58 protein-coding genes, 1 other RNA gene and 1 riboswitch (2 of these 60 only partly in view) are annotated in these 55,854 nt (G+C 52.3%); of the genes, 34 read left to right on the top strand and 25 right to left on the bottom strand.

From position 1 onward, the window contains the following. On the bottom strand, positions 1-222 hold the 5' portion of the coding sequence (locus PSE_RS02945; RefSeq protein ID WP_008548520.1) for a carboxymuconolactone decarboxylase family protein. 132 nt of this gene lie to the left of the window's left edge; the window shows 222 of its 354 coding nt (coding positions 1-222); it begins with the start codon at positions 220-222; its stop codon lies beyond the left edge, outside the window. Between the two features lie 208 nt (positions 223-430). Between PSE_RS02945 and PSE_RS02940 the strand changes: the two genes are divergently transcribed. Both PSE_RS02940 and PSE_RS02935 read left to right on the top strand, forming a co-directional pair. Then, positions 431-1,030 carry a TetR/AcrR family transcriptional regulator gene (locus PSE_RS02940; RefSeq protein WP_008548272.1) on the top strand — a complete coding sequence of 200 codons (600 nt, stop codon included), beginning with the start codon at positions 431-433 and terminating at the stop codon, positions 1,028-1,030. Positions 1,031-1,279: 249 nt separating this feature from the next. After that, complete coding sequence (locus PSE_RS02935; RefSeq protein WP_008548630.1) at positions 1,280-1,966, top strand: outer membrane protein; 687 nt, start codon at positions 1,280-1,282, stop codon at positions 1,964-1,966. A gap of 81 nt (positions 1,967-2,047) precedes the next feature. Here the strand turns inward: PSE_RS02935 and PSE_RS02930 are convergent, their stop codons facing one another. Genes PSE_RS02930 through sdhC form a run of 4 tightly spaced genes read right to left on the bottom strand, consistent with a single transcriptional unit; the run spans position 2,048 to position 5,520 of the window. Next, positions 2,048-2,830, bottom strand: a complete 783-nt coding sequence (locus tag PSE_RS02930) for a succinate dehydrogenase iron-sulfur subunit (protein WP_014283501.1) — start codon at positions 2,828-2,830, stop codon at positions 2,048-2,050. 25 nt (positions 2,831-2,855) lie between these two features. Further along, a complete protein-coding gene (gene sdhA, locus PSE_RS02925; RefSeq protein WP_008548323.1) occupies positions 2,856-4,721 on the bottom strand; it encodes a succinate dehydrogenase flavoprotein subunit in 1,866 nt (621 codons plus the stop codon). Between the two features lie 5 nt (positions 4,722-4,726). After that, on the bottom strand, positions 4,727-5,110 hold the full coding sequence (gene sdhD, locus PSE_RS02920; protein ID WP_008548683.1) for a succinate dehydrogenase, hydrophobic membrane anchor protein: 384 nt from the start codon (positions 5,108-5,110) through the stop codon (positions 4,727-4,729). Positions 5,111-5,121: 11 nt separating this feature from the next. Then, on the bottom strand, positions 5,122-5,520 hold the full coding sequence (gene sdhC, locus PSE_RS02915) for a succinate dehydrogenase, cytochrome b556 subunit (protein ID WP_008548214.1): 399 nt from the start codon (positions 5,518-5,520) through the stop codon (positions 5,122-5,124). A gap of 517 nt (positions 5,521-6,037) precedes the next feature. Here sdhC and PSE_RS02910 point away from each other — a divergent pair. Further along, positions 6,038-6,517, top strand: a complete 480-nt coding sequence (locus PSE_RS02910; RefSeq protein WP_208998072.1) for a hypothetical protein — start codon at positions 6,038-6,040, stop codon at positions 6,515-6,517. A gap of 56 nt (positions 6,518-6,573) precedes the next feature. Here the strand turns inward: PSE_RS02910 and PSE_RS02905 are convergent, their stop codons facing one another. From PSE_RS02905 to nudC, 5 genes are all read right to left on the bottom strand, one after another. Next, positions 6,574-7,101: a dihydrofolate reductase family protein gene (locus tag PSE_RS02905; protein WP_014283498.1), complete on the bottom strand. Its 528-nt coding sequence runs from the start codon at positions 7,099-7,101 to the stop codon at positions 6,574-6,576. A 261-nt stretch (positions 7,102-7,362) separates the two neighbouring features. Next, the gene (locus tag PSE_RS02900; protein WP_014283497.1) at positions 7,363-7,842 is read right to left on the bottom strand and encodes a GNAT family N-acetyltransferase; all 480 of its coding nucleotides are present in this window, start codon (positions 7,840-7,842) and stop codon (positions 7,363-7,365) included. Positions 7,843-7,885: 43 nt separating this feature from the next. After that, positions 7,886-8,560: a sulfate transporter family protein gene (locus tag PSE_RS02895; protein ID WP_014283496.1), complete on the bottom strand. Its 675-nt coding sequence runs from the start codon at positions 8,558-8,560 to the stop codon at positions 7,886-7,888. A gap of 235 nt (positions 8,561-8,795) precedes the next feature. Beyond that, positions 8,796-9,410, bottom strand: coding sequence for a histidine phosphatase family protein (locus tag PSE_RS02890; protein ID WP_014283495.1), 615 nt, complete (start codon positions 9,408-9,410; stop codon positions 8,796-8,798). A 61-nt stretch (positions 9,411-9,471) separates the two neighbouring features. After that, positions 9,472-10,437, bottom strand: coding sequence for an NAD(+) diphosphatase (nudC, locus tag PSE_RS02885; protein WP_014283494.1), 966 nt, complete (start codon positions 10,435-10,437; stop codon positions 9,472-9,474). A 192-nt stretch (positions 10,438-10,629) separates the two neighbouring features. Here nudC and ffs point away from each other — a divergent pair. From ffs to PSE_RS27830, 6 genes are all read left to right on the top strand, one after another. Beyond that, an RNA gene (gene ffs / locus PSE_RS26875) (signal recognition particle sRNA small type) lies at positions 10,630-10,728 on the top strand. A 102-nt stretch (positions 10,729-10,830) separates the two neighbouring features. Next, complete coding sequence (locus tag PSE_RS02880) at positions 10,831-12,699, top strand: DNA polymerase III subunit gamma/tau (RefSeq protein WP_208998175.1); 1,869 nt, start codon at positions 10,831-10,833, stop codon at positions 12,697-12,699. A gap of 79 nt (positions 12,700-12,778) precedes the next feature. Further along, positions 12,779-13,105, top strand: coding sequence for a YbaB/EbfC family nucleoid-associated protein (locus tag PSE_RS02875; RefSeq protein ID WP_008548682.1), 327 nt, complete (start codon positions 12,779-12,781; stop codon positions 13,103-13,105). 178 nt (positions 13,106-13,283) lie between these two features. Further along, the gene (recR, locus tag PSE_RS02870; RefSeq protein ID WP_014283491.1) at positions 13,284-13,895 is read left to right on the top strand and encodes a recombination mediator RecR; all 612 of its coding nucleotides are present in this window, start codon (positions 13,284-13,286) and stop codon (positions 13,893-13,895) included. A gap of 116 nt (positions 13,896-14,011) precedes the next feature. Beyond that, positions 14,012-14,530, top strand: a complete 519-nt coding sequence (locus tag PSE_RS02865) for a GNAT family N-acetyltransferase (RefSeq protein WP_014283489.1) — start codon at positions 14,012-14,014, stop codon at positions 14,528-14,530. A 104-nt stretch (positions 14,531-14,634) separates the two neighbouring features. Continuing rightward, positions 14,635-15,063, top strand: coding sequence for a zinc ribbon domain-containing protein (locus PSE_RS27830; RefSeq protein WP_041767878.1), 429 nt, complete (start codon positions 14,635-14,637; stop codon positions 15,061-15,063). A 612-nt stretch (positions 15,064-15,675) separates the two neighbouring features. Here PSE_RS27830 and PSE_RS02855 read toward each other — a convergent pair. Further along, positions 15,676-15,948: a hypothetical protein gene (locus tag PSE_RS02855; protein WP_008548684.1), complete on the bottom strand. Its 273-nt coding sequence runs from the start codon at positions 15,946-15,948 to the stop codon at positions 15,676-15,678. 473 nt (positions 15,949-16,421) lie between these two features. Then, a riboswitch (cobalamin riboswitch) is annotated at positions 16,422-16,632 on the top strand. Positions 16,633-16,977: 345 nt separating this feature from the next. Between PSE_RS02855 and PSE_RS02850 the strand changes: the two genes are divergently transcribed. The 4 genes from PSE_RS02850 (at position 16,978) to PSE_RS02835 (ending at position 20,730) form a co-directional block, all read left to right on the top strand. Next, a complete protein-coding gene (locus PSE_RS02850; protein ID WP_014283487.1) occupies positions 16,978-17,760 on the top strand; it encodes an ABC transporter ATP-binding protein in 783 nt (260 codons plus the stop codon). A gap of 11 nt (positions 17,761-17,771) precedes the next feature. Beyond that, entirely contained in the window at positions 17,772-18,710 is a 939-nt protein-coding gene (locus tag PSE_RS02845; RefSeq protein WP_014283486.1) for an ABC transporter substrate-binding protein, read from the top strand. Between the two features lie 55 nt (positions 18,711-18,765). Next, positions 18,766-19,767, top strand: a complete 1,002-nt coding sequence (locus tag PSE_RS02840; protein WP_051125975.1) for an iron ABC transporter permease — start codon at positions 18,766-18,768, stop codon at positions 19,765-19,767. 255 nt (positions 19,768-20,022) lie between these two features. Beyond that, positions 20,023-20,730 (top strand): class I SAM-dependent methyltransferase, encoded by a 708-nt coding sequence (locus PSE_RS02835; RefSeq protein WP_008548669.1) that lies wholly within the window; start codon positions 20,023-20,025, stop codon positions 20,728-20,730. Positions 20,731-20,907: 177 nt separating this feature from the next. Here the strand turns inward: PSE_RS02835 and PSE_RS02830 are convergent, their stop codons facing one another. Continuing rightward, entirely contained in the window at positions 20,908-21,396 is a 489-nt protein-coding gene (locus PSE_RS02830; protein ID WP_148266076.1) for a DUF1499 domain-containing protein, read from the bottom strand. 497 nt (positions 21,397-21,893) lie between these two features. Between PSE_RS02830 and PSE_RS02825 the strand changes: the two genes are divergently transcribed. Next, positions 21,894-22,433: a hypothetical protein gene (locus tag PSE_RS02825; protein WP_041767875.1), complete on the top strand. Its 540-nt coding sequence runs from the start codon at positions 21,894-21,896 to the stop codon at positions 22,431-22,433. 49 nt (positions 22,434-22,482) lie between these two features. On the opposite strand, the gene PSE_RS02820 is transcribed toward PSE_RS02825, so the two are convergent. Then, positions 22,483-23,808, bottom strand: a complete 1,326-nt coding sequence (locus tag PSE_RS02820; RefSeq protein ID WP_014283481.1) for a calcium-binding protein — start codon at positions 23,806-23,808, stop codon at positions 22,483-22,485. 630 nt (positions 23,809-24,438) lie between these two features. Between PSE_RS02820 and PSE_RS02815 the strand changes: the two genes are divergently transcribed. Then, positions 24,439-25,077, top strand: a complete 639-nt coding sequence (locus PSE_RS02815; protein WP_014283480.1) for a septation protein A — start codon at positions 24,439-24,441, stop codon at positions 25,075-25,077. A gap of 82 nt (positions 25,078-25,159) precedes the next feature. Here the strand turns inward: PSE_RS02815 and PSE_RS02810 are convergent, their stop codons facing one another. Together PSE_RS02810 and PSE_RS02805 are read right to left on the bottom strand one after the other, a co-directional pair. Beyond that, positions 25,160-25,705: an ActR/PrrA/RegA family redox response regulator transcription factor gene (locus tag PSE_RS02810; protein ID WP_008548588.1), complete on the bottom strand. Its 546-nt coding sequence runs from the start codon at positions 25,703-25,705 to the stop codon at positions 25,160-25,162. Positions 25,706-25,836: 131 nt separating this feature from the next. Then, a complete protein-coding gene (locus PSE_RS02805; RefSeq protein WP_014283479.1) occupies positions 25,837-27,192 on the bottom strand; it encodes an ActS/PrrB/RegB family redox-sensitive histidine kinase in 1,356 nt (451 codons plus the stop codon). A gap of 232 nt (positions 27,193-27,424) precedes the next feature. Between PSE_RS02805 and secB the strand changes: the two genes are divergently transcribed. From secB to rsgA, 7 genes are all read left to right on the top strand, one after another. Next, the gene (gene secB / locus PSE_RS02800; protein ID WP_008548640.1) at positions 27,425-27,931 is read left to right on the top strand and encodes a protein-export chaperone SecB; all 507 of its coding nucleotides are present in this window, start codon (positions 27,425-27,427) and stop codon (positions 27,929-27,931) included. 165 nt (positions 27,932-28,096) lie between these two features. Beyond that, the gene (locus PSE_RS02795; RefSeq protein ID WP_014283478.1) at positions 28,097-28,549 is read left to right on the top strand and encodes a hypothetical protein; all 453 of its coding nucleotides are present in this window, start codon (positions 28,097-28,099) and stop codon (positions 28,547-28,549) included. Between the two features lie 11 nt (positions 28,550-28,560). After that, positions 28,561-28,995: a hypothetical protein gene (locus PSE_RS02790; RefSeq protein WP_014283477.1), complete on the top strand. Its 435-nt coding sequence runs from the start codon at positions 28,561-28,563 to the stop codon at positions 28,993-28,995. Between the two features lie 74 nt (positions 28,996-29,069). Continuing rightward, the gene (locus PSE_RS02785; RefSeq protein WP_014283476.1) at positions 29,070-29,558 is read left to right on the top strand and encodes a hypothetical protein; all 489 of its coding nucleotides are present in this window, start codon (positions 29,070-29,072) and stop codon (positions 29,556-29,558) included. A gap of 61 nt (positions 29,559-29,619) precedes the next feature. After that, on the top strand, positions 29,620-30,132 hold the full coding sequence (locus tag PSE_RS02780; RefSeq protein ID WP_014283475.1) for a hypothetical protein: 513 nt from the start codon (positions 29,620-29,622) through the stop codon (positions 30,130-30,132). A 182-nt stretch (positions 30,133-30,314) separates the two neighbouring features. After that, positions 30,315-31,115, top strand: a complete 801-nt coding sequence (locus PSE_RS02775) for a protein-L-isoaspartate O-methyltransferase (RefSeq protein ID WP_014283474.1) — start codon at positions 30,315-30,317, stop codon at positions 31,113-31,115. A 343-nt stretch (positions 31,116-31,458) separates the two neighbouring features. Next, positions 31,459-32,499 (top strand): ribosome small subunit-dependent GTPase A, encoded by a 1,041-nt coding sequence (rsgA, locus tag PSE_RS02770; RefSeq protein ID WP_014283473.1) that lies wholly within the window; start codon positions 31,459-31,461, stop codon positions 32,497-32,499. A gap of 421 nt (positions 32,500-32,920) precedes the next feature. Here the strand turns inward: rsgA and PSE_RS02765 are convergent, their stop codons facing one another. The 5 genes from PSE_RS02765 to PSE_RS02745 all read right to left on the bottom strand — a co-directional run bounded on the left by PSE_RS02765 (position 32,921) and on the right by PSE_RS02745 (position 39,956). Continuing rightward, entirely contained in the window at positions 32,921-34,513 is a 1,593-nt protein-coding gene (locus PSE_RS02765) for a HAMP domain-containing sensor histidine kinase (protein ID WP_014283472.1), read from the bottom strand. Continuing rightward, positions 34,510-35,211 carry a response regulator transcription factor gene (locus tag PSE_RS02760; protein ID WP_041767872.1) on the bottom strand — a complete coding sequence of 234 codons (702 nt, stop codon included), beginning with the start codon at positions 35,209-35,211 and terminating at the stop codon, positions 34,510-34,512. The genes PSE_RS02765 and PSE_RS02760 overlap by 4 nt, the downstream gene beginning before the upstream one ends. Before the next feature lie 2 nt (positions 35,212-35,213). After that, positions 35,214-36,851 (bottom strand): DUF4173 domain-containing protein, encoded by a 1,638-nt coding sequence (locus tag PSE_RS02755; protein WP_208998071.1) that lies wholly within the window; start codon positions 36,849-36,851, stop codon positions 35,214-35,216. Between the two features lie 192 nt (positions 36,852-37,043). After that, a complete protein-coding gene (locus PSE_RS02750; protein ID WP_014283469.1) occupies positions 37,044-39,101 on the bottom strand; it encodes a methyl-accepting chemotaxis protein in 2,058 nt (685 codons plus the stop codon). Between the two features lie 345 nt (positions 39,102-39,446). Next, complete coding sequence (locus PSE_RS02745; protein WP_014283468.1) at positions 39,447-39,956, bottom strand: DUF2867 domain-containing protein; 510 nt, start codon at positions 39,954-39,956, stop codon at positions 39,447-39,449. A 308-nt stretch (positions 39,957-40,264) separates the two neighbouring features. Between PSE_RS02745 and PSE_RS02735 the strand changes: the two genes are divergently transcribed. After that, the gene (locus PSE_RS02735; RefSeq protein ID WP_041767869.1) at positions 40,265-41,194 is read left to right on the top strand and encodes a S9 family peptidase; all 930 of its coding nucleotides are present in this window, start codon (positions 40,265-40,267) and stop codon (positions 41,192-41,194) included. Between the two features lie 68 nt (positions 41,195-41,262). Here PSE_RS02735 and PSE_RS02730 read toward each other — a convergent pair whose 3' ends face one another. From PSE_RS02730 to pyrF, 4 genes are all read right to left on the bottom strand, one after another. Next, complete coding sequence (locus tag PSE_RS02730) at positions 41,263-41,700, bottom strand: type III secretion system chaperone (protein ID WP_041767868.1); 438 nt, start codon at positions 41,698-41,700, stop codon at positions 41,263-41,265. A gap of 396 nt (positions 41,701-42,096) precedes the next feature. Continuing rightward, the gene (gene pcp, locus PSE_RS02725) at positions 42,097-42,765 is read right to left on the bottom strand and encodes a pyroglutamyl-peptidase I (RefSeq protein WP_008548244.1); all 669 of its coding nucleotides are present in this window, start codon (positions 42,763-42,765) and stop codon (positions 42,097-42,099) included. 152 nt (positions 42,766-42,917) lie between these two features. Continuing rightward, on the bottom strand, positions 42,918-43,280 hold the full coding sequence (locus PSE_RS02720) for a hypothetical protein (RefSeq protein WP_008548543.1): 363 nt from the start codon (positions 43,278-43,280) through the stop codon (positions 42,918-42,920). 125 nt (positions 43,281-43,405) lie between these two features. After that, entirely contained in the window at positions 43,406-44,122 is a 717-nt protein-coding gene (gene pyrF / locus PSE_RS02715; RefSeq protein WP_008548301.1) for an orotidine-5'-phosphate decarboxylase, read from the bottom strand. 204 nt (positions 44,123-44,326) lie between these two features. On the opposite strand from pyrF, the gene hisB reads away from it, so the two are divergent. From hisB to PSE_RS02660, 11 genes are all read left to right on the top strand, one after another. After that, complete coding sequence (gene hisB, locus PSE_RS02710) at positions 44,327-44,920, top strand: imidazoleglycerol-phosphate dehydratase HisB (protein WP_014283464.1); 594 nt, start codon at positions 44,327-44,329, stop codon at positions 44,918-44,920. Between the two features lie 35 nt (positions 44,921-44,955). Further along, positions 44,956-45,429, top strand: a complete 474-nt coding sequence (locus tag PSE_RS02705; protein ID WP_014283463.1) for a DUF2628 domain-containing protein — start codon at positions 44,956-44,958, stop codon at positions 45,427-45,429. A 13-nt stretch (positions 45,430-45,442) separates the two neighbouring features. Continuing rightward, the gene (gene hisH, locus PSE_RS02700) at positions 45,443-46,096 is read left to right on the top strand and encodes an imidazole glycerol phosphate synthase subunit HisH (protein ID WP_014283462.1); all 654 of its coding nucleotides are present in this window, start codon (positions 45,443-45,445) and stop codon (positions 46,094-46,096) included. 45 nt (positions 46,097-46,141) lie between these two features. Then, on the top strand, positions 46,142-46,885 hold the full coding sequence (hisA, locus tag PSE_RS02695; protein ID WP_008548661.1) for a 1-(5-phosphoribosyl)-5-[(5-phosphoribosylamino)methylideneamino]imidazole-4-carboxamide isomerase: 744 nt from the start codon (positions 46,142-46,144) through the stop codon (positions 46,883-46,885). Continuing rightward, positions 46,882-47,661, top strand: a complete 780-nt coding sequence (gene hisF / locus PSE_RS02690; protein WP_008548610.1) for an imidazole glycerol phosphate synthase subunit HisF — start codon at positions 46,882-46,884, stop codon at positions 47,659-47,661. The genes hisA and hisF overlap by 4 nt, the downstream gene beginning before the upstream one ends. A gap of 54 nt (positions 47,662-47,715) precedes the next feature. Beyond that, positions 47,716-48,039 carry a phosphoribosyl-ATP diphosphatase gene (locus tag PSE_RS02685; RefSeq protein WP_008548771.1) on the top strand — a complete coding sequence of 108 codons (324 nt, stop codon included), beginning with the start codon at positions 47,716-47,718 and terminating at the stop codon, positions 48,037-48,039. 54 nt (positions 48,040-48,093) lie between these two features. Next, positions 48,094-49,059, top strand: a complete 966-nt coding sequence (gene coaA, locus PSE_RS02680; protein ID WP_008548706.1) for a type I pantothenate kinase — start codon at positions 48,094-48,096, stop codon at positions 49,057-49,059. A 325-nt stretch (positions 49,060-49,384) separates the two neighbouring features. Then, positions 49,385-50,347: a hypothetical protein gene (locus tag PSE_RS02675; RefSeq protein ID WP_014283460.1), complete on the top strand. Its 963-nt coding sequence runs from the start codon at positions 49,385-49,387 to the stop codon at positions 50,345-50,347. 94 nt (positions 50,348-50,441) lie between these two features. Further along, entirely contained in the window at positions 50,442-51,221 is a 780-nt protein-coding gene (locus PSE_RS02670) for a GNAT family N-acetyltransferase (protein WP_008548709.1), read from the top strand. Positions 51,222-51,388: 167 nt separating this feature from the next. Then, entirely contained in the window at positions 51,389-51,646 is a 258-nt protein-coding gene (locus PSE_RS02665; RefSeq protein WP_008548548.1) for a SemiSWEET family sugar transporter, read from the top strand. A 152-nt stretch (positions 51,647-51,798) separates the two neighbouring features. Next, entirely contained in the window at positions 51,799-52,101 is a 303-nt protein-coding gene (locus tag PSE_RS02660) for a hypothetical protein (RefSeq protein ID WP_008548432.1), read from the top strand. A gap of 76 nt (positions 52,102-52,177) precedes the next feature. Here the strand turns inward: PSE_RS02660 and PSE_RS02655 are convergent, their stop codons facing one another. Further along, on the bottom strand, positions 52,178-55,854 hold the 3' portion of the coding sequence (locus PSE_RS02655) for an NAD-glutamate dehydrogenase (RefSeq protein ID WP_014283459.1). It continues 1,132 nt past the right edge of the window; the window shows 3,677 of its 4,809 coding nt (coding positions 1,133-4,809); the start codon falls outside the window, past its right edge; its stop codon occupies positions 52,178-52,180.

Genomic DNA, 55,854 nt, shown 5'->3' with positions numbered 1-55,854 from the left:
GATGCAAGCTTTTGCGTGGTAGCCCAGACATGCATCGCAGCGCGCAGCCACACCAATTGAGATTGCGATGAGTTCTTTCTGCTTTGGCTCAAGAGCACCAGTTCCGATCGCGCTTTTCGCGATTTCGCCAAATCCCTTCATTACGCCAGGAATGCCTGGGCGAAGTTCAGCGAGGCGACCGTCGGTTTGTTTCAGAAATTCTTGCCAATTCTCTACAGCCATGCTTCGACTCCTTTTATATTAGATATTACTAATACTAATAATTCACCGAAACCCAACAATGATAAAAATCAAAGAAATCACGCATAGCGTATTAATATCATTCGTGTTTTTACATAATTTGCCTGTTGATGTGACGCTAACGTCATTGCAATCTTTACTCAGCTATGATTACTGAAGGAACTCTCGTTTTTTCATTTCGGAAATTAAGATGTCCATCGCAGAAATCCTGACTGCAAAGGGCCGTGCTGCTGATCTTCTCAGCGCTGCCCGTGATGCATTCCTCTCCCAAGGCTACAAGAAGACCTCGGTGAGCGAAATTGCTGATGCCTCAGGCATTTCGATGGCGCACATCTATAACTTCTATCCCAGCAAGATTGATCTTGCCTGTGCAGTGGTTGCTGCTGAGGTGGTGAAGCTTGTTGCACGCCTTGAAACTGCGACAGATCCCAATGCCAGCGCGTCTGCACGTCTGAGCAAGTTCCTTTTGATGGAATTTGAAGAGACATACCGGTTGCTGGAACTTAATCAGGGATTGGCTGACTGCCTGCAAGTGCTTGAACGCAAACGACCGGAAGACTTTGAAGAGTTGTTCCGGCTTGTGCGTCAGCCGATGCACACGATCCTACATTCCGGCAACCTAGCTGAAGAGTTTGACCTGCGTGAGGTTAGTCAGGTTGCGCGGAACATCCACGCGGCCACAATGAAGTTCCGGTTTCCTCAGTTACACAGCCAGGAACCCTATGACATTCAGCGTAAAGAGTGCATTGGCGTGATCAAGCTTGTGCTGAAGGGCGTTGAACGGCGCTAGAGAGTCGCTGATTTTTCGTAAACCGCATTCAAGGGCGTTGACTGTTTCGTAGGGATTGCAGATTTCTCTCCCTTGTAATTGATAAAACGGCACGCGCGCACTTGTCATTTCAAACAAGCATTAACGCAAATTTTCCTTTTTAAAATCAAGCATTTATAAAGATCACAGTTCTAGACTTATTTGTATCAAGTTACCTATCACGTCTGATTTTTTAGCCGTGTCATCCTCTTGCGTATTTTGGGGGAACCAATGAGTCGCTTAAGAGTATTTGCGTTTGCGGTATTGGGATTGCTCGGCTTCAGCAGCCATTCCTATGCTGTTGAATATCCACCCGGTGTTGAGGTGGAAGAACCCTATGAAGTTTACGAGGAAGAAGTTGTCGACGGGTTGATCACCCCGCCTGAGTATGACTGGGATGGTTTTTATCTCGGTGTTCAGGGCGGCTGGGCTCGCCTGCATGGCACAAACCGCTTCAACAACAGTGGCTCTCAATACAACGGCGGTACAGTCGGCCTGTATGGCGGTTACAACTACACATACCAGAACATTCTGATCGGCGTAGAAGGTGAAGGTGCCTATTGGGCCTTTGGTGAGCGTTCACGTGGCGAGATGTCCTTGCGCTCCGATTACTTCGCAGCAGCCAAGATCCGAGCTGGCCTGACTTATGACTGGTTCATGGCCTATGTGACTGGTGGCGCAGCGGTTTCCACCTTCCGCGCCTCAAATCCGAACTTTGGTCCCGGTACAGATAGCAACACGATGCTGGGCTGGGTTGGTGGTGCCGGTCTTGAGATGTTTGTCACAGAGCGGATTATCGTGCGCCTCGACTATGAACGCATCGTATTCCCGGGCCGCAGTTTCACCGTAGGTGGTACGCGCTTCAAGGAAGACATCGATAGCGATGCAATCCGGCTAGGTGTTTCCTACAAGTTCTAGGCTATCAGAGTCTCAAATGAAAAAAGCCGCCTCATTTCAGTGAGGCGGCTTTTATGTTCTGATAGGTCGCTTGAACGTTGATTAGACGCGGCGCTCAACCATCATCTTCTTAATCTCAGCAATTGCCTTTGCAGGGTTCAAACCCTTAGGGCATGCCTGAGAACAGTTCATGATGGTGTGGCAGCGGTACAGACGGAATGGATCTTCCAGATTGTCCAGACGCTCACCAGTTGCCTCATCACGGCTGTCGATCAGCCAGCGGTATGCCTGCAGCAGGATAGCTGGACCGAGGTAACGGTCGCCATTCCACCAGTAGCTTGGGCAAGATGTGGAGCAGCAAGCACACAGAATGCACTCATAAAGACCATCCAGTTTCTGGCGATCTTCGTAGGACTGCAGCCATTCTTTTTCAGGCTCAGGTGTGGTGGTTTTCAGCCATGGCTCGATGGAGCGGTGCTGCGCGTAGAAGCGTGTCAGATCCGGTACAAGGTCCTTCACAACAGGCATGTGTGGCAGAGGGTAGATCTTGACGATCTCGTGGGAACATTCGTCCGCACCCTTTGTACATGCCAGTGTGTTGGTTCCGTCGATGTTCATCGCACAGGAACCACAGATACCCTCACGACAAGAACGACGGAAGGTCAGTGTAGGATCGACCTTGTCCTTGATGTAGATGAGCGCGTCCAGAACCATTGGGCCACACTCGTCAGCATCAACGTAGTAGGTGTCGATGCGCGGGTTGCGACCATCGTCCGAAGACCAGCGGTAGATGCGGTACTCACGTACGTTGGTGGCGCCTTCTGGTTTCGGCCAGACCTTGCCCTCTCCCATCCGGGAGTTTTTTGGCAGTTGGAATTCAGCCATAACAGTTACTCCTGGTTTCGGCGCCTTAGTAGACGCGGGCTTTCGGTGCGATCTTCTTCATGTCGATACCACCCTGTTCGTAGGTGGTCAGCGGCTCAAGAACAACCGGACGATAGCTGAGCGTCACCTTACCATCTTCGGAGAGATGGGAGATGGTGTGCTTGCGCCACTCGTCATCGTTACGACCACCCAGAGGACCATCTTTGTAGTCTTCACGAGCGTGCGCGCCACGGCTCTCTTTACGGGCTTCAGCGCCGTAAACAGTGGTGATCGCGTTGGCCATAAGGTTTTCGAGTTCGAGAGTCTCGACCAGATCAGAGTTCCAGATCATAGAGCTATCGGAAACGTGCAGATCGCTCAGTTCACCCCAGATTGCGGAGATGCGCTCACAACCCTGTTCCAGGCTTTCCTGAGTACGGAACACCGCAGCATCTTCCTGCATGGTCTTCTGCATCTTCAGGCGCAGGTCAGCGGTTGGAGTACCACCCTTCGCAAAGCGAAGCTTGTCGAAGCGCGCCATGATCTTCTGGCTGCTTGCTTCGTTTGGCTCTGGGATTGGAGCTTCGCGGTCAATCACTTCACCAGCGCGAATTGCTGCCGCACGACCGAACACAACAAGGTCAATCAGGGAGTTGGAACCGAGGCGGTTTGCACCGTGAACGGATGCACAGCCAGCTTCACCAACAGCCATCAGACCCGGCGCAACTGCGTTTGGATCGTCTTTGGTTGGGTTCAGCACTTCACCCCAATAGTTGGTTGGAATACCACCCATGTTGTAGTGAACGGTTGGCAGAACCGGAATTGGAGCCTTGGTTACATCAACGCCTGCGAAGATGCGTGCGCTCTCGGAGATGCCTGGAAGACGCTCTGCCAGCAGGTCAGGATCGAGGTGATCCAGATGCAGGAAGATGTGGTCTTTGTTTTTGCCAACACCACGGCCTTCGCGGATTTCCATTGTCATACAACGGGAAACAACATCGCGGGATGCAAGGTCTTTTGCGGAAGGTGCGTAACGCTCCATGAAGCGCTCACCTTCGGAGTTCACGAGATAACCACCTTCACCGCGAGCACCTTCAGTGATCAGACAGCCTGAGCCGTAGATGCCGGTTGGGTGGAACTGAACGAACTCCATATCCTGCAGAGGCAGGCCCGCACGTGCGATCATGCCGCCGCCGTCACCAGTACAGGTGTGCGCGGATGTTGCAGAGAAGTATGCGCGGCCATAACCGCCGGTCGCCAGAACAACCATCTTCGCAGAGAAGCGGTGAATGGTGCCGTCGTCGAGGTTCCATGCAATCACGCCCTGACACACGCCATCGTCGGACATGATCAGGTCGAGTGCGAAGTACTCGATGAAGAAGTCTGCGTTGTGGCGCAGGGACTGGCCATAAAGCGTATGCAGGATTGCGTGGCCTGTACGGTCAGCAGCTGCACAGGTGCGCTGTACCGGAGGACCTTCACCGTAGTTCTGCATGTGGCCGCCGAATGGGCGCTGGTAGATCTTGCCTTCTTCCGTACGGGAGAATGGCACACCGTAGTGCTCAAGCTCATAAACTGCTTTAGGGGCTTCACGAGCGAGGTATTCCATCGCATCAGTGTCGCCAAGCCAGTCAGAGCCCTTCACAGTGTCATACATATGCCACTGCCAGCAGTCTGGCGTCATGTTCTTCAAGCTTGCTGCGATACCACCCTGTGCTGCTACAGTGTGGGAACGGGTTGGGAACACCTTGGAAATACAAGCTGTCTTCAAGCCCTGCTCAGCCATGCCGAGCGTTGCACGGAGGCCTGCGCCACCAGCACCAACAACCACAACGTCAAACTTGTGGTCTACAAACTCATAGGCCTTGCCGCTCTGGCTCGGCGCTGTTGCTACACCGGTTTGTTCAACCATTGAGATCAGCCTCCGAAGCTGATTTTAAGCACTGCAACTACGGAGCTGAGTGCAATAATAGAAACGAAGAAGATGTTACCCATGAGCAGAAGGAGTTTGAGGCCTTCGGAGTGAATGTAATCTTCGATGATAACCTGCATACCCAGCTTCATGTGCAGGCAACCCACCAGGATTACCAATAGCAGCAAGATGGAAATGACCGGATTTTGAAGCGCTTCAGTGAAACTCGCATAATCAGCACCCTGAAGGGCGATAACGAGGATAACAAAGAAGGAAATCAGAAATACGTTGGCTACAGCGGTTACGCGCTGGCGCCAGAAGTGTGTTGTGCCATCTTTGGCAGAACCAAGGCCGCGTACTTTAGCGAGGGGGGTGCGCATATCGGACATCGGTTTCTCCTTTAAGCAACGATAAAGCCAATGATCCAGAGGATCACTGTGAGGCTTACGGAGCCAATGATTGTTGCGCGAGCCATCCAGTTCGCTGCAGACAAGTCAAAGCCATGACCCATGTCCCATACAAAGTGGCGCAAGCCGCCCAGCATGTGGTGCACAAGAGCCCAGGTGAATCCGAAGAGGACGAGTTGGCCCAGGAAGGAACCGAATACATCCATCGCGAACTGATAGGATTCAGGGCCTGCTGCTGCACAGACAAGCCAGAACGCCATCAGGATCGTTCCGAAGTAAAGCGCCGCACCGGTGATGCGATGCAAAATAGACATCACCATCGTCACGATCGGCTTATAGATCTGAAGATGGGGCGACAATGGCCTGTTGGCCTTGAGGTCAGCGTTCGCCATAAATCTCTCTCCCGTCCCTAGTTTAAGTTACGCTTACGTAAACGTAACAAAACAAGGCGTTGTATGAGGTTCTAATACCTTCAGTTTCTGGGTGCGTCAAAGCATCCTATGCGACTAAATGCTTTTTCTACTAGGTTTGCCCTCAAAATTGGCCGAAATGATTAGATTTTGCGGTGTAAACTTTGTTAGTTTCTATGTGATCAAGTAACAAGAAACTGCCTATTTATTATCTTGAGTTTTGGGCTCATATTTTATTTTACTGAAATTACCGAAAATTTTTCAGAAAATCACTTAAAGTCAAATTACGTTTACGTAAACTTTATTTAACGTGAATGAGCTGACACAACCCACATCAGCAAGAAATAGAGCAACTGGTTTCGATATCCAGCTTAGCCATCAAAATTGCCTTCTGAGCCACTTCTGATCCACTCCCCATCTCACAGGCACGCCCATTCTGCGTCTTCGTTTCAAGCGATGGTTTAAATCGCCACAAACAACATCCGAAAAGGAGACAATGATGAGCTACAGATGGGCCAAAGACACGCATACATTCCGGGTGGATGAGCAGCGTAATTGTCTTGAAGGCATTTTTGATGGTGATGCCTCACTTACGTCCAGCGTCTGTTACTCAGACCACATTGCTTATGAGCCGGGAGAGAACATTTTGATGCCCGATGGCGTATGGGCTCAGGAAGGCTACATGACCACTAACCCGACACGACAAGGTCTTGGCTACATGATCAGCTTTGCTGCTGCCTCAGTCGCGATCCGCGATCGGGTTAACTTCATCTACATTTCATCAGGTAGCATTGATGGTGGTGGATCTGCGTTGATCAAGAAGCTTGGCGGTAAGCTGAACATGGATCTGGAGTTCAGAACCAGCAAAGGCAACAGTGTCAAACTACCTGGCTATCTCATCCGCACCTCCGATATGATCAAGCTCTCTGCTGAAGGCTGGCAGAACAAGGGTTGGAAGCTCGTTGAGGCACGTGACTAAGTTTGCAAGCTAAGGCGGAGCAGGAAAAAAGCCGCTCCGCCGAAGTTATCATCTTACTACAGAGCAAACTCACAGTACTCCACGCCGCTCTCATAGAGCTTTGAGGAGAGGCAGGTTAGGTCAATCCGTTGGGAGACATTGGCGAACAGCGGTGTGCCGCCTCCGCATACGACAGGAGCGACTTTCAAGCGCAGGACGTCGATTAGATTGCTTTCGGCCAGCAGACCAGCAAACATCCCCCCACCGCACAGATAGATATCACCGCCCCGCTCATTCTTCAGCTCATCGACACATGCAGCGAAGTCGGCTCTGACTGTTTCCACCTCCGCATCTTGGGGCAACTGAATTCCCTCGGAGAAAATCAGATGGCGCATATTTGGGTAAGCTTTTGCACCAGCAGGAAGACCAAACTGATAACCGAACTCATAGGTATGACGTCCCATGATCACCGTGTCATAGGTCGATAGACGCTCATTATAGGCATCTACGTGTTCACCTGTGTGCGGGAAGATTGAAACATCGCCGTTTGGGCCAGCAATAAAACCGTCGCGACTTACGGCGACGTCATAAATAACGCGTCTCATAAAGACTCCATCAAAACAAATAGGCAACGAACACCGGCCGCGCTGAACGCAGCAGTGCATCTAATTAGAATTTGGGTTGCCTTAGTTGTTCACTGACAGAGTCCTCCTCATTGCTTGACCTTATGCTGAAACAGATTTCTCGGCAGGTCAACCTGACAAGACTTTAAAGAGACGATGGCGTAGAGATTTCGAGCTGCTGTGGCGCAGCAGTAACAAATCAAGCAGTTCAACACTCCCTGATTTTTCATAAAACAGCGGTTTTCAGAGTGCTTTTTCCATGTACTGCACCGTCTTCCCCTTTCCTTCCAATTCAGCCTTACCGACGACTTTGAAACCCAAAGAGGCATGGAAAGCGTCAGAAGCTGGGTTGGGAGGATCTGAGTTTACCTCGCAGACGACACGCTCATACCCCTTCGCTTTTGCGAACTGAAAGAGGTCATCATAGAGCTTTCTGGCAATGCCCTGTCCACGCGCAGCCTTGGAAATTACGATGCGATCCACATAGAGGAAGTTGTCATAGTGCTCACAGAACCATCTGAAATTGATGGAAGAATAGTCGCCGTCCTGATCATAGGTGATCAGCAGACCAGCATCGTTGTCTGCGACTTTCACATAGGTCGATTTTTCGATCAGCTCCGCGAAACCATCCAGTGTCAAAGAGGAGAGCTCGACAGCATGCTCCTCATTTAGAGCATGCGTCCAGGTTAGATCGTCAGCAATAAAGCTTCTAATAGCAAACACACCTGTTTCCTGTTATTTCTTAAAATTGTAGTATTCTTCGCCGCTAAACGGATAAATTGCGTTTCGTACGGAGCGTCTTGAAGACGTGCACCATAAAGATTGTTGCGAAGAGTGGCGTGATGAGGTTGACGATCGGGATTGCCAGAACGAACGCAACAATGAGGCCTGCTGCAAACACAGTTCCGCCTTGTGATCTGCGGAAAGCTTTTGCCTCCTGCACTGGCATGAACCGCATAGCTACGAACTCAAAGTATTCGCGACCAAGCAAATAGCCGTTTACCAGCAAGAATGCGATCTGGCCGATGCCTGGAACAAAAAACAGCATCAAGGCGAAGATGTTTGCAATGATTACAACACCGACAAAACGCAGAGCGGTAACAATGGACTCGCCAAGAGGTAGGGCCTTACCCGGCTTGTCATGCGGGTAGGAGCGCTCTTCAACGAGATCGGAGATCTGATCCTGATAAAACGCGACCACCATCGCGGAGACTGGGGCGAGGATGTAACCAAGACCAATCAGGGCGCCGATGCCAGTCAGGATACTGACTGTTGTGTCCTGCCAATTCTCCGGAAGGTCAATAAAGTACCCAACCAAACCCTGAATGGCGATCCAAGCTACGAGGAGAAGAAGCAGAGTGAGCCCTAAGGCCTTGAAAAATATGCTTCTGAAATGGGGTTCGAAAACCTGCGAAAATGCTTTGATTGCTGCCGATAACATCTCTTGCGCCGAATTCTTGAAAACAAATGGCACTCAGAGCTCGGTACGCTCACACATCCCGCTCCAAGTCGTTGCTTTAAGTGTATTTGGATCTGAAATGCCCAAACACATTCCAGAGTTACGCACTAGATAAGCATTTCAATTAGCAGCAACAAGAGCCAGAGCTGTTAAAGCAGCCTGCCAATCGTCAAGATCAACAGGCTGCGTCGCTTCGTGATTAAAGGTGGCGCAAAAGTTAAGTGGCGAGTTCCATCTCATCAATCAGCTGCCACTTCAGGCTTTCAATGTCAGCCTTGCAAGCCTCTAGGTCTGCCGGATCAAATCGGAACCAGCAACCGCCTCCGACATTTGCAGGTTGATCAAATGCGCGGTCGATTGCGTTGTTGGCGAGGTGACACTTGAGCAGCGTTCCTACACCGCCATGGCCGGAGAAGAGCACAGGCTCGCCGCTTGGGATGGTGGTCAGCGCTTTTTTTATTGCGTCCACTACACGGCTCTGGGCATCCAGTGCACGCTCCCATCCGCGTACGCTGACTGCGGGGCGGCAGAAGAACTCATCGGCGACCGTTTCAAACTCATCCGGCTCCAGGAAGCCGGTTGAACTGCGATCATTCTCATGAAGGCCCGGAGCTGTTATGAGCTCGATCCCCAGATGGTTCGCGATGATCTGGCCCGTCTCAATGGCCTTCTTTTCGCGACTGGCAATAACGTGGTCGATCTCCAAAAGCCACGGCTGGCGCAGGCCTTGTTCTAAGCGTTCCCGACCTTTATCCGACAAATCCCAGTGCGGGACCGGGGTTGCCGGATCGATATAAACGTTTGGGTGGGTCAGATATATGCAGTAAGTCATGGCACCTCCCCGGTGCCATCAGGCACCTGCTAAACAACCACTGGCTCTAGTCGACCATGGGTCATTGTTCCTCGATAAATTTCTTGATCAAATGATGCGCGATAGAGATGTCAGGGGGACAAATTAATCCTGACTCCGCTTCGCCTTGGAGCATCTTCAGTGTCTCCTCTTTGGAAAACCACTGACAATCCTGCATTTCTTCATAGTCGATATTCAAGTCCGTCGTCAGCGCTTCACCGTGGAATCCGATCATAATATTTGATGGGAAAGGCCATGGTTGGCTGGCGACGTATTTCACGGTGCCGACTTTAACACCTGCTTCTTCAAAAACTTCACGGCGGACAGCACCTTCAAATGTCTCCCCCGGCTCTACAAAGCCTGCGAGTGTTGTGTAGACATTTTCCATCAGATGGTACGGGCGCCCCATCAGGCATTTATCCCCGTGGGTGATCAACATTATCACCGCTGGGTCCGTTCTTGGGAAGTGCTGCGCGGAGCAAGACGGGCAATCACGGCGATATCCAGCTTCAGCAAGTTCTGTTGGCTTACCGCACTGGGAGCACATCTTATGGGTTGAGTGCCATTTGCCCATTGAGGCAGCCTGAGCCATCATGCCCAGCACTTGCTGGCTTGCAGCGTGCTTCATTGCAATACCACGTAGGCCATAGGCAGCGTATGGGCCGATTTTTTCAAGCTCTTCGTCAATCGTTTCCGGATCAGTGGAGTAACGCAGGCCGAAGTGTGGGCGGTTGCCGTCGCTCTCATCAATGCCGAGGAAAATCGTCGTGGCATCAGTGATGCCCAATAGGTTGATCACCTCTGCAGAATGGAGAAGAGGCTGATTGGCGTCGTCTTTATTAAAGATAAAACTGTCGTTTGCCTGGATCAGAAAACGTGTTTCCGGCGCAGCTTTGAGTGAATTAACCCATTCTGTATCCTTACGTTTTTCCCCACAGCGATTAAGTGAATTGGCAGAATAGCAAAGAGCAGCAGAGGCGTCATACACCTCAGTTGTTTCGGCCAGCATTTCGAATTCCTTAAATTATAAAATTATGCAAAGTGAACCCGAGATACCGCTGAATTGCAATGTCGCGACGACATTTTGTGATTTCTGTTTCATCAGATTGATCGGAAGATTCACAGTCTCGTCCACAGTAGCGAGCGGTAAACATCAATGAACGCTTGCAAATTTCAGGCAAAACGCCCATATACACGACCGGGAGGTTGGTGGTGGACGAGCCACTCGCCAACCGGGTCAGGTCCGGAAGGAAGCAGCCCTAACGAGTCCATGGCACGGGTCATCGTGCCAGCCTCCCACCTATTTTCCCCGCGCCCATACTCGACAAGCGGCCGGTCTTCGTCTTGAATGGCCGGGAATAAGTTTTACCTTGCCTTTGAAGTGGCTGAGGATTTGGGCGACATGGACGGAATAGACCTTCAAGAAGAGCACCAGACAACAACAGGCGCGGAAGACAAATCTTCCAGCAGCGATGGTGCTTATCGCGTTCTCGCCCGTAAGTATCGACCAAGCACGTTCGATGATCTTTATGGTCAAGAGCCGATGGTTCAGACTCTGCAGAATGCATTTGAGACTGGACGTATTGCACAAGCATGGATGCTGACTGGTGTTCGCGGTGTCGGTAAAACGACCACAGCACGCATTCTGGCACGTGGCCTGAACTATGAGATTCCGGGCGAAATTGATAAGCCTACCATCCACTTAGACAAACCAGGCGTTCACTGCCAGGCGATCATGGAAGGTCGCCATGTGGACGTGATCGAGATGGATGCGGCGTCGCATACGGGTATTGGTGACATTCGCGAGATTACCGAGGCGGCGCGGTATCGGCCTGCGAATGCGCGGTACAAAGTGTACATCATCGATGAGGTGCACATGCTTTCTAATGCGGCGTTCAACGGCTTGTTGAAGACGCTGGAAGAGCCACCGGAGCATGTGAAGTTCATCTTTGCGACGACAGAAATCCGCAAGGTTCCTGTCACTGTCCTCTCCCGTTGTCAGCGGTTTGACCTGCGCCGGATTGAGAGTTCTACGCTTGTTTCTCTGCTGCGTGAGATCTCTGGCAAAGAGGGGATAGAAATCTCCGATGAAGCGCTGACGCTGATTGCGCGCGCTGGTGAAGGTTCTGCCCGAGACAGTTTATCCCTTCTGGATCAAGCGATTGCGCATGGTGCTGGCCGCATTGAAGCTGACGAAGTGCGGCAGATGCTCGGCCTTGCTGACCGCAGCCGGGTGATAGATTTGTTTGAGCACGTAATGCGCGGCGACATTGCCAGCGCTCTGGACGAACTCAAAGCCCAGTATGATGTGGGCGCAGATCCGGCAGTTGTCCTCTCTGACCTTGCAGACTTTACCCATCTGGTGACTCGCCTGAAAGCGGTGCCAAAGGCGGGTGAAGAGAACTCTGTGACAGAGAGTGAAAGACAGCGTGGGCGGGAGTTTGCTGAGAAGCTCTCCATGCGTGTTCTTTCCAGGACATGGCAGATTCTGCTGAAGGGAATTAATGAAGTGCAGAATGCACCTAAGCCATTGGCCGCGGCTGACATGGTTCTGGTGCGCTTGTGCTACGCCTCCGATCTGCCAGATCCGGAAGAGGCGCTGAAGCTACTCAAGTCCGGCAAGTTCTCCCCGGCGGGTGGCGGCGCACCAGCAGGCAACGCACCGCAAGGCGGTGGTGGGCCGAGCGCAAGCGGCGCACCTTCCGGCGGTGGCTCTGCGCCTCAGCTGCGCGCTGTTGCAGGTGGTCAGCCGATGGCACAAGCCGTTGGCGCTGCTCCACAAACAGCCCCACAGATGCGGCAGGCGGAAGAGGTTCACGAGAGGATCGCCATTCGTTCCTGGGCTGAGGTTGCTCAGCTTGCGGGCCGCATGAAGGATATTCCGGTCAAGGTTTCCGTTGAGCGCGCTCTGCGACTTGTCAACTTCCAGCCGGGCCGCATTGAGGTGCAGCCAACAGAGATTGCAACACCTGATGCAGCCGGTGAACTGGGCCGAAAACTAACAGAGTGGACCGGTCGTCGCTGGATTGTTGCGGTTAGCCGTGAGCAAGGCCGCCCGACTTTGCATGAAGAGAAAGAAGCGAACCAGAGACAGTTGGTTTCTGATGCGCATTCTGATCCGGAAGTGGTGAAACTTATTTCTGCCTTTCCCGGAGCTAAGGTTGTTGACGTGCGCATTTTGAAGCAGGAGGAAGATCTCCCCCTTGAAGCGGCGTCCGAGCCTGTCGACATAGAAGACATGGACTCTATGGATTTCACCCAAGATTTCTAAGGTTTCTGTGGTATGAAACCTAACGAGCAGAACAAGAGAAGCGCGACATGCGCTCAAGAGACGTTTAAGGAGCGAGTCGATGGACTTTCTTAAAATGATGAAGCAAGCCAAGCAGATGCAGGAAAAAATGGGCGAGCTTCAGGAGACTGTGAACGAGCTTTCTGTTGAGGGCACCTCAGGCGCAGGCATGGTAACCGTTACCTTGAATGGTAAAGGTGAAATGACCGGATTGAAGATCGATCCATCTCTCATCAACGCTGATGAAGTTGAAATTCTAGAAGATCTTATCCTCGCTGCGCATAATGATGCTAAGGCGAAGGGTGAGGCGCTGGTTCAGGAGCGCACGCAGGACATGATGTCCGGCATGGGCCTGCCAGCGGGCATGAAACTCCCGTTCGGCTCCTAAGTTCTTCAGGTTTAATCTGTTGCCAAATCACCGCGACCCTGCGCAGATTTGGCGGCATGCCTGAAATGGATTTATTCCCTCTTGCCCGCCTCCTCAGGCGGGCATAGTTTATCTGGCATTGTCTCGCAAATCAGCTTTGCGGGTGCCTTTTCTTTCTCGCAGAGAGCATAGATTTTCGATGAGTACACGCAGGGTTGCTGGTCCCGAAATTGAACGCCTGATTCAGCTGCTTGCCAAGTTGCCCGGCCTTGGTCCACGCTCGGCCAGACGCGCCGCTTTGCATCTGGTTCAGAAGAAAGATCAGTTACTTATCCCTCTGGCGGAAGCCATGGGCGTGGCTGTTGATCAGGTTGGCATCTGCTCAGAATGCGGCACCGTTGATACCAGTGATCCTTGCACCATTTGCTCTGATCCGCGCCGGGATGGCTCCACCATTGTGGTGGTTGAGGACGTCTCTGACCTTTGGGCGCTGGAGCGGGCATCGGCAGTGAGCGCGCATTATCATGTCCTCGGTGGCACCTTGTCTCCGCTGGATGGAATTGGGCCGGATGACCTCAATATTTCCAAGCTGATGGAGCGTGTTGAAAGCGGCGGTGTGAACGAAGTTATCCTCGCGGTGAATGCCACCGTTGAAGGACAGACCACAGCGCATTTCATTACGGATCAGCTTGCGCGATTTGAGAATGTGAAAGTGACCCGCCTTGCCCATGGTGTGCCGGTTGGTGGGGAACTGGACTACCTTGACGAAGGCACTCTGGCGCAGGCTTTGCGAGCAAGAACAAAGTTTTAGCAGGTTTCTTGCTCGGCACTTATGCGAGGATTTCAGTGGCATAAGTCGTTTGCGTTGCTATGTGCGTTGATTTGAAAGCTTTGCGTGTTTTTTGCGCTGATTGGGATTTTTGAAAAATGGACACATCTTCCGCCAAACCTATCGAGTTTTTCATCCGCAAAACCCAGCGCAACGATGTGAACGAGCTGCTTGCCCTGCTCAACCGGATTATTGAGGCCGGGGGGACAACTGCGATTGAGAAGCCGCTGAACAAAGGTGAGTTCATCGACTGGTTTCTTGAAGCGGACATTCTGGAAAGCACTGTTTGCGCGATTGACCGTGAAACCGGTGAGCCGCTTGGCTTTCAGATCGCCAGCCATTACGGAGATATCCCCGCGGACTGGGTTGATATTGGCACCTTTGTGAAGCCGGGCCTGCACAAAAGCGGCATTGGCAGTGCGCTGTTTAAAGCGACCCTCGCTAATCTGGAGGGCAAAGGCCTCGTCGCCATCAACGCCACCATCCGCGCCGACAACACCGGCGGCCGCGCCTACTACACCTCCCGCGGCTTCAAAGACTACAAAGTGCTGGAAGCCATCCCACTCTCTGACGGCACCCCGGTAGACCGGATTTGTAAGCGGTTTGATTTGGGGTGAGTGCGAGTTGGAGATTTAGCATTAGCGTCACCTCGCAAGCTTTAATACAACTCTGAATTACATTACAAGATCATATTCAACCTATAAAATAATTTGGTAATTTTATGTATCTTGATCCTTTCATAACAGAACTATCGCCGCTCCAATACTTGATTTCCGTCCTCATCACCATTGCAATTGGGGCCATAGTTGGAGCAACTGCAGCTCATTATAAGCAAAGGACAAAAGTGGGATGGCTGATCTTATGCGGACTATTTCCATTTATGATGTTTCCACTTTTCTGTTTGCCTAATTTGAAACAACCCTCAGCACACTCCTTCAACGGAAAAACATGCCCAAGATGCGCGGAGACCGTAAAAGCAAGAGCTCAAGTCTGCCGATACTGTGGACACGAGTTTCAACTCCCCAAAAAGAATAAGCAACGTCTAGGCAACTCAGAAAATGCGCAGGAAGTTGACATAGAAACCGGATTAGTGAAGGTCAGTGAAAGCCACTTTGTTGCGCCACAATTCACCCCCAAAGAGAGGCTTTAGCCTTTGGTCTTGAATGCCTTGATGGCATCAGCAGCTCCACTACGTCCAGCTGATCAAACCAAAGACATTCAAGCTGATTACTGAAGTACAGAACACTTCACAATCAATCTCCCTAGATCCCGGAACTGCGCTGTGCTTGTCCGGGATGACGGTGGTGGGTGGTGAGGTTGTTGGGGTTGCCTCAATTCCGTCATCCCGCGCTTGATGCGGGATCCAGTGAATGGGGTGGCAGAGGGAATGCTACCCCTTATTTTCAGGGAGTGGACGTGGTGTGGGTGGCACTGGTAATTTTTAGGGAGGTGCTGACCTGCGGCGGGTGGTATCGCCGCAGACCAGCAGGGCACCGATTGGCGAGGATGCGGGGTGTATTTGCGTTTCGCCATTGGCACCGGAGCAAGAGGCACTAGTTTGTGCCATTTACCATTCACAGTGATGTTGCACGCGCTTTGCGTGGTCAGGGTTGCCGATCACGTTTAGCGCATTGCACGATCAAGCCATTTCCTGAGCCAGTCCCTAAAATGAGGCTGGCTCTTTTCTTTGCTGCCGGGCTGTTTCCTCATTTGAACGCGATGGGCTTTGAGGATTGAGCGCTCGAGCAAAGGGCAATACGGCTTAATCAGGAAGCGGAACTTTTGTGTTTATTGGCTGCGGATGAGCGACCCGCTCTAACATTCCGCAGCTCTTTTCCAGTGCTTCGAGGCGATCGCGGAAGGCGTGATGCAGAGTGAACAGGGCATCGCGCTCGCTGGAGTGCTGCATTCTCTCTGTCAGCACAAGGTGCTGAATATACGAGAGGTTCTGCAGATCCGAGACAGCGACGATGACTTCGTCAATTTCATTTTGGAAAGTATTTGTGGCGCTACATGCGCATGCGGAGTCGTTCATTCTCAATCCCTCTGTTTGTAGGGTGTTGAACAACCGCGCGACAACAAGGCTTTCGACGGCCCGCTGGCGAGCGGGAGGTTCGAAACCTGCAAACAGACAGGCGAGTTTATTCCCCCCGAAGGGGTATTGTATTCACCGCCCTCCCGCTCATAGCAAAGGGTTTGCGCGCTACCTATAAAGCAGGCACAAAAAATCCGCTAGTCGACGGGAGCGGTAACCGCTGTTTGGAGAGGTTTCGACGCCTCATGTATGAATGTTGAATGAAAACCAGAGGTTGTCAAACTGACAGTTTTTACAGGGATGTGGATGGCAGAGTTTACGCTCGCCTGGTGAGGCGGTTGAGCTGTGGTTTGGGTCTGTGCTCATGGCTCTGGGTCCCGCATCGGGTGCGGGATGACGGTGGGTGGTTGAGGCTGCTATCAACAGCACCTCAGGTTCCTTCGCGAAAACTCTTGCAATTGGGGGCGGTAAAACTCAGTATGCGCGCTGATGGTTTCTGGGGAGCGAAAGGCCTCGGGATTAAAAGGGAACACGGTGAAGTGTAGCCAACAGGCGCTAATTCCGTGACTGCCCCCGCAACTGTAAGCGGTTAGCGAAGCCAAGCGTGCCACTGGAGAGATCCGGGAAGGCTGGCTGAGCACGGACCCGCGAGTCAGGAGACCTGCCATTATGTTTCACTTCAACCCGGGCGGGGCGTCCCGGAAGGAGGCCATAATGGTTGCATTGGCGCAAGCCTCTCACATATCCGGTTTCTATTTGCCCCCGCTGCAGCGCGGAGGGCGTTATGAGACCTTTTTCCTCACCAACTAAACTTTATCCCGGATCGTTTTGCGAGCCGCTGATGGTCTGCGCATGCGTGCGCTTGACTTTTACTTCAGGATTCGACAATTGATGTTACGTTATAACGTTACATCGATAATTATGTAGCGTTTCACTCAGGTGGGGTGGTTGAATGCTGGATCCTGTTTCTTTTCATTTCAATGGCTTAGGCTGTCCGATCAGGGCTGAACGGCGCAAGGATGCTTTGTCATGAGCGCGGCTTGTGTATCCGTTCGCGAGGTTTCCTGGGCGCCGGATCGTAAGAGCGCGCTTGTTCTGAAACCGCTGAGCTTTGAGCTGGCGGCGGGGCACACCCTTGGTGTTGTGGGGGCGAACGGGGCTGGGAAATCGACACTGCTGCGGCTGCTTTATCGCTTCAACAAGCCGATGAGCGGGCAGATTTGCATTGGTAGCGATGACATCTGGTCTCTTTCAGCTCGGGCAACAGCGCAGCGGGTGGCAGCGGTGCTGCAGGAGCAGCCGACAGATTTTGCTCTCAGGGTACGCGAGATTGTGGAGCTGGGGCGCACACCCTATCGCAGCGGGCTGGCGGCTTCCGGTGAACATGACCGGCAGGTGGTGGATCGTGCGATCCATGCTTTGCAGCTGGATGGGCTGGCCGGGCGGTTGTTCGGCACGCTTTCTGGCGGGGAACGTCAGCGGGTGATGGTGGCACGGGCTTTGGCGCAGGAGCCGGAGCTGCTCATTTTAGATGAACCGACCAACCATTTAGACATTCGCCATCAGCTGGAAATTCTGAAGCTGATTGAAGAGCTGGATCTGACGATCATCACCAGTTTGCACGACCTGAACATGGCGGCGCAGGTGTGCGATCAGATCCTGCTGCTGGATCACGGGCAGATGCTGGGCTTTGGGGCTCCGGAGCAGATCCTCTCCCCTGCCCTTGTTTCGCAGGCGTTTCACGTGCGGACCACGCGTGATCAGCTGATGGCCCGGCAACAATCCCTCCTTACTTTTGATCTTCACTCATAAGGACTGTTTTCATGAAAAACTTTGGTTTGGCGCTGACTGTAGCGCTGCTTACTTCTTCGGCTGCCTTGGCAGAGGTTTCCGTACAAAGCTGTAGTCGCACCGTTGAGTTTGATGGCGTGCCGCAACGGGCTGTTTCCAACGACTCCAACCTGACAGAGATGATGCTGGCGCTGGGGCTGCAGGACAACATGGTGGGTTACACCGGCGTTTCTGGCTGGAAGACACTGGATGCAGAGCTGACCGACAAAGTGGCTGTGTTGCCAGAACTCTCCCCGAAGTACCCAAGCAAGGAAGTGCTGATCGGCGCTGATGCGGACTTCTACTTCGCGGGCTGGAACTACGGCATGAAGGTTGGCGGTGAGGTAACGCCAGAAACGCTGGAGCCGTTTGGCATCAAGGTGTACGAGCTGACCGAGAGCTGCATCCATCTCGGTGAGAAGCCTAAGGTTTCCATGGATGACATGTACAATGACCTTTTAAACCTTGGCCGCATCTTTGGTGTTGAGGCGCGGGCGGAAGCGCTGGTGCAGTCTTATCGTGATGAGCTGACGCAGTTCAAAGCTGGCCTGAAAACCTCTGACACACCGCTGCGCGTGTTTGTTTATGACAGTGGCGAGGATTCTCCATTCACTGCCGGTCGTTATGCCATGCCGACTGCGATGATTGAAGCGGCCGGAGGCACCAACGTGCTGGATACGCTGGAAAAGAGCTGGGCGCGGGTGAACTGGGAAGCTGTGGTTGAGGCGAACCCGGAGATGATCGTGATCGTCAACTATGGCGAGGTGACTGCCGAGCAGAAGCGTGAGTTCATGCTGAACAACCCAGCCTTTGCGGAGCTGGATGCGGTGAAGAACGACCGGTTCGTGACATTGGAGTATGCGGAGGCAACGCCAGGACCACGGAACATCAAGGCGATCAAGAAGCTCGCTGCTGCGTTCTGGGGGAACTAAAATGAGCGAAGGAACCGGCGTTGTCGTGGCCCCGCCTGAGGGCCGTTCTCCTCATATGCTGCAGATCTGTTGCGTGGGATTGGCTGCGCTGGTTCTTTCGGTTTGCCTTGCTGTCTCCGTTGGCGCGGTTTCTGTGTCCATGGAGACGGTCTGGGGTGTTCTCGTCAACAAACTGGTGCCGGGATTGGTGGAGCCGAGCTGGTCGTTGGGCCGAGAGAACATTCTCTGGCAGATCCGCCTGCCCCGTGCACTGCTGGCGATTATGGTCGGGGCCGGACTTTCCATCGTTGGAGCCTGCCTGCAATCCGTAACCCGCAACCCGCTGGCGGACCCGCATCTGATTGGCATTTCTGCTGGTGGTGCGTTTGGGGCGGTGTTGGCGCTGCTGCATACGGGGCTGTTTCTGGGCTTGCTTACGGTGCCGTTGCTGGCTTTTCTCGGTTCTCTTGGGGCAACGCTGCTGGTGGTTGGTGTTGCCAAGTTCACCAGTGCGACCAGCGCTGACCGGCTGGTGCTGACAGGTGTTGCGGTGAGCTTTGTGCTGATGGCGGGCGCGAACATTCTCATCTTTCTGGCGGACCCGCGGGCCACGCACACCGTGGTTTACTGGATGCTGGGCGGGCTGGGACTGGCGCAGTGGACGCATCTTCTCTATCCGCTGGCGGTTCTGCTATTTTGCGGGACGTGGCTTTGGCTGCGGGCCGGGCATTTCAACGCCATGACCATTGGCGATGAGACCGCGACAACACTGGGCATCTCCGTGGCTTCCTTCCGGTTGGAGACCTTTGTCATCAGCGCACTGATTACCGGGGTGATGGTGGCGTTTTCTGGCATGATCGGCTTTGTGGGGCTGATGGTGCCTCACATTGTGCGGTTGTTTGTGGGTGGTGACTATCGGCGCCTGATCCCGGTCTCGGCTTTGTTCGGGGCGATCTTTCTATTGCTGGCGGATGTGGTTTCGCGAACTTTGATGAAGCCGGAAGATATGCCGATTGGCATCATTACCGGGCTTGTGGGCGGTATTTTCTTTATCTGGCTACTGCGAGAAAAGCGCTAGTTCGCCGTTTTTCAGGGGCTCAGGCATCTCGCAATTGTTGTGATATTGGCCCGAGCTTGCCGTGATCGCGACACAGATTTTTCGCGTTAGACTCATACAAGGCCGCTCTGGCAGCATGGCAAACAAGCGGTTTTGAAGGGAATTTGCTTTTATTCCGGTTGGTTCCGGCTGCTTTTAATTATGGTTTTGTCGCATATTCCTAGGTGATGAACAGAGGTCTGTTTCGGGAACATGTGTTTGATGCGGAGTGCGTGAATGACATCTCGTTTGTATAGCGATTTTGCCGAGCAATATGATGAGGCCATTCAAGAGAACATCTACAATGCTCTTTTGGAGCGCCCGACGCTGCTTGGCATGCTGCCTCCGCTGCAAGGGCTGAAGGTTCTGGACCTGGGCTGCGGGCCGGGGGTGTATGCGCAGTTTTTGTATGACCACGGCGCGGATGTGACCTGCATTGATGAATCCGAGCAAATGCTGAAGCTGGTGAAAGAGAAGCTGGACGACAACGTGAAGTGCTATACCTCTGACCTTTCCGACGGACTGCCGGACAAGCTGGAGGGCACGTTTGATATCGTGATTTGCCCGCTGATGATCCATTACATTGAAGATCTGGGGAAGCTCTTTTCCGACATTGGCAAGGTGTTAAAGCCGGGCGGCTATTTCGTGTTCTCAACGCACCATCCGCTGATTGATGCGCAGTGCTCCCCAAGCGGCAGTTATCTGCGCCAAGAGCATGTGACGGAGGAGTGGAACACCATTGGCGTGCCGGTGAAGGTGAGCTTTTACCGTCGCCCCCTCTCCATGCTGTTTGGATGGCTTTCCAGTGCCGGGATGTGCGTTGTGGACCTGCGTGAAGGGATGCCAGCTGCTGAGATGAAGGAAAAATCTCCGGTCCATTATGAGAAGCTGCTGAAGAACCCCAATTTCATCTTCTTCAAATGCCAGAGCCACTGCTGCAAGTGAGTGGTGAACTGAAGCTGCCTCAGACTCTTTGGCAACTTACAGATTTGTGAGTCTTAGGGTTTCTGCGGTTTATCTCCCGCAGAGTCAGTTCTGCCCTGCCCTAACTCGTGAAACCATGAGTCATTTCAAGGAGATATTGACTCTGCGAAACTCACAGGTGTGTTAGTTGCCTCTGAGTCAATTCTCACCCTCTGCAAAGGTGGAGTAAATGCTGCGGAAACGGTCGTAACGGGCTCGGTTGGCGCCCATATCGCTGTAGCCGACACGGGACTGGGAGCGGTAGTGCACAACGCGGTCCTGCTCATCGATCCAGAGCTCCACATCGTCGTTGTAGCCCATCTGAGCGCTTGTAAAGACGGCGTGAAGGTAAGGTCCATCCACCTTGCTGATCTTGTTCTTGCCCATCTCCTCCAGCGTGTTGGTGAGTGCTGCCTGCGTTGCGCCAAATGTGGCGAGCATGGGCAGCGGCTCTACATGGCGGGAGGCATCTTGCGCTTGAGAGGAGACGGCATTGGGGGAATTCGGGAGCGGCGCAAACTGTCCATCATGCACACCGACATACTCCGGGACCTTAGAGTTTTGCCAGATAAGCTTTACTGTGACACCGACCACAAGAGCCACCAGAAGAATTGCAATAACAGCCATTTTAGAAAGACCTTTAAACATTATCGTTTCCAGATTTCCCACCTGCACAGAGCATAACTCATTCAGGAGTTGCGGACGAAATGAAATTCTAGTGTTTAGAATTGCCGGGATTATGTTGGCGATGCGGTAGGTGGTTGATGCTGAAAGACGTTCATGCTCAGCTCTGTAGATCCAGTGTTTCCGTCGTTTTATTGCTTCTTTTAGCCAGCCTCAACATAAGCAGGTTCTGCCGGATTTACTCTTACCGTGCGGCAGAAATTACCTAACCCCTCATTCATTCCATAGTTTTTGGAGCAAACTATGAGCCTTTGAGAGGACTCCATCTGGCACGTGCTTTGCTTCTTATTATGTGCGCCACATATTGGCTCATAACTCGACGAAGCTGCGTTGAGTTCATTGAAGTTCCTTATTGTTGAACTGAGTTCTTCAATTGAAGTTCTGGACAGCGGCTGACGGGGTTCGTGAATTAAGTGATTGAATTTGTTGAATTGTATTAGTCAGCTTTGAGGAACTATTTGATGTCGATTAGTAATGTAGGCCAGAATCCTCTACCGAGTACTGATACTTACACTCGGTTCTCACAGTCCTCTGAAAACGTCTTTGGTACTTCGGTTTCTGAAATCGCAACAAAGCAACGTTCTATTAGCAGCGCATCCGCCGAAAATGCACGAGTTGCCGGCCCAAACTTTCGAGGTAATGTTTCCTATGAGAATTTTTTGGAGCTAAACGGGCTCAATCAGAGTTTGGGCAAAGAAGGGCTGGAGGGTATTGCGCAAAGGAGTAAAGAAGCTGAGCTGGAACTGAACGCTGAGCTGGAGGAGCACCTTGCGGAGGGTAAGAGACGATATCACGAAAACTATGAAGAAGATAACAAACGTATAAGACAGAACATCGCCGAGCGTAAAAGAGAGATCGCCAAATGGGAGCGAGAGCTATCAGGAGCTCACGGCAGATACAAAGATTTTGTCCAAGGCATCATAGATAACAATAAGACATCAATCGCAGAGGATGAAAAGCGTATAAGACAGAACGATATTTTTTCATCTCATTGGGCTTGATAGGCGAAGAAATGGCGCAGCTTCACTGCGCCATTCAATGAAGCAGTTGTTAAACTACAGGAATTAACGCACCCAGATCGTAAACATCCATATTTGCATCTGCAATATACTCCACTTTAAATTCGTCACCAGAAAAATAATTTGAGATTAGCGCTGCACTATCTAGAGAACCATCAGCAATGTCGTTGGCGCTATACAAAATGAGATTATTCCCATCCTGAGCCCACATAAGGTCAGAGATGTTCACTGTATTAAGTTGAAGTAGGTCCTGATCACCAGAAGCCTCATAAATGATGGTATTGGCTGTACCAGTATTTATATAGGTGTCATTTCCCTCTCCACCAAACATATGGGTTGTATCACCTGTACCGCTGACAAAAATATCGTCTCCGGCTTCACCATAAAGCGTATCTATGCCCTCTCCTCCATAGAGCTTATCTGCGCCTGCACCGCCGATAAGGAGATCGTTGCCAGCATTCGCATATATGGTGTCATCACCATCTTCGCCATAAAGGGTGTCGTCACCTGTACCGCCATAAATAGTGTCATTTTCACCACCACCGTAGATGGTATCGTTGCCAGCCTCACCAGCGAGTATGTCATTACCTTCACCACCATGCAAAGTATCCGCGCCGTCACCTCCAACTAGTAGGTCATCACCAGCATCACCGAAGATTGTATCGTCAGCATTCCCACCATAAAGCTCATCATTACCAGCTCCGCCATGAATGGTGTCTTTTCCGCCAGCACCATAGACGATGTCATTTCCATCGCCACCCTCTATATAGTCCTGGCCATAAGCTCCAAAAATGGTGTCGTTGCCATCACCACCAAATAACTGATCGTTATGGTAACCATCTGCATGAATTTCATCATCACCAGCACCACCATTGATGATGTCTTTTCCGTTACCACCGCTGAGATAATCATCCCCAGAACCGCCATTTATGACATCGTTGCCATCATCACCGTTGATTGTATCATTTCCAGAGCCTCCTAGCAGGTTATCACTGCCATCACCTCCCTTGATTTGATCATCCCCCGAGTCTCCATGTATCTCATCATCACCTGCATCACCCCAAAGGGTATCATTTCCAGCGTCGCCGTGAATGCGATCATCTCCATCACCACCTTCGATAATGTCGCGACCATCTCCACCGTTTAGGTCATCATTACCAATATTGCCGACGAGCTTATCATTCCCGTCACCTCCATAGAGTTCAGCATCTGTGACAGTGGCTTCGATGTGATCATTTCCACCATAACCGTATATTGGCCCATCATTGGGGTCCAAATCGATATAATCACTACCAGCAAGCAAGTTAGGATCATTTACATAAGGCGTACCAACTCCATCTTTCCAAACAAGTGCCATAATACTTCTCCATAAATATTAAATTTAAACTCTAATTATCTTGCTTCTTATTTTGTGAAATAATGAGTATTCTCGTCTAAACACAATATAAGCCTGCAATTTCTCTCTAAACACCTAGATTGACATGGGGTACAGGCGATGGCTTCAGAAATGAGAGCGACACCCGTCCACCTCGCTAGAGAAGAGAGCCCATCAAATAAATTTTTAATTGTATGCATTGCAAATGCATCCTAAAGTAGAAACCGTTCAGAATATCAACTTTTTCTCATGCAAACAGGATGGATACACGGGTAACTGCGCATCCTCTCGGTACAATGACTTAGATTTTCGCTGTGAAAGATTGATAGGATTTCTCAGTTGTACTTTCTGTATCCCACCTAAAGCAAACTGAAGAGGCAATGGAAGAAAAAGCTGAGATGCCCCTTTTTCCAAATGCCAAAGACCTCTTAGCGTACGCCCAACAAACGCTCTCTAAATACCAATGACGCTTCAAATTTCCTCAAAACGGCCCAATCGGTGCCATTAAACTTGACGATTTTGCAATTTCACTCTTAATTGCCCTTTTAATAGCAAAATTGCTGCTTAAATCTCTCAGGTCGGGAGAAAAGCAACAAAAGGAAGCCTTTGCAGATGAATTCAGAACGCTCTACGCAAACCACTGAGCGCCAGGAACCTTCTCCACTCTTGAAGCTGGCCCTAGAGCTCGGTCCATTGGGCGTTTTCTTCATCGCCAACTCCAGAGGCGAACAGCTTGCAGAATTGTTCCCTGCATTGGGTTCTCTCGGGCAGCCGATTTTTATTGCGACAGCTGCCTTTATGGTTGCGATCTCCATCTCCCTTACCGTTTCCTACATTCTCACCCGTCATCTGCCGGTGATGCCGCTGGTTTCCGGTGTGGTGGTGCTCGTGTTTGGTGCGCTGACGCTGTATCTGCAGGATGAACTGTTCATCAAACTCAAGCCAACCATCGTGAATACCTTGTTCGGATCCATCCTGTTGGGTGGCTTGTTCTTCGGTAAGTCTCTGCTGGGTTATGTGTTTGACAGCGCCTTTAAGCTGGATGCGGAAGGCTGGCGGAAGCTGACCATGCGTTGGGGCGTGTTCTTCCTTGTACTGGCGCTGATCAACGAGTTTGTCTGGCGCAACTTCTCAACGGACTTCTGGGTAGACTTCAAGGTCTTTGGCTTCATGCCGATCACCATGGTCTTCACCATGATGCAGTTGCCGCTGATCCAGAAGCACAGCCTTGAGAGCGAAGAGAAGAGCTAAAGCTCTCTCAACTTCCTACATGCAGACAAAATTAAAGCGCGGTTTGGGCCGCGCTTTTGTGTTTTCAGCAGTAAGTTCCGGATTAGCGCGGTGCGCGCTTTGCCAGGATGCGCTGCAGCGTTCTGCGGTGCATGTTCAGGCGACGGGCTGTCTCTGAAACGTTGCGGTCACATAGTTCGTAAACGCGCTGGATATGCTCCCAACGAACCCGGTCAGCGGACATTGGGTTTTCTGGTGGTGGAGCTTTATCGTTTGGACGGCGGGTCAGCGCTGCCAGAATATCATCGGCATCAGCTGGTTTCGCGAGATAGTCAATCGCGCCAAGTTTTACGGCGGTTACAGCGGTTGCGATGTTGCCATAGCCGGTCAGGATGATTGCGCGCGCGTCCGGCTTTTTCATGCGGATGGCTTCAACCACATCCAGACCGCTGCCATCTTCAAGGCGCATGTCTACGACAGCATAATCAGGTGCCTGTGCTGCAACTTTACTCAGCGCTTCTCTAACACCATCTGCGGTTTCCGTGTGGAAACCCCGTTTCTGCATCGCACGTTCCAAGCGCTGCTGGAAAGCACGATCGTCATCAACGATTAGAAGGCGTCCAAGAGGTGCAACTTCTGGTTCTGTCATTTTGCAGGTCCGATTAATCTACGGTATTCACAGGCCACTTTAGTATATTTTTCAGTTAAGGGAAGTTCCCAACGGCTTTTATAGCCAGATTTCGCTAAAGTATTTTTACTAGGATACCTAGAGATTTACTCTCAGGATTCTGGAGTTTGCGCTCCCTGATCCATCGTTTCACGCAGCCAGCGAATATGGACCAAAGCACCGTGCTCCGGATCTTTTCGATTATGAAAATTCACTCTTCCGCCCGAGCGCTCCAGCAATGTTTTGGCGATAAAGAAGCCGAGGCCAAGGCCACCGCCGGACTGGCGCTCGCCGTCATCTATAAACTCTTCTTCACCATCCTCAGAGATTGCAGGTGCTGAGCGTTTGGAGACGTAAGGCTCACCCATGCGAGCGAGAACTTCCGGTGCGAAGCCTGGGCCATCGTCTACAATGAAGATTTCGACGAACTTCTCATCCCACTTAGCCTCAAAGAGAACCGTGGTTTCCGCGAAGTCTACTGCGTTTTCCAGCAGGTTGCCGAGGCCGTAGCTGATGGCCGCATCGCGGACACCGACAGGCTCCGGTCCAGTGCCTTCTGCGTTGACCTTGATTTCGATACCGAGGCCTCTGTGAGGCTCTGAGACGTCCGAAAGCAGCAGGGAGATCGGCATGCGCTGGAACACCTGATCGGCGTCACTGGAGAGGCTGGTGAGCTTCTTCAGGATCTCACGGCAGCGGGCAGCCTGAGAATAAACCAGCTCAGCATCTTCACGTAGAGGGTCGCCCTTTTCAAATTCCGTGGAGAGCTCTTTTGCGGTCAGATAGATCGTGCCCAGCGGGGTTCCCAGTTCGTGCGCGGCGGCCGTTGCAAGGCCATCCAGCGCGGACAGGTGCTTCTGGTGAGCCAGAACCATGTCACTGGCGGCCAGCGCGTTGGAGAGCTGGCGAGCTTCTTCTGCGACGCGCAGGGAGTACGTGGCCATGAAGAACATGGAGCACATGAGCGAGAACCAGACGCCGACGAGATACAGCGGTGGCAGATCGATCTGGGTGCCATCGTACCAAGGCAGCGGCATGTGGAAGGCGGTGAGCAGCGTGACAACTGCGCCAGCCAGCGCGCCAAGGATGATGGTGTTGCGGGAGGACAGCGCGGTTGCGGAGACCACAACCGGCGCCAAAATGAGGAAACAGAACGGGTTGCCCAGTCCACCTGTGAGGTAGAACAAGCCACCGAGCTGGATGATATCGTAGGCCAGCTGCGCTGCTGCTGCGTTTTTGGAGATGCGCGTGCTCGATGGCCAGCGGATTTTCAGGATGACATTGAGCCAAGCCGAGGCAGCGACCAGAACGTAGCTGTAGCCAATAGGCAGCGGGAAGTTGAGCAAGTAGTGCACAACCAACAGAGAGACAGTTTGTCCGGCTACCGCCAACCAACGCAGACGGACAAGCGTATCCAGCTTGATCTGCGGGTCTAACAGTCGCGACTGTCCTTCCGGTGTGCTTATCATTTAATCTTGCTCCAATACGTCATAAAAGCCCTTCATAAATCACAGGTGATCCACTTGCCAATGGGTTATGTGGCAGAACTATGCTGTTTTGCCGCTGAAATGTTAGCATAGCCTTGTATCCGCCTCTGGGGCATGCTAGCCAACCATCTAGTTGCGCAGGTACAGCAAACAAACACTTAAGAGTGACAGTGAGTTGTACCAGTGATTGTTATTGCGACACGGGAAAAACGATATGAGTGAAGCTAATACTGCTGGCGAACAGGGTGAAGCAGCTGCTCCAGGTATGAACATCCTGGCTCAGTACATTAAAGATCTGTCCTTTGAAAACCCAAATTCTCCGAAGTCTCTTCAGCCAGGTGAACAGCCTAAGCTGGACATCAACGTAAACGTTGGTGCAAATCCAATTGGCGAAGACCAGTTCGAAGTAATTATTACCCTGAACGCAAAAGCGAACACTCCTGAGCAGGTTCTGTTTGCTGTAGAACTCGTTTACGGTGGCGTATTCCAGATCACTGGTGTTCCTCAGGAGCATATGCACCCGTTCATCCTGATCGAGTGCCCACGCATGCTGTTCCCGTTTGCTCGCAACATTCTTGCAGACACCACACGCAATGGCGGCTTCCCTCCACTGCTGCTCGATCCAATCGACTTTGCTGCTCTGTACCGCCAGAACCTGGCACAGGCTGCAGCAGCACAGCAGGCACCTGCTGGCGACAATGGCGAAGCAAAGCCAAACTAAGAATTTTAAGTTTCCGGCCAACTGTCGGTACTTTGACAAAGCCACGCTGGATTCCAGCGTGGCTTTTGTTTTGCCTGCAATTCGACATTTCGATCTAGGAAGATGTTTAGTTTCGCCACCTAGGATTGCCGCAGTCAAAAGATAGAGGCCTCAAGAGACTTAAAAATGCGGCATCCAAGATTTTTGAATATTGCTGGCGCACTGGGCATTGCTGCCCTTTTGATGACACCTGTCGGCTCCCTTGCCCAGGACGAAGAGCCAGAGATTGCTGGCCCTGAGGACTGGCACGCCTACAGCTACTCCGCAGAGCAAATTACCGGCGACATCATTCTGGCTCCCGGCACAATCGAGATGGGTAATGCTGGTGTTCTGACGATTACCGGCGTTGAGGGCTATACGCCAAACCTGTTCTCCTTCAGCGGTGCCACCTCGCTCAATTTGCCTGAAGGCAAATACTTCTGCGAAAAGGGCGTCGACAAAGGCTTCATGGTCATCGATCGGTCACAGCCAGACTTTCTTGTGATTGACGTGTTCGGCGGGGATGTGCCACCTGTCGCTGGCAAGGGCGTAGACCAACAAGCTGGTTTCTGCGGCTCGTTTACCTACAACAAGTCATAGGGGCGCTCAGCATGGCACGATTAAACAAGGGTGTTGGCTTTGCTTCTGTGTGTTTGGGTTTCACTCTTCTGGCGAGCCCGCTCGCTTATGCTGAAGATGCTGGTGAGAAGTGGATCGCAGTGAGTAACACCGCGATGAGCATTACTGGCGATATCGAGTTATCTCCTACAGCCATTACCATGAGCACTGGTAGCGTTTTGCCGCTGGAAGCAGTGAAAGGTGACGTCCCTAATCTTTATCGCTTTACTCATGCCAATGATCTCAAGCTACTTCGCGACAATACGTTTTGCTTGCCACATACAGAAGTGGGGTACGTCGTGCTGAACTACCGAGGTAAGGAAGAGTTGGAGATTGATGTCTTCGACGGTGACGAAGCACCTCACAGCGCTGATGAGCTAGAAAGCCAACCTGGCTTTTGCGCTTCTTATTTCTATCAGAAACCGTAGTGCTTATAACTGCATTTGCACCTCGATCAGGTCTGTGCAACATACGCTTTATTCTGATGTTGCACGGGGCTGATATGCGGATCAAAGACGCCAATTTCTACCGGAAATACTACAAAAAGTATCACGGCAAGGATCCGTACAAGAAAACTCCGAAGCCTCTGACGCGTCTTGGGGTCACCCGCAAGTATCTGAGCTACCTGCTGTTCTATATCTCCTCCACTTTCCTTCTGAGTGGCTATGCCACCAGTATGCGGGATTTGTTGATCTTCAACTATGCCGTTGCATGTGTGCTTGTTGTGGCTGCTGTTTTCATCTGGCCACGAGAGGTGAAAGCGCTGGAGCTTATTGGTCGCTATCTTGGGGTCGTTCTTTTTGCGGCGGTGTACAGCGCAGTGATTTTCGTGCCGATTGCATTCACGATGACGACCGAGGAGCTTGCCACCTTTTTGCAGCCCTTCCCGTGGATCATTCATGCAGTGTATCTGCCGCCAGCCATCTACGCTGGCATCATGATCTGGCGCGCGCCTTCTACGAAGGATGAGGCGAACAGCTCTGCTGTGTGATCTCTGTGGACGTCAGGTTGCGCCGGAGGTATCTCTATGCGAATAAACGAGAAATCGTTTTATGCACGGCGCACTTATGCAAAACAAAGCCCTCAGCTTTTATAAGAAATACAGCAATAAACATTCAGAGCAGGAACTCTTTGATCCAGATTTGATACCGCTGACGCGCTTTGGTCTTTTACGCAAGTATCTCAGCTTTGTTGTCTTCTATCTCTCCTATCCGTATGTGAGCAAACTGTTTGACGCCACTGCTCAGGATAGCTTCGCCAGCAACTCTATCCATCTTGGCGGGTACCTTGTTCTGGCTGCCTTTTTATGGCCGAGACGCCTCAGCTTGTTTGGCTTCCTGATGCGCTATTTCTGCATCTGGGGCGCTGTTGTTCTTTATTGGATGCTGATCATTTATCTGGTCACGCCAGAGAAGCTTAAAGCGCTGGTCGCCACCCATCCCTGGCTTCCCAAGGCCGGCTATTTGCCGTTTGCATTGTATGCGCTGGTGATGATCTGGCGTACGCCGAAATCAAAAAAAAGACGGTCCTGGCGCCAACAGCTCCGCGCAATGAGGCTCAGTTAAAGTTTGGCCCCTCATTTCAACTGGTCTTCAATTGCTCTCGGGAAAAGTTAGTCTGTCCCGGAGTTCGTGGCCTTCACGTGTCGCGCTCTAACAATTGATTTGAGCGGAACCCTTGCATTTGGTTGTATCTGGCCAAATGAGACATGCTCAATCTCCTTTCCTGAGGCAGCGGTTTTTCTGCGATGTCTGAAAACGCATACGCACAAGAAGTTTGCTACAACCTGCGTGGTGGGAACCGCGCGTTGCTGATGGATGCGTTTGCCAATATCCGCAAAGAAGACTTTCTGTTCCCCCCTCCCTGGAAGGTGGCCATAACCACGCCCGGCTATGGACGCCGCGCTGTTTTGCAGGATGCTGCAGACCTCTATCAGGACATGCTGGTGGAGCTGGTGCATGAGGCTTCCATCAACACCGGGCAGCCTTCGCTCTGGGCACAGATTTTCAACTGGTCGGGTCTCAAACCGGGGATGAGCGTTTTTGAGTCCGGCTCTGGTCTCGGGTACTTCACCGCAGTTATCGCTCATGTGGTTGGGCCGGAGGGCTCAGTTTACTTCGATGAGCCCCATGAGAAGCTGCATGACAAGTGTCGCGAGAACCTAGCAGGCATCAAGAACGTGCATGCGGTGTATGACGGTGCTGCGCTGGACCGGACCTATCTTTGCTATGGCACCACCACAGTACCTGCTGAGCTTTATCGCAATACCAAGCTGCGGGGGCAGATTGTGTTTCCCTTCACTGATGACTGGGGGCACGGTTTCTTCATCAGCCTGAAAAAGAAGAAGAAGGTTTGCGAGCTGAAGCTTGGGGCGCCCTGCGCCTTTGTGATCAGCCGGGATTACAAGAACAATCCTTACACCAATGACTTTGGCGAGCTGACGGATATGGCGGTGGACGTCAAATTCGTTGAGCAGGCTTTGGATGACAAAGTGCTGGATGTGGCAAAGATGATCCATCTGGCGATTGAAGCCAAATCCCACTCTTAGAGCATGTTACGCTCATTTACATTCACGCCTCATGCTCTAACTTATTTATTTTAAACGAGTTCTTGTCGTTTGATTGAATTCAATCAAACGGAACGCGCTCTAGCTTTTATGCCGCATAGTAATCCGGCTTGCCAAACCTCCCGCCTCTCGCTAAGCTCATTCCCGTTGCGCGTGAGCGTGATGATCCGAAACGTAACCAAAGGGGGTGCATTATGATTGTGATAAAGGTGCTTCAGGCAGGTTCGTTTAAATAGGCAACACGCCTTGCCTGCCTGACCCACTTTGGGGTCCGTATGCGTTGGCTACGGCGACCCTATGGTGCTGTTCTATTTCAGGCAGATAAATGTCCCATAAATTGATTGAGCTGGGTTGGTCCGCTCACTTTATGATGCAGCTTCAGGATGATGAGTTGCAAACCCTTCCTGTTGCCCGCGTTACGCAGGTTCACCGTAACCAGATGATTGGTATCGGTCATCAGGGAGAGTTCACCCTGAGCGTTCCCGGCCATGGTTCAACCGGCGATTATGCGGTTGGCGACTGGGTGGTTTACGACGTGCATGCTCAAGTCGTTCGTGCATTGGACCGGCTCACGCTGGTGGAACGACGCGCGGCGGGTGAAGATGCCCGTGCGCAGCTGATTGCGGCCAATCTGGACGTGTTGTTCATCACCACCTCCTGCAACAAAGACTTCAACATCGCGCGGCTGGAGCGGTATCTAGTCGTGGCTCAGCAGGCTGGCATTCAGCCCGTCGTTCTGTTGACGAAGGCTGATCTGGTGGATGACACCTATGCGTTTGAGGCCGAAGTGCAGAAGATTGATCCGCTGTTGCCGGTGATCGCGCTTGATACCCGTGATCCAGAGCAGATTGCCCCGCTGTTTGACTGGTGGAAGGCTGGGCAAACTGCAGCATTGGTGGGCTCTTCCGGTGTTGGCAAGTCAACAATCCTCAACAGCCTAAGCGGTTCTTCCGCCAAGACTGCTGGCATTCGCGAGGATGATGCGAAAGGCCGGCACACTACGACGGCTCGCTGCCTCTATCCTGTTGGCGATAGGCGCTGGTTGATGGATACGCCGGGTATGCGTGCTTTGCGGCTCTACGATGTTTCTGAGGGCGTTGCTGCGGTGTTTCAGGATCTGGTTGATCTGGCAGAGCACTGCCGGTTTTCCGACTGCAGTCATGAGAGCGAGCCAGGCTGTGCCATTCAGGCTGCAATTGAAGAAGGGGAACTGGATCCATCACGGCTTAAACGCTGGAAGAAGCTGGCACGGGAGGAGCTGTACAACAGCGAGACTGTTGCGCAATCCCGCTCTCGTACGAAGAGCTTCTCCAAGATGATCAAGCGTGTGCAGGCAGACAACCGTATCATGAAGGGCGATTACTAGCCCCTTTGAATAGCATCCCCCACAGGGTCAGCTTGTGGGGGTGCTACCGCTTATTCAGTTTGCCGGTTTCCAGCTAGAACCTTCAAACTGATTTAGGGGAGCCGACCCGCGGTTTTGGCAGAGTTCGCAGGTCGGCTATATGCCCTTGAAGTGTTGTTGTGTTGAGGCAACTTCAAGGACCTCGGGAGGTTTGCCCACTCGGTGGATATGCTGTCTGACCGAAGTGGTGACGCTCACCTTTTTTCAGCCAAATGCAGTGCTGCAATACCGCAGTTGGCGAAGCAGCTTTGTTTTTCCAGCTGCATTCAACGAGTGTTGCGCGTTTCAATGAAATGAGCTGTTCTATAAAGAACAGCAGGGAAAGATTTTTTGAGGTAAGCGCAGCGCGCGAAGCAGTGCCCGACTGCTGAGAGATTCGGTTTTATCCCGAATTTGCCGTGGTCTTTGGCAGCTCAACCAGGAATGTGGTTTCCGCTCTATCCGGCAGATAAGACACGGTGCCGTAGTGTGATTTGACCATGGATTGCACGATGCCAAGGCCCATGCCTGTGCCGCCTTCTGCCCGCTTGGTGGTGAAGAACAGGTCGAAGATCTTCCCAGCATTGCCCTCAGAAATGCCGCTACCGTTGTCGCTGGTGTAAAACAGCAGGGTTTCCGGTGTTTCCTCAACCTTAATGGTGAGCTTGCTCGCCCCGTGGTTCACTGCGTTTTCCAGCAGGTTGGAGAAGATAATCTCCGCATTTTCCAGCGTGATTGGCAGGATCTGGTCTCTCTCGCAGTCCACCTCTATCACCAGCTGCTCATAGTGACTTTGCAGGTGATCGAGCAGTTCACCAAGATGCAGAGTTCCAGAGGACTTGGGGTTGTCCGCACGAGCCAGATGGCGCAGGCGGTCCAGCAGTGCGGACAGGCGGTTGGAATCCTGCAAAATGTTGTTCAGGAATCTGGTGCGTTGGTCCTTTGACATGTCGTCCCCGGATTCCAGCAGGAGTTCGACTGCTCCTTTGGTGGCTGTGACCGGCGATTTCAACTCATGTGCTGCGTGAGAGGCGAAGGTGGAGATGTAGTCTGCCCGCTCCGAGATTTTCCGGGCCATGGCGAGGAAACTGTCTGCCAGCGATGCAAACTCACGCGTGCCATTGTGCTTCAGAGGCGCGATTGCCTGCGTATCGCCACTGCTGATCCGCTGAGTACGGTCGATCAGCTCATAGATTGGTTTGGTGATGACCCGCAGGAACACAAAGCCGATAGCGGTTGTCACAAGCAGTGTGAAGGCAGCGGCAATGGCCACGACCTGCCATTGTTTGAAGAGCTGGCGCATGGTGTTGCTTGGCGTGCGGGAGGCGTAGATCACCCCAACCACCTTGCCCTGCACCAGAACCGGCATTGCAGAGAAGATGCGCGTTGATGTTCCGCGGCTTAGTGAAGTCAACGCTGGCGCCGGTTCATCCGAAATCCGCTCACGCAGGACGCTACGGTATTGGCCAGAGAGTGCCGTTTGCACTTCTTCCACGTGCCTCAGGGAGAGACCGACTTCGCTGCGCCCAGCGATGACGTTGCCTTTGTGGTCAAGCACACGGAAGCCAGCCAGTGTGACCTTCTGTGTTTCCATTAGCAGCGGAGACAGGCGACTGCCGATGTTCAGCATCACCTCACTGGGTGCTTCAGCGGCTTCACGAGCCTTTGCTCGGCGTGGGTAGGTTTTGGCGGAAAAGAGGTAGTTGCGCGGCGCTATCGGCGTGTAGGGGCCGTTCTCCACGCTCACGCTGCGTTCTGCACTCACGAGGTCATCAAGGCTGATCTGCTCCTGCTCTTCCACCATTTGCGACATGACGGCTGACAGGACAGCACTTTGAGCAATCAGGGCGTTTTCCGTTTGCTGGAAGATCTGATGCTCAAAGATGCGGAAGAACAGAATGATGGCGAGCGGCAGCAGCAGCACGCTGAGCAGCACTGCAACCACCACAAGGCCCAGTGTTGGGCGCCACTTCTTTTTTGTTGCCGCGGCGATCATGAGGGAACCGGCACTGCCGCCAGTCTGAAGCCGACAGCGTGCACCGTCTCAATCAGGTTCGGCGCCCCTGCATTTGCCAGCTTTGAGCGGACATTGCGGATATGACTGTCGATTGTCCGGTCTGAGACGTGGATGTTGGGCGGATATGCCAGATCGATGATCCTATCGCGGGAAAACGTCATGCGCGGGCGGTCCAGAAACAGTTTCAGGATCTCAAATTCGATGGATGTCAGCTCCACGGGCTGGCCGTTGTAAGCCACTGAGCGGTAGGAAGGATCAAGCTGTACGCCTCCGGCCTGAAGCTGAGACGGCTTGACCTCACCTGTAATCTTAGGGCCATTGGTGCGCTTCAGGATTGCGCCGATGCGGGCGACCAGCTCTCGTGGGCTGAACGGTTTGGTGACGTAATCGTCTCCCCCCATTTCCAGCCCGAGGATACGGTCAATCTCTTCATCGCGGGCAGACAGGAACAGAATAGGCACTTCTGAGTGCTTGCGGATCTCGCGGCAGACTTCGAAGCCATCCATCTCCGGCATGCCGATGTCCAGAATGATCAGGTCCACCGGCTGCTGCTTAAAGCAGGCAACAGCCTCAAATCCGTTTTCAGCTATGATTGTGTTGTAGTTGGCTTTTTCGATCGCGAAGGTAATCACTTCCCGAATGTGCGCATCGTCGTCAACTACCAGTATATTTTGCATTCTCAGAGGCCCGGATCTTCACGATAACGAGTTCTACTGTCAGAGGCCAGGGTTTGCAACTTAGCCGGGGTTTCCAGTTGTGTCGGAGCCTGCGGTTTTGCCGGAGACTGCGGCTTTGTCGGGGCCTCGTTCTTTTGCAGGTAATTGAGCAGCAACTGATTTCTGAGGCTCCATAGGCGCCAGTCATCCGCCCAATATCTCACTTTTTGAGCCAAGTTTTGGCGGGATGACCATAGCTCCCAAAGCTCACGGTTATTAGCAGCAACACCTCGCTCCAATTCACTTTTCATCTTTGCATCAATGGCCGGAATAGCCTGTGGTCCTAAGCTGATCAGATACCAATGGTCAAACTTTGAGTTATCGGCGTAGGTCACGTTGTAGTCTGCTATCAATGCGGCTGTGTTTGTAAGGCTGAGCGTGTAGAGGATCCCCGCAACTGCGAGCATGTTCACACGAACGAGCCAACCGTTGTTTCGTCCTAAAGCCAGTTTGGCAATGATGCTGAGTACGCCGATGAGCACCAGTATCACCCAGATCAGAGCGTAGAGGCGTAGATAAGTCATTGAGTACACGCCGACATAATTGCCGAGGCGTGCGAGGCAGGAGGCGACGAGCAGAGCGGTTTGGATGGTCCACGCGAGCAGCAGCACCTTCACCAGTTTGGATTTAGCAGTAGGGGCACCGGAGCGGCTGGCGAACAGTACAAAGATAGCGGCGAGCAGAGCGGCAATGATGAGGGTGTAGACGCCTTTGTGGGCGTAGTTGGCATAAGTAGTTCCTGCCGGGAGTTCCTGAGAGCCCCACAGGTAAAAGGCATCCAGCACAGTTTGCAGAGCAAAGAGGCCATTGAAGAGCACAAGCGAGCGGACAACAGCTTTGTAGCCAAAGATTTCATCCATCACGGATTGATAGGCTTGAACCGTTTCCTGCTCCGGTGTTTTAGCCGCGGATTCAACAGCCATCTTTTTCTTCAGCTTTTTTCTGAATTTTACGCGCAGGAACGGCCAGATCAGAACAAAAGTGATGGACCAGAACACGATGCGCGCCATGTTCAGTTTTTCAAAGAGCTTGCCCAGGTTGATGCTGAGCAGCCATTGCTCGATGACAGGGTTTGAAGAACTGAACAGGTACAGGAAAATCGGGAACAGGGTGAGGGGCAGAAACCAGGTGAACGCTAGTTTGGCGTAGTTGGACAATGGCCGCTTGCGTCGTTTGACGCGGCTGAGCGTAAACATGTCTTTGATAAAACCCAGCGGCCAACGGCGCAGGAAGATGAGCAGCACTTTGACCATCTTCAAGTCAAAGGCATTGATGCGCCGGTTCATAATGAGAGCACACATGGCCAGAGCGAGGATGGCGATCAACCCGCTCAGAAAATCCCATTGGAGGATACTTGGCACAACGCCAATGATCACCGTCAGCATCGTGATCCAAGCAAGGCGGGGGCTCACCCGGTGTCCGCCCAACAGCATGATCGCAAAGGCAACAGCTACAATGAACAGGCTGAAGCCAATTTCAGCCCTGTGACCAAAGAACAAATAGTCCGCAAGCAGGCATAAGCCCAAACCAAGAAGAAACCGGGCCTGAATGCCCATTGCAGGCATCCATGACACCGGCTGAATGCGAGAGTTAGATAACATCAATTTCGCCCCTGAAATCATTAAGTGAATGAACTCAGGCGACGGTCTACCGGTGCCCCTTGCAGGCAGTTGGGCAAAACCGATGAGATCTCGTGCAGATTTGTGCAGTTTCTGTGCAGGTGATGAGAGCTGCTACGGGAAGGCAGCCTGCATAGGTGTGCAGACTGCTGTTTTTATTGGGATTTGGTGGGCCTAGGCCGCTTTGATATCACCGAGGAACTGGTCGATTTCGTTGCGGAGGTGATCGGCTTCCGTGCGGAGCTCCTCGGAGGCGATGAGGACTTGCTTTGAGGTGACGCCAGTTTGAATGGCGGCTTCGTTGACCTTGGCGATGTTCTCCGTGACCTCAGCTGTTCCGCCAGCGACCTCGCTGACATTGCTGGCGATTTCTTGAGTGGCAAACTTTTGCTCGTTGATGGCGCTGGAGACGGCACTGGCGCGTTGGTCGATCTCACGGATGATCTTGTCGATGTCTTCCATTGCGGTGAGAGATCCCTCTGTGGCGCGTTGGATATCGGCAATCTCATTTCGGATTTGCTCTGTGGCCTGAGAGGTTTGCTCAGCCAGTGACTTCACCTCACTTGCGACCACTGCAAAGCCCTTGCCTGCTACACCTGCCCGAGCAGCTTCTATGGTGGCGTTGAGGGCAAGCAGATTGGTTTGCTCAGCGATGTCTGTGATGATGCTAACCACATCTCCCACGCTCTGCGCTGCTTTGCGCAGCTCTGCAGCATCAGAGTTGGCGCTGTGGACCTGATCCACCGCTTCTGAAGCGGCTTTTCGGCAGTGTTGCATCTGGTTGCCTATTTCGGCGACGGAGCAGTCCAGCTCCTCTGTGGCAGAGGCGACAGACTGCACGCTGCGCGAGGCTTCTTCCGCTGCTGAGGCGACTGCCTTGGATTGGTTACTGGTAAGCTCGGAGATGCTCGACATTTCCTGAGAGGACAGCTGCATGGTTTGCGAGTTGCGGCCCATGGTTTCAAGCACATAGGAAACAGCTTGCTCAAAGTCTGCAATACGGCCTTCAAGGAACTTACCACGCTCCAACTGAGAGGCGTGCTGGGTGTCCTGCTCTTTCTTCAGATCACGCGCGAGGATCATGTTTTCCTGGAAGACAGAGACTGCTTTGATCATCTGGCCAACTTCGTTCTTCGTCGGCTTTGGCAGCTTGATGTTCAGGTTGCCGCTGGCGAGTTGCTCCATGGCTTCTATGATCTTAGCGAAGGAACGCTGGATGGACTTGATGAGGATGAAAGACATCAGGAACACCAGCAGGAAGCCTACAGCAGCAATGCCCATATGAAGGGTGAGACGTCCGTTGGCGCTTGCTTGCAGTTGTTCTGTATCTTCAATCAGGCTGGCAGCGATGGTGTTTTCCAAGGCTTTGAGCTGGTTGATTTTTTGGGACGCGGTTTCAAACCACTCAGGACCACTGATGGTTTCCAGAGCAGTTGCTGTCTCCTCACCGCCCAATGCGATATCGCGATAGGTGTTCAGCTTGGTGTTGGCTGCACCGTTCTGCAGTTTCTCATAATCTGCAAAAAGTTCAGGCGTGGCGTAGGTTTGGAAAATGTGCGTGAAGGCATTTTGTTCAACGATAAGCCGTTGGAACTTTTGCAGGGCGGCAGGTGGGAACGCATTGCTTGCAAAGCCTGCGGCACCCACAGCCCGCTCTAGCCCTGCCCGCTCTTTAGTCAGCAGGAAGGCGTGATAGCTTACGATGCGGTCTACAATTTCCGCATTGGGGCTGAGCTCACTCATGGAGCCGATGATGTCGAGTTTTTCGGAGTTCAACCTGGTGTAAAAAGCAACCGCCTCAGCCATCTGCACATTCAGCGCATCAACATTGGAGCGCATTCTGGGCGTCTTTTGCAGCTCGGCATTGATGCCTTCCAGATCAGCGGCAAATGCTGGCTGATAGATGGACAGGTCAAAGCCCTCAAGGAACTGCAGGTAATCGATGCGGGCAGTGTCCGTTGCCTTGCGCTGGCTCTTCAGGTCAGCCTCAAACTGCTGACCTTTGCTGGCGAGGAATAAGGCTGTGGCGCCGCGCTCTTTCTGCTGCTCATGCACCAGACTGCCGATTTTGACGGAAAGGCGCGTGAGCTGTGAAAGGGCGGCCAGTTTCTGCTCATCCTCGGTGTCGACCTTAATGAGCTGATAGAGAAAAACGAGGGCTGCAATACTTGGAATAATTGAGAGCAGTGTGATGGTATGAACAATTTTGAGCTTAGCTAAATATGCAAACATGATAATTCGGTCCGCTGAAATCTAACTAAGCATTTTCCCGTGTTTATTTACGGCTAGTTAACGATAAGAGGCCGATTCCATGTATGCGGGCAGCATTCCAAAACGTGTGCTCTTTGCATTCTTGATAGAGCCTTGTTCGGAAATTTGTTTTCCGGAAATAGGGTTGAGATGTTAATCAGGCAAAAAATTTTAGTTATTTCGCATATTCTTTAGAAAAGAAACATCAAAAATATCAGTAAAATGATTAACCAGAACAGCAACCAACCGAAGCAAGGCTCTATTTATAAATAGAGATTCGCCACGAAGACTCGACCTATGAACCTATATACATCCTGATTAAGCGTTTTACTTCGAAACAGAGAAAGCAGAACTTACGTTACGTAGCATGTTCCACGCAATGAACTTGTGGGCTGGACCGACTGGCAGCATGTAGAGTTTGCCGAACCAGTTGTGTGTGATGACCGAAGAGGTGATGCGCACCAACGCCCCTTCAGAAATTGCATCGACGCTGAACGTGGTCATGACCGAGAGATGTTTATCTCTTGAGGTGAGTACCAGTTCGCGGTCCTCAATGTGCTCAACCAGAAAGAAATCGAGCTTCTCGCCGACTTCTGGCAGCGTGGTCTTTCGCTTGCCCTCAAAGCCTTTGATTTTGGTAACTCCAGCCAAAGCTGAGATCTGGTCCCTCACCCAAAATGCAGCGCCAAGCCAAGCAGAACGTTTGCTGAACAGGGCGTTGTAGACCTCAAACGCGGTTGGGTGTTCTTGTATCTTCAAGGAGTTGACGTGGTAGAAGTACAACTCTTCGCGCGGGGCAACCAATTGAGGGGCCGGGAGAGATAGGGTTTCCGGCATGTTTTTACGCTCCTTTATGATGCTGCAGCTGGTCTTCGCCGCATTATTTAGATTATCCTAAAGTGTGTTTATTTGCAATGAATTAGATGGTTTCAGTTAGCTTGCCTAATCCTGCGATAATATATTTTTTGTGCCACACTCTCGCCTTATGATTGCAACACACTTTTTCGCGCACCGCATCGGTGTTTCTAGTTTCAATTTACCGGCAAACACGCCAGCCTCTGAGATCACTTTGGGGAGTGAACCTCAGGAGAATACGCCTTTCTGTGCTGCTTTGGGCGCCTATGTGCTTGCCATTGGGGGATTTTATGAAATCTACATTGCTTAAAGTTGTTGTGGGGTGTTCGGTTCTTCTCAGCGCGCAGGCTGCTGCTGCGTCCGGTCTTTATCTGGTGCGAGAAGATGGTAGCGAGATTGAAATCTATCTGAAGTCACAAAGCCCGAAGAACGCGACAGATCTTCTTGTGCTTATTCAGGGCTCTGATTGTAACAGCGTCGCCAATAACAAGCTGATCAACGAGGAGTTCTCTCAGGTTCTGCCGAAAGCGGATGTGCTGACGGTTGAGAAGTACGGCATCACTTCCGACCTTTCCTGGGACAGGAATGATGAGCGCGCAGATTGCCCAGCGGCTTATATTGAGAATGACTCGCCGGAACGCCGGACTGCAGATTACATCAAGGTGATCAGTCAGTTGAAGGAAGGCGGCATTTATGAGCGCGTGATTTTGCTGGGTGGCAGTGAGGGCGCTGTGGTTGCCAACATGATTGCTGCGAAGGCGGATTTCGTGACTGCGAGCATTGCGCTGAATGGTGGCGGGCGTCACTTCATTGATGACATCCTGCACAACATGAAGTCCAGTGGTATGCCGGAGGAAGCGTTCAAAGAAGCTTCTGCGGGTTTCAAAGGGTTTGCCCAACAAGTGACATCCAGTGAGCCGTTTGAACTCAACATGAGTGGGCATGGCTACAACTGGTGGAACAGTATGCTGAAATCAGATCAGCTGGAGATCCTCGCACAAGTCGACACTCCTGTTCTGATTGTGCAAGGTGGGCAGGATCAGAGTGTCTCTCCGGAAGCTGTTGAAGAGCAGATTGCGAAGCTGGATGAATTGGGTAAGACCAACGTCACTTACAAATCCTATGCTGACATGACGCATTCTTTTAAGAGCGCTGCGGGCGAAAGTATGGTTCCGCAAGTCATCTCAGATATTCAGGGCTGGCTGGCAAAGCTGGATTGATCCATCGAAGGGCAGTTTTCTGCCCTTTTCTTTTTCGGTGGGGGATGGATCGCTCGTTTATGTAACGGCTAGTGCAGTTCCAGCTTGGCCTGGGCGCTTTCTTGCGTATGGCGAATGCCATCACGTTTCATCTTACGCTCACACTGGCGCTGGGAGGCAGGGGCAAACTTTGGCTTCCACGCGCGTACGACTTCTTTGAACTCGGAGATAAACAGCTGAAGCTCAGTGGCATCAAGCTCATCCAGAGCGATGCAGGACACGACGGCAGGTTGGCCGAGGGCAACACGGATAAAGGTAAAACGGTTCTTGGCAGTATGGTTTTCGTGCAGCATTTGGACCATGAGATGCTGCGGAACTTCTGTATCTTCTGAGAGATAGGCCATCATCTTCAGGCGCTTATCGCAGGCCCGCATGTGGATCTCGATATCGTCAGCGTTCATCGTACACTCGCCGTCTTTGTTAAAGACGAGAGCATACATGCCGCCATCAGATGCAATCTTATTCATGAGTGTTTGAGGTGTCATATTCTGCAAGACTGACCATCCCATCGTTTTGTTTCTATGATAGCGAAAAATGTCGAACATTCTCCTAAGAGCTCCCCGCTTTTGAGGCAGGAAGTTCTATTGATCACTATGAACGGGAATGTGGGCAGAAACTGTTCTCTACGAGACACAAAGGCGTGAAGTGCACTGAATGAACGTGCTTTGTGCCTGCTTCATAACGTGGGTGTGAAGACGCAGCATCAGGGCACCCCTCGAAATCGCTTAGGTAAGTTGCGCACGCCGTAAAACACAACCAGATGCGATCACATCTGCTGAACTCGCCGTCAGATGGCTTGGATAAGTGTTGAAAGGCACCGCTTCTTACTAAGGCGCCTTATATCCTCGAGCAGGTATCTCTTTTTAAATCAGCATCTTGGAGATGATGTTGATGTTCTGATCTTCCTGATTTGCCTGTAACGCCTCAATTCCAGCCCGCATGCCTTTTACCAGCGTATCCACGGACATGCTTGGTGCACCGAGATTTTGGATCATGGCGGCGACTTCAGGCAGATGGGGCAGATGCACCCAGCCTGCGCGGATGGGAAGTTTGTTTTCTGCAATGTGGTGCAGGATGCCATACATGAGGTGATTGCAGCAGAAGGTGGCAGCTGAATCTGAGATATCCGTTGGCACTCCAGCATCCCGCATAGCCTGTGTCATGGCTCTAAGGGGAACTGTGGCGTAGTAACCAACCGGGCCATCAGGCACCGTCAGTTCTCCTTGAAGCGTGACGCCTGCGGTATCAGTGACGTCGTAACGCGCACAATCATTTAGGTTTTGCGCTAGACGTTCCAGCGTGATCATGGAGCGGCCACCGTACTCGCCCAGCATGAGGACAGCGCTGGGTTTCAGCTCTTCCATGGCGGCGACAGTCTCTTCAATGCAGCGGAAATACGCCCCGGAGACAATGCGGGAGACAATCTTTGCGCCTGCGATCTCTTCGCCATCCAACGCCAGTGCCAGTTTTTCAGCGGGATTGGTCGGCGTGTTGGCATAAGCGCCGAAGCCGGTGATGAGAATGGTGTCCATGGGATGCCTGCTCCTTCTCACTGTGTTCCACCATCAGTATCGGGAGCAGCTTAAGTCTTTGTTCAAGAGACAAAGACAGATGGAGCGAGTTGCAAGCAGATCAAGCTTCTTACAACTCGCTATAATATAGATCGTATGTCTGAAACCGATGCTTAAGATGCAATTTTCACCGTAAAGGAGAGATCGTCGGCGCCACTCCAGGTCGTAACATCTACATTTATGTTCTTGAGCCAGTTCACAACAACAGGACGATTATTTAATCCATGTTCAGCGGTTGTTACACAGACCCAAAACTCACCTTGATCAGCTAACTGATATCGGATCATTGCTTGAATTTTGTTGTTTGAATCTCCGGCTAAGCTAAATGCACTTTTACTGCTGTGAGCAGGTATCTTCGAGATGGTTTCCACGAAGGATCCATTGTAAGCGGAAGCTCCGATGATCGTAGCATCGTAGTTGCTCGTGTTTTCCATTTCGCAGTAAGCATGCTTCTGCCGTGCCATTGCCTCAGTCATATCCCAACACCTCTGTCTTTGAGCCCAGCGTAAATGCCAGCAACAGGCATCATGAAAGGCTCATACACAGATGCAATCCCCGAGATTTACATCTGCATATGTACCGAGGTAATGAGGCCACTCCCCTACAAAGCGCTCTCGATTTCAGCGACTACAGCTTCGGCTGCGGCGCGGGGGTCTTCTGCACGGTAGATTGGGCGGCCGATGACGAGGTAGTCGGACCCTGCTTTGATGGCATCGTATGGGGTCATGATGCGGCGCTGGTCGCCAGCATCGGAGCCTTTCGGACGGACACCCGGCGTCACGATGCAAAGCTTGTCGCCAACCTTTGCACGCATTGCAGCAGATTCCACCGGAGAGCAGACAATACCGCCAACGCCAGCTTCAACTGCATCAAGCGCGCGCTGTTCGACAAGGTTTGCAGTTGGGCCGACATAGCCAGCGTCTTTTACGTCCTGCTCGTCCATGGACGTGAGGACGGTGACACCCAGCAGGCAGAGGTCTTTGTTGCCGACTTCTTCCAGTGCCTTCACCGCTGCACGCATGTTTTTCGGGTACGCATGGATGGTCATGAACTTCATGCCCATTTTTGCGACGTTTTTCACTGCGCTTGTGATGGTGTTGTCGATATCCAGCAGCTTTACATCGAGGAAGATGGAGTGCCCTTCTTTGGCCAGCTCTTCCGCGAACTGAAGGCCACCTGCGAACTGGAGCTGCATGCCGATTTTGTAAGTGCCGACAAGCCCTTGTGTCTTCTTGACGAGCTCACGCGCTTCATCAACTGTTGGAACATCCAGAGGAAGGATCAAGCGATCGACTGCATTTGCTGGGCGATAAGACATGCGAGGCTCCAAATATCTGATAGATAAACGGCTCAGTTCCTAACAGTTTGTGCCGAGAAATACCAGAGGGAGTAGCAGATCCTAGCTTTTTCATCTTTGGGTATTTGCAGCGATCCCTTAGCCTGTTAAAACGGCGCGTCTTTAAATGCTTGTGCAGGGGTTTTGCATGAGTATAAGGGCTATAAACTTATCAAGGGACATCCCATGCGTCAGGCCACTATTGCCCGCGGCACTAAAGAAACGACGATCTCTGTTTCCATCAATCTGGATGGCACAGGCAAGTATGACATCAAGACCGGTGTTGGTTTCTTTGATCATATGTTGGAACAGCTTTCCCGACATTCGCTCGTGGACATGACTATTCGCGCAGATGGTGACACCCATATTGACGACCACCACACCACAGAGGATGTGGGCATTGCTCTGGGACAGGCGTTTAAAGAAGCGCTTGGCGACATGAGCGGCATCACCCGCTATGCAGATACGCATCTGGCGATGGATGAAGCCCTGACCCGTGTGGCACTGGATGTTTCCGGTCGTCCTTTCCTTGTCTGGCAGGTGGACTTCCCACGGGACAAGGTTGGCACGTTTGATGTTGAGCTTTTTGAAGAGTTCTTCCGTGCGTTTGCCATGAATGCAGGTTTTACTCTGCACATTGCAAACCTTTATGGCACCAACTGCCATCATATTGCGGAAACATGCTTTAAAGCGGTTGCGCGTACAATACGCACAGCTATCGAACCAGATCCACGCCAGAGTGGACGCGTGCCGACGACGAAAGGTCAGCTTGGCGGCTAACCTTTTTCGGCCCGCAGCTCTACCAGTTATGGAGAATGCAATTGGCTGTCTATTATGTCATGACCGAACCAGGGGTTTCTCTTGACCACCTGAAGGACGAGGACGCACGAAACATCAAATTCGTGAAAGACGGCTTTTCGTGGTGGGCGATGCTCTTCCCCCTCCTCTGGTCTCTCTATAACCGCATGTGGCTGGTCTTCCTTGGCTATCTGGCAGCAATCATTGCATTGGTGTTTGTCGCCAATGCCTTTGGCTCGACCACTGGCGGCTTTATCACCGTGCTTGCTACACTGTTCTTTGCGATGGAAGCCGGGTTCCTGAAAAGCTGGAGCCTGCGCCGCAAGAACTGGCAGACCGTCAGCTTCATCACTGCCTCCAATCTGGATGAGGCAGAAATCCGTTTCTTCGACCGTGTTTCCCGCCGCAAAGGCGAAGCTCGGCCTCCACAGGGGCCTCAGGCTCCACAAACCAGCGACACAGATGTCGTTGGAATGACACTCAAGCGATAACAGGAGTTCCTTCATGAGTGTGGCAATTATTGATTATGGTTCTGGCAACTTGCGCTCCGCAGCAAAAGCGTTTGAGCATGCAGCCCATAACCATCATCATACTCATGAGGTGACGGTGACTTCGGATCCAGCCGTTGTTGCCAAGGCTGACCGTATTGTGCTGCCGGGCGTTGGTGCGTTTGCGGATTGTCGCCGCGGCCTGCAGGCTGTTGATGGCATGGAAGAGGCACTGGCAGAAGCTGTGCTGACCAAAGGCAAGCCATTCATGGGCATTTGTGTTGGCATGCAGCTGCTGGCGACTCGCGGGCTTGAGTTCGAGAAAGCTGAAGGGCTGGACTGGATCAGCGGTGATGTGACCGCGATGAAACCAGCTAATCCTGAGCTGAAAATTCCTCACATGGGTTGGAACACCATCAACGTGACTGGTGATGAGCACCCGGTTCTTGAAGGTATCAAAACCGGAGGTGATGGCCTGCACGCTTACTTCGTGCATTCCTATCATTTTGCGACAGCCAACCCTGCGCACCGTTTGGCAAGCTTTGACTATGCGGGTGAGTTCACTGCGATGGTGGGGCGAGACAACATCGTCGGCACGCAGTTTCACCCTGAAAAGAGCCAAAAGCTCGGCCTTTCCCTGATTTCCAATTTCCTGAGCTGGGCGCCGTAACGGCTGCCCGCTTTCAGTGACACAGACAAGTCCAAGGACAGAATTATGATTATTTTTCCAGCGATTGACCTTAAAGGCGGCCAGTGCGTTCGTTTAAAACTGGGCGACATGGATCAGGCAACCGTGTTCAACGACGATCCAGGTGCGCAGGCGAAGGCGTTTCAGGATCAGGGCTTTGAATGGCTGCACGTTGTTGATCTGGACGGTGCGTTCGCAGGTGAGAGCAAAAACGGCGAAGCTGTTGATGCGATCCTTGCCAATACCAGCAACCCGGTTCAGCTGGGTGGTGGTATCCGCACCATGGAGCACATCGACAACTGGCTGGCAAAAGGCGTTGCACGCGTCATTCTCGGCACCGTTGCCCTGCGCGACCCTGAGCTGGTGAAGGAAGCTTGTAAGAAGTATCCAGATCGCATTGCCGTAGGCATTGACGCCAAAGGCGGCAAGGTTGCAGTTGAAGGCTGGGCAGAGACTTCTGAGCTGACCGTGATTGAGCTGGCGAAACAGTTTGAAGATGCTGGTGTTGCAGCCATCATCTACACGGACATTGATCGTGACGGCGTTCTGAAGGGCCTGAACATCGAGAGCACCCTGGAACTGGCTAATGCTGTGAGCATTCCAATCATCGCTTCTGGTGGCCTTGCAGACATCAAGGACATTGAGCGTCTGATTCAGCCTGATTGCGATATTCTGGAAGGTGCGATCTCTGGCCGTGCGCTGTATGACGGTCGCCTTGATCCTGCGGAAGCTCTTGATCTGATCAAGAAGAGCCGGGAGGGCCTCGCATGACCCTGAAGGCACGCATTATTCCATGCCTTGATGTGAAGGATGGTCGTGTCGTGAAAGGCGTCAACTTTGTTGACCTGATCGACGCTGGTGACCCGGTTGAAGCAGCAAAAGCCTATGATGCGGCGGGTGCTGACGAGCTGACATTCCTTGACATCACGGCCTCCAGCGATAACCGCGATACGATCTATGATGTTGTGCAACGCACCGCGGAAGCCTGCTTTATGCCGGTGACTGTTGGCGGAGGTGTGCGCACCGTGGAAGACATTCGCAAGCTGCTGAATGCAGGTGCAGACAAAGTTTCAATCAACACTGCAGCGGTGAAAAATCCTGAGTTTATTCGGGAAGCAGCCCAGAAATTCGGCAGCCAGTGCATTGTTGTCAGCATCGACGCTAAGCGTGTTTCTGCTGAAGGGGAGCCTGAGCGCTTCGAAATCTTCACCCATGGTGGCCGCACACCAACGGGCATTGATGCGGTTGAGTTTGCCAAGAAAGCCGTCGATCTGGGCGCTGGTGAGCTGCTGGTGACCTCCATGGATCGTGATGGTACGCAAGAGGGCTACAATTTGCCGCTTACCCGTGCAATTGCGGATGCTGTACATGTACCGGTGATTGCTTCCGGTGGGGTTGGAACTCTGGATCATCTGGTTGAAGGTGTCCGTGACGGGCACGCGACTGCTGTACTTGCTGCTTCAATCTTCCATTTTGGGACTTACAGTATTGAAGAAGCCAAGCAACACATGGCAGATGCTGGAATTCCTATGCGTCTGGATAAGTAAATTTCGCTCAGGTATTGAAAGTAATCCTGAAGCGGCCTCAACAAGGCTAGTCAAATGACCAATTTTACCCTTTCGGACCTAGAGGCTATCATTGCTGCACGTGCGAACAGTGATGATGAACTGTCTTATACCCGCAAGCTCATTTCCAAGGGCGTTTCCAAGTGTGCACAGAAGCTTGGAGAAGAAGCCGTTGAAACTGCGATTGCGGCTGTAGAGCGTGATAAGGAAGGCGTTGCTTCTGAAGCAGCTGACCTGCTTTATCACCTACTTGTTGTTTTGAAGGTTTCCGATGTGGCGCTGGACGAAGTTCTGGCAAAACTTGCAGCACGCACCGGACAAACCGGACTGGAAGAAAAAGCCTCCCGTACGGACGGCTAGGTTTCTTCTTGTCATGCGAAGTGGGAGGCACGACGGGCCTTGAGCGCTAACGCTATGCATAAAGAACTCGCTCCAGTTCAGGAACTGGATCTGTCTCCCTACTCTGTGTTTACAGAGACTGAATGGGCGTCTTTACGTGCAGACACGCCAATGACGTTGAGCGTGCAGGAAATTGAAGACCTGCAATCGCTCAATGACTTTGTGTCTCTGGAGCAGGTGAAGAACATTTACCTGCCCCTTTCACGTCTGCTTGCCTATTACGTGGAAGCTTCCCAGAGCCTTCAGTTTGCGACGAAGCGCTTTTTGGGCATGCAGCTGACCCGCACGCCGTTCATCATCGGTATTGCGGGTTCGGTGTCTGTCGGAAAATCCACAACTGCCCGTCTTTTGCAGGCACTCCTGTCACGCTGGCCAGCCAGCCCGAAGGTGGATCTGATTACGACAGACGGCTTTCTGTACCCGAATTCTATTCTGGAAGCAGAAGGACTGATGCGCCGGAAGGGTTTTCCGGAGAGCTATGACCGTTCTGCCCTGCTGAAATTCCTGACCGACATCAAGGGTGGGGAGCGTGAAGTACGCGCCCCGATTTACTCTCATTTCTTCTATGATGTGATGCCGGGACAGCATGTCACAGTCGAACAGCCAGACATTTTGATTGTCGAAGGGCTGAACGTTCTGCAGACGTCTCACCAGCCGAAAGCGGCAAAGGCCGTGCCCTTTGTCTCTGATTTCTTTGACTTTTCCATCTACATTGATGCGGAAGAGCAAGTGCTGCAACGCTGGTATCTGGAGCGTTTCATGCGACTGCGTGAGACCGCATTCCGCGATCCAGGTTCATATTTCCATAAATTTTCCACAATTTCGAATGATAAGGCGCAAGAGATCGCGAAGGACCTTTGGCAAAACATCAATCTGGAGAACCTTCGCCAGAACATCTTGCCGACGCGACCACGCGCTGATCTGATCCTGACAAAGGGTACAGACCACAGCATCGAAACAGTGGCGCTGCGCAAGATCTAAACGAGCAAACGCGCTCTTACATTGCTGACTGACAGACTGGCACCAAGAGGCAGGCGCCAGCCTGTATTGCATTTGTTTGAGCGCTGAGTGCCTGCGGGCTTTCCTTGTGAAGGCTTGCCGGACATTTTGCCTGCCGGCGTGCGAGATGCCCCCCAGCAGGAGCTTGCGTCAGTAAAACGACAGCTGCGCACCATCATCAGACTGGCATGAACCACGAAGCGCGTGAGCGCCTCGACCGTTTCCTATTGCCATCTTTCAGCAATCTCGTGCTGCAACGCGCGCGGGAACCGGTGCTGCTGTGCCTAAAAAGGCTTTCGGAGGGATTATGCTACAGCTTGCAAAAGTATCCGCGTATGCAGGGTTTAGTTTTCTGGTTCTCACGACTGCAGTGGCTGCAGGACCAAACGCTTCTTTTGGTGAACTATCCTTGCCAGAGGAGCCAGTTTCACTGGTTTCCGGCGAAGATACTCTTCCGCAAAACAAGATGACGACCTCCGGCAACTACAGTGTCGCTAAACCAATTCTTGCAAAGGGCTGGACAGCGGCAGATGACGGAACCGTTGGCGCTTCTCTTCAGCAGATCCTGCCCGTTGGCGCTCAATTGAGTGTTCTTGACTGGGCAACAGACGCTGCCAAGGGTGAGTTGGTTCGCCTTGGTGTTGATCAGCCTGAAGAAGACGGCGACATTGCCTCTGATATTTACGTTTCCAAAGCAGACTTTTCCAAATACGCATTGACTGAAGTGGCTACGCTGAGCCGCGATGAGGCCAACAAAATTGCTGGTAGCGAAGAAGACAGCTACATGGGCTATGCCAGCGCCGTGTTGGCAGCCAGTTCTGGCGGTGTTCGTTCTGCCCGCCGTCGCCGTGGCATGACCTACTGCTACCGCTATGTGAAGAAGCACCTCCTTTCCGAAGGGCTTGTCGATACCTATATTCCAGGTGGATCAGCTTACATGGCGATCAAAGCGCTGCCTAAGTACGGCTTCAAGCGCTTGCGTGTCAGCAGTCCAGACCGCGCTCCAGACGGTTCCATCTGCGTTTACGATCGCGACAAGCGGAACCGCCACGGCCACATCGAGGTGAAGAAGAGCGACACCTGCTACTGGTATGGATATGGCTGTAGCAAGAACTCGATGTACGGGCGGCGAGATTTTTTTGACTGCTTTGCCAAAGGTGACATCAAACGGAGTTTCTGGGCGTTTACATCATCGAGGAGAGACGATGATGACGATACGAAGGGATCTGCTTCTCTGGTGAGAAAGAACGATCCTTCTGAGCGCCTGTAATCAACCTTGATGACAAACCCTGACCGAGAGGTCGGGGTCTTGTCATTTTGGTGTTGTAAACTTTCCAGACCGGGACATTCCGAGGAGCTTTAAAATGCTTGCATATCTAGCTGCACTGAAATCAGTAGAGAAGGCTGAAAAAGATCCTTCTCAAAACCAGAACGAACTGGGGCAGGTTGTCGGTGATGATATGTCTGACTGGACTTCAGCCAAGCAGCCGACAGATGAGACCATGGTTGGTCACTTCTGCCGATTGGAGCGACTGGACCCAGCCAAGCATGCAGAAGACCTTTATGAAGCCTTCAGCGTGGACACTGAAGGCAGGAACTGGACTTATCTGGATGAAGGCCCATTTCCTGACTTCGAGAGCTTTGAGGCCTACGTTAAAGAGCTTGCAACAGGAAACGATCCGTTCGCCTTTGCCATCATTGAGCAGGAAGGCGGAAAAGCACTTGGCATCGCCAGCTACATGAACATTGTACCGGAGACTGGTAGCATCGAAGTTGGACACATTCACTTCTCCCCTCTGCTGCAACGCAAGTGCGGCGGTACCGAAGCAATGTTTTTGATGATGCAACGAGTGTTCGATAAATGGGGCTACCGTCGCTATGAATGGCGCTGTAACGCCCTGAACAAGGTTTCCCGTAAGGCTGCGGTTCGTCTTGGTTTCAGCTACGAAGGCACATTGCGTCAGGCTTCTGTTGTGAAAGGCAAAAACCTTGATACGGCTTGGTTCTCTGTTTTGGATAGTGAATGGCCGGTGCTTCGTGCTTCTTTCGAGAAGTGGCTTTCTCCTGCGAACTTCAAAGAAGATGGCGCACGCATCAAGACCCTAAGTGAGCTGATTGCGCGTGAAGAGACACGGGTGTTCTAACAGCGGTTTCGCAGTCTGCAAGATGATGAAGCCTCGGGCACCCCCGGGGCTTTTTTGTACGTGCACTTGCCGCAAAAGGACCTATTACGCCTGCCTTTTTGCTGTGTTAGTCTCAACAGCACCTACCTAAGTTTTTCCTTGATACACTTCTGAATGCGATATTTCCTATGCTTGTTTATGCAGATTACATTGGCTATCTCGCAGCCATTATCGGTACATTGTGCTGGCTTCCGCAGACGTTGAAAACATGGAAGACGCGCGAGACAAAAGACCTCTCTCTGGCGGCTAACCTTCTTGTGCTGAGCACTGTGTTGCTCTGGTTTATCTACGGCATCATGACTGCTGCCTGGCCGCTTGTTGTCGGCAATGTCATCTCCATTATCGCCGTCGGAGCGATTGTGACTGCGAAGCTGATCTACAAGTAGAGTTGGAAGCAGAAAGATTGGAATTGATTAGATAGAGGTGTGCTCCATTAAGGGCAGGTTCAGCACACTTTTCGGGACGCAATAGACAGAGGCGCTGGTTTAAATTCATATCTATCGGGAGGATATGTTTTGACACTCAAGAAGGAACCAGCATGTTCGACCTCAATAAAAACAACAAGAACGCCGCCGCCCAACAAGAACTGAAAGCGCAGTTGGAAGCGCTCCGTTCGAAATCAGGAACAAAGGTCGAAGAAGAACGCGTCGAGGGCGTTCAAAAGAGTGTACTTGATCGCGCAGCTGCCCCTCGTGAAGTGCAATTGACCCACGATATAGCTGCAGCACGCGAGAAGTACCGCGCAGCCTCTTCCGAAGAAGATAAGAAAGCAGCCATGAAGCATATCTCTGACCTTGAGATGCGTCTGGCCATGGAAAAAGAGAAAAACGCCAAGAGCTGAGTGCTCTGGTTTCAGTAAAGAAAAACCCCGGTGCAGAGCGCTGCACCGGGGTTTTGTTTTGAGCTTTTTGCGAAGCTTAGTTTGCCAACTCTGCCAGCATGCCAGCTGCAACGGAGAACTTGGAAACCGACAGGTTCTTCTCCAGAATTTCGCTGGTTGCCTGCTGCGTTCTTTCCGCTTTGCCTGCGTTGCGCTCCAGCCAGCCATCGAAGCCTTTTTCATCTTCAAGAGCCTGAGCTGCCAGATCACGCAGTGCGTTTGCAAGGATCGAACGGGAGCGGTCAAGTGCCAGACCGTCGTAGTAGTCACGAATGACAAACTCACGAGCCAGCTCTTCAATCGCACCGAACTTGAAGTGTTCAGCAACACGGAAGTAAGAGGCTGCAACTTCGTCAACGTCACGGTTGGCTTTCTCGGAGACCAGAACGATATCCGGGATGACCATTTCACCGATCAGGCGAGCGATGCGTGCTGCGATCATGATTGGAACGCCAGCTTCTACCAGACGGTTGGTTTCCGCCTTGAGCATTTCTGCACGACCTTCTGAGAGGAAGGTTTCCAGACGCGGAGACAGACGCTTCACGGTATCGCGGAAGCGGTTGATTGCTGCTTCCAGACCATCCTCGAAGGACACATTGCGCAGGAACCAGATGACCATGCCGAGCACCAGATCCTGAACCAGAGTGTAGAGCTCCAGCTGCAGGTCACCAGAGATGGTGTTGTCCAGACGGTCAATCTCTTCGTTCAGCTGTGTCAGGCCGAAGGCATCACGAACGACCGCGAATGCACGCGCCACATCAGCTACAGACGCGCCGGTCTGGTCGATGATGCGGGTCAGGAATGCCGGGCCACCACGGTTGATGATGGAGTTTGCCAGCATGGTCGCGATGATTTCGCGGCGCAGACGGTGGCTCTCTATTTCCTGAGAGTAGGTGTCTGCCATCTCTTTCGGGAAGTAGCGGTACAGCTCTTTCGCAAGGTACGCATCATCCGGCACGGAGCTTTCAAGCAGCTCATCATGCAGAGTGAGTTTTGCGTAGGCCAGAAGCACGCCCAGTTCTGGACGGGACAGGTGCTGACCAGCTTTCTCGCGCTCTTCGATGGTTGCGTCGTCCGGCAGGTCTTCTACTGCACGATCCAACAGATCCTGAGATTCCAGCTGACGCATCATGCGCACCTGATAGCCAAGATCTTCCAGACCACGGCGATCACAGAGAGAGATTGCCAGTGTTTGCAGGTAGTTGTTACGCAGCACCAGCTGTGCAACTTCGTCTGTCATGTCAGCCAGCAAGACGTTGCGGTCTGGAGTAGTCAGAGTACCCTTCTTCACTGCAGCGCCCAGCGCAATCTTGATGTTCACTTCCATATCGGAGGAGTTCACACCAGCAGAGTTGTCGATCGCGTCGGAGTTACAACGCCCACCGGCACGTGAAAACTCGATACGCGCTTTCTGGGTGATGCCGAGGTTTGCACCTTCACCGATAACCTTTGCACCAACTTCAGCAGCCGTGATGCGGATGGAGTCGTTACCACGATCACCCACTTCAATGTTGCTTTCGTCAGATGCGCGGATGTAGGTGCCGATGCCACCGAACCACAGCAGGTCTGCCTTCATCTTCAGGATGGCAGTCATAACCTCCTGAGGAGATGCTTTTGCCTTATTGAGGCCCAGCATCTTCTGAACCTGAATAGACAGAGGAATAGACTTGGAAGAGCGTGGGTAGATGCCACCGCCTTCGGAAATCAGTTCCTTGTTGTAGTCCTGCCAGGAAGAACGGCCCAGATCAAACATGCGCTTACGCTCGTCCCAGGTCACAGATGGATCCGGGTTCGGGTCGAGGAAGATATCGCGGTGATCGAAGGCTGCGACCAGCTTGGTTGCTTTGGAGAGCAGCATGCCGTTTCCGAACACGTCACCAGACATATCGCCAACACCGCATGCGGTGAATGGCTCTTTCTGGATATCGCGGTCCATTTCACGGAAGTGACGCTTCACAGCTTCCCAAGCGCCACGTGCGGTGATGCCCATCTTCTTATGGTCATAACCAGCGGAACCACCGGATGCGAACGCATCACCAAGCCAGAAGCCTTTGTCTTCAGAGATCGCGTTTGCGGTGTCTGAGAAGGTTGCTGTGCCTTTATCCGCGGCCACAACAAGGTATGGATCATCCTGATCGTGACGCACCATCAGCTCTGGTGGCAGGATGAGGTCAGCGTCCAGGTTATCTGTCAGATCCAGCAGGGAAGAGATGAAGATCTTGTAGGCTTCTGTGCCTTCAGCGATCCACTCATCACGGCTGCCAGTTTTTGGAAGCTGTTTCGGCAGGAAGCCACCTTTTGCACCAACCGGAACAATCACAGCGTTCTTAACCTGCTGTGCTTTCACGAGGCCGAGCACTTCTGTGCGGTAATCCTGTGCGCGATCAGACCAACGCAAACCACCACGGGCTGCAGGGCCGAAGCGCATGTGAACACCTTCCACACGTGGGCTGTATACGAAGATCTCGCGGTACGGCAGAGGCTTTGGCAGACCTTCCACTTTGTGTGGGTCCAGCTTGAACGCAAAGGTTGCTTTCGGTTGGCCAGCATCATCCAACTGGAAAAAATTGGTGCGTAGAGTTGCGAGGATCAGGTTCTGGAAACGACGGAGGATTCTATCGTCATCCAGGCTCGTAACTTCGTCCAGGCTTGCGGAAATCTCATCAATCAGACGGCTCTCCTTACCCGAACGTTCAAACGTTCCGAGTGTAGGATCGAAGCGTGTATGGAACAGGTGAACCAGCTGCTGAGCGATCTGTGGATAGCGGTTAAGAGTTCCCCACATATAATCTTCAGAATAGAGGATTCCAGCCTGACGCAGGTAGCGGGAGAGCGCACGGATCATCGCAATGTCGCGCCAAGCCAATCCAGCGGTCAGTGCAAGGGCGTTATAACCATCGTTTTCAGCCTGTTTATTCCAGACTGCGAGGAACAGAGCACCGAGTCGTTCGATATCCGCTTCTGTGAAGTTGCGGAAGCGGTTCTCATCCAGATGCAGAGTGGTGTCGTGCAGGTAGCTCAGCTCACGATCCGCTGGCGTAATCCGGTAGGTTCTCTCGTTGATGACTCGGAAACCTAGGTTTTCCAGCATCGGAACACGGGCGGACAGCGGAATCGGTTTGTTGAGATGGTATGCACGCAGAGAAATCTGGCCCTTACCTTCACGCTCACGCTTGTAGAAGCTGATCACCAGAGGACGCTTCTCACCGAGCTGCTCGATGCGGCGGATATCCTTGGTTGCGGTCGCTGCTGGTGTTGCGGAGGTATAGGCACCATCAAACGCAGAACCATAGCGTTTGAGAAGCGCACCAGAGATCGCATTGCCATAGACGGAGCGCAGAGCTTCTCTCAGGCTGTCTGTCCATGTGCGGACGATTTCCTGAATGGAAGCTTCCAGCTCTGCCTGAGATGGCTGAGGCGTATCACCCACATAACGGCCTACGATGTAGTGGACACGGACCAGAGGGCCTTCCGGGAACGTTGCGTACCAAGCGGACAGACGGCCTTCGTAGACGTTTGCCAGATACTTGCCGACACGCTCACGGATGCTCGTGGTGAAGTGATCGCGCGGAATATACGTGATGATGGAAACGAAACGGTCGAACTTGTCGGTTCTGGAGAGAACACGGACACGTGGGCGTTCGTTCAGCTGCAGAATTGCGTCTGCGAAGTTGGAGAGCGTATCGACGTCAATCTGGAACAGATCATCACGTG

The sequence above is a fragment of the Pseudovibrio sp. FO-BEG1 genome (genome assembly GCF_000236645.1).
In the GTDB taxonomy this organism is placed as follows: domain Bacteria; phylum Pseudomonadota; class Alphaproteobacteria; order Rhizobiales; family Stappiaceae; genus Pseudovibrio.
Note: the sequence above shows the minus strand (reverse complement) of the source record. Positions and strands in the feature narration are given on the sequence as shown.

Bases quoted from the DNA above. Each gene is read 5' to 3' on its own strand.
- sdhC (WP_008548214.1), bottom strand. From the start codon at position 5,520: ATGGCGAACGCTGACCTCAAGGCCAACAGGCCATTGTCGCCCCATCTT.
- PSE_RS02730 (WP_041767868.1), bottom strand. From the start codon at position 41,700: ATGAATAAGATTGCATCTGATGGCGGCATGTATGCTCTCGTCTTTAAC.
- PSE_RS02940 (WP_008548272.1), top strand. From the start codon at position 431: ATGTCCATCGCAGAAATCCTGACTGCAAAGGGCCGTGCTGCTGATCTT.
- PSE_RS02735 (WP_041767869.1), top strand. From the start codon at position 40,265: ATGAAATCTACATTGCTTAAAGTTGTTGTGGGGTGTTCGGTTCTTCTC.
- PSE_RS02805 (WP_014283479.1), bottom strand. From the start codon at position 27,192: ATGATAAGCACACCGGAAGGACAGTCGCGACTGTTAGACCCGCAGATC.
- PSE_RS02705 (WP_014283463.1), top strand. From the start codon at position 44,956: ATGCAATTGGCTGTCTATTATGTCATGACCGAACCAGGGGTTTCTCTT.
- PSE_RS02880 (WP_208998175.1), top strand. From the start codon at position 10,831: ATGGACGGAATAGACCTTCAAGAAGAGCACCAGACAACAACAGGCGCG.
- PSE_RS02910 (WP_208998072.1), top strand. From the start codon at position 6,038: ATGAGCTACAGATGGGCCAAAGACACGCATACATTCCGGGTGGATGAG.
- PSE_RS02755 (WP_208998071.1), bottom strand. From the start codon at position 36,851: ATGTTATCTAACTCTCGCATTCAGCCGGTGTCATGGATGCCTGCAATG.
- hisF (WP_008548610.1), top strand. From the start codon at position 46,882: ATGACCCTGAAGGCACGCATTATTCCATGCCTTGATGTGAAGGATGGT.
- hisA (WP_008548661.1), top strand. From the start codon at position 46,142: ATGATTATTTTTCCAGCGATTGACCTTAAAGGCGGCCAGTGCGTTCGT.
- PSE_RS02785 (WP_014283476.1), top strand. From the start codon at position 29,070: ATGCGGATCAAAGACGCCAATTTCTACCGGAAATACTACAAAAAGTAT.
- PSE_RS02855 (WP_008548684.1), bottom strand. From the start codon at position 15,948: ATGAACGACTCCGCATGCGCATGTAGCGCCACAAATACTTTCCAAAAT.
- PSE_RS02825 (WP_041767875.1), top strand. From the start codon at position 21,894: ATGTCGATTAGTAATGTAGGCCAGAATCCTCTACCGAGTACTGATACT.
- PSE_RS02815 (WP_014283480.1), top strand. From the start codon at position 24,439: ATGAATTCAGAACGCTCTACGCAAACCACTGAGCGCCAGGAACCTTCT.
- PSE_RS02685 (WP_008548771.1), top strand. From the start codon at position 47,716: ATGACCAATTTTACCCTTTCGGACCTAGAGGCTATCATTGCTGCACGT.
- PSE_RS02745 (WP_014283468.1), bottom strand. From the start codon at position 39,956: ATGCCGGAAACCCTATCTCTCCCGGCCCCTCAATTGGTTGCCCCGCGC.
- PSE_RS02660 (WP_008548432.1), top strand. From the start codon at position 51,799: ATGTTCGACCTCAATAAAAACAACAAGAACGCCGCCGCCCAACAAGAA.
- PSE_RS02875 (WP_008548682.1), top strand. From the start codon at position 12,779: ATGGACTTTCTTAAAATGATGAAGCAAGCCAAGCAGATGCAGGAAAAA.
- hisH (WP_014283462.1), top strand. From the start codon at position 45,443: ATGAGTGTGGCAATTATTGATTATGGTTCTGGCAACTTGCGCTCCGCA.
- PSE_RS02930 (WP_014283501.1), bottom strand. From the start codon at position 2,830: ATGGCTGAATTCCAACTGCCAAAAAACTCCCGGATGGGAGAGGGCAAG.
- PSE_RS02665 (WP_008548548.1), top strand. From the start codon at position 51,389: ATGCTTGTTTATGCAGATTACATTGGCTATCTCGCAGCCATTATCGGT.
- rsgA (WP_014283473.1), top strand. From the start codon at position 31,459: ATGTCCCATAAATTGATTGAGCTGGGTTGGTCCGCTCACTTTATGATG.
- PSE_RS02845 (WP_014283486.1), top strand. From the start codon at position 17,772: ATGAAAAACTTTGGTTTGGCGCTGACTGTAGCGCTGCTTACTTCTTCG.
- PSE_RS02895 (WP_014283496.1), bottom strand. From the start codon at position 8,560: ATGTTATCGGCAGCAATCAAAGCATTTTCGCAGGTTTTCGAACCCCAT.
- PSE_RS02850 (WP_014283487.1), top strand. From the start codon at position 16,978: ATGAGCGCGGCTTGTGTATCCGTTCGCGAGGTTTCCTGGGCGCCGGAT.
- PSE_RS02720 (WP_008548543.1), bottom strand. From the start codon at position 43,280: ATGACTGAGGCAATGGCACGGCAGAAGCATGCTTACTGCGAAATGGAA.
- coaA (WP_008548706.1), top strand. From the start codon at position 48,094: ATGCATAAAGAACTCGCTCCAGTTCAGGAACTGGATCTGTCTCCCTAC.
- PSE_RS02675 (WP_014283460.1), top strand. From the start codon at position 49,385: ATGCTACAGCTTGCAAAAGTATCCGCGTATGCAGGGTTTAGTTTTCTG.
- PSE_RS02810 (WP_008548588.1), bottom strand. From the start codon at position 25,705: ATGACAGAACCAGAAGTTGCACCTCTTGGACGCCTTCTAATCGTTGAT.
- PSE_RS02840 (WP_051125975.1), top strand. From the start codon at position 18,766: ATGCTGCAGATCTGTTGCGTGGGATTGGCTGCGCTGGTTCTTTCGGTT.
- pyrF (WP_008548301.1), bottom strand. From the start codon at position 44,122: ATGTCTTATCGCCCAGCAAATGCAGTCGATCGCTTGATCCTTCCTCTG.
- PSE_RS02750 (WP_014283469.1), bottom strand. From the start codon at position 39,101: ATGTTTGCATATTTAGCTAAGCTCAAAATTGTTCATACCATCACACTG.
- nudC (WP_014283494.1), bottom strand. From the start codon at position 10,437: ATGCTGGCCGAAACAACTGAGGTGTATGACGCCTCTGCTGCTCTTTGC.
- PSE_RS02790 (WP_014283477.1), top strand. From the start codon at position 28,561: ATGGCACGATTAAACAAGGGTGTTGGCTTTGCTTCTGTGTGTTTGGGT.
- secB (WP_008548640.1), top strand. From the start codon at position 27,425: ATGAGTGAAGCTAATACTGCTGGCGAACAGGGTGAAGCAGCTGCTCCA.
- PSE_RS02795 (WP_014283478.1), top strand. From the start codon at position 28,097: ATGCGGCATCCAAGATTTTTGAATATTGCTGGCGCACTGGGCATTGCT.
- PSE_RS02935 (WP_008548630.1), top strand. From the start codon at position 1,280: ATGAGTCGCTTAAGAGTATTTGCGTTTGCGGTATTGGGATTGCTCGGC.
- PSE_RS27830 (WP_041767878.1), top strand. From the start codon at position 14,635: ATGTATCTTGATCCTTTCATAACAGAACTATCGCCGCTCCAATACTTG.
- PSE_RS02905 (WP_014283498.1), bottom strand. From the start codon at position 7,101: ATGAGACGCGTTATTTATGACGTCGCCGTAAGTCGCGACGGTTTTATT.
- sdhA (WP_008548323.1), bottom strand. From the start codon at position 4,721: ATGGTTGAACAAACCGGTGTAGCAACAGCGCCGAGCCAGAGCGGCAAG.
- PSE_RS02830 (WP_148266076.1), bottom strand. From the start codon at position 21,396: ATGTTTAAAGGTCTTTCTAAAATGGCTGTTATTGCAATTCTTCTGGTG.
- PSE_RS02670 (WP_008548709.1), top strand. From the start codon at position 50,442: ATGCTTGCATATCTAGCTGCACTGAAATCAGTAGAGAAGGCTGAAAAA.
- PSE_RS02865 (WP_014283489.1), top strand. From the start codon at position 14,012: ATGGACACATCTTCCGCCAAACCTATCGAGTTTTTCATCCGCAAAACC.
- sdhD (WP_008548683.1), bottom strand. From the start codon at position 5,110: ATGTCCGATATGCGCACCCCCCTCGCTAAAGTACGCGGCCTTGGTTCT.
- PSE_RS02760 (WP_041767872.1), bottom strand. From the start codon at position 35,211: ATGCAAAATATACTGGTAGTTGACGACGATGCGCACATTCGGGAAGTG.
- PSE_RS02890 (WP_014283495.1), bottom strand. From the start codon at position 9,410: ATGACTTACTGCATATATCTGACCCACCCAAACGTTTATATCGATCCG.
- PSE_RS02835 (WP_008548669.1), top strand. From the start codon at position 20,023: ATGACATCTCGTTTGTATAGCGATTTTGCCGAGCAATATGATGAGGCC.
- hisB (WP_014283464.1), top strand. From the start codon at position 44,327: ATGCGTCAGGCCACTATTGCCCGCGGCACTAAAGAAACGACGATCTCT.
- recR (WP_014283491.1), top strand. From the start codon at position 13,284: ATGAGTACACGCAGGGTTGCTGGTCCCGAAATTGAACGCCTGATTCAG.
- PSE_RS02820 (WP_014283481.1), bottom strand. From the start codon at position 23,808: ATGGCACTTGTTTGGAAAGATGGAGTTGGTACGCCTTATGTAAATGAT.
- pcp (WP_008548244.1), bottom strand. From the start codon at position 42,765: ATGGACACCATTCTCATCACCGGCTTCGGCGCTTATGCCAACACGCCG.
- PSE_RS02780 (WP_014283475.1), top strand. From the start codon at position 29,620: ATGCACGGCGCACTTATGCAAAACAAAGCCCTCAGCTTTTATAAGAAA.
- PSE_RS02765 (WP_014283472.1), bottom strand. From the start codon at position 34,513: ATGATCGCCGCGGCAACAAAAAAGAAGTGGCGCCCAACACTGGGCCTT.
- PSE_RS02775 (WP_014283474.1), top strand. From the start codon at position 30,315: ATGTCTGAAAACGCATACGCACAAGAAGTTTGCTACAACCTGCGTGGT.